Genomic DNA, 55,093 nt, shown 5'->3' on the forward strand with positions numbered 1-55,093 from the left:
TGAATTGAGAAAAGGTCTGGATTGGGTGCAAAATAGACTGATTTGAGGAGAGAAACGAAAGCGATTTTCATATCGGTGAGGCTTTTCGACGCTGAAGCAGCCTGTTTTGCATCCAACCCGATAGGCAGCATGTCAATTCGGCCCATTTCGCCTAAATCTGATTAAAATTGAACTGCTGTCCAGATCATTTCTCAATTCAGTCCAGACCCTAAGATGGACGTAAAAACGGAAACAAATTGTTCGTGGGCCTCATGGATTGGCCAAGGGCGGATAAGCTGGTCAAAACCGGGCAAATCAAAGCTCGCCATAGACGGCTCACCAAAAATCTTTCGCGCTTCACTAGACTCAAACCCGGCAAGGTTTACAGCCTCAAAATAGGCAGCTGCCTTGTCTGCCTTTTTGATCAGTTTGGTGGTGGCCACGGGTGCTTTGGCCGCGAGGGAAAACCGCACATGAATGGCGTTCAGCAACCGGTCTTCAAGGTCTTTATATTGCCCCCCCATCGCCGCTTTGAGCGGTGAGATGATGTCGCCCATCACATATTCAGGTGCGTCGTGCAAAAGCGCATAAAGTCTTCCGCTACCATCCAGATCAGGCTTTGCCGCCTGCGCCAAATGCATGACCAACACAGAATGTTGGGCGACAGAAAATGCATAATCGCCATTGGTTTGCCCGTTCCAGCGGGCAACCCGCGCCAGACCGTGTGCAATATCACCTAGTTCCACGTCAAGCGGTGAGGGGTCAAGAAGATCCAACCGACGACCAGACAACATCCGTTGCCAAGCTCGTTGAGGTGTACGTGCCATAATGTGTCCAGCGAAAGTTGCGTTCAAGAATCGCTAAAAAGCGTAGCTTGCCCATGAAGGTACGGCAAGCTTCACCGGCTGATCATTTATAGAACAGGCATCCGCATCCGTGACCTTATCTAGCCGTACCAAAGCGATACCAGTATTGCCAGCACTTGAGGTTACGCTGCCAACACTTTTCCCGGTGTGCAGGATGTTGTCGCCAGCCTTCAGGCCATCGCCTTGCACGGCAATGGGGCGTTTTCGCGCGGTGCCACGATGTTGCATGCGCGAGACAACCTCTTGCCCAATATAGCAGCCTTTTTTGAAGTCGACGCTGCCAAGCTCATCCATGCCGATATCATGGGGGAACAGGCTATTGGCATCAAAATCGCTATCCATTTCCATGATCGTGCTGCTGATCCGCGCTTGGTGGTAGTGAGCTTGGTTAGTTTCCCAACCAGATGCATCTGGCGCATAAAGGCGAAAACCCATGCCCGGACGCGCGTCTTCGACCGTCGCCGCATTTGCTGATTGTGACCATCCGACATTCAAATCTTGTCGCGGCGTAATCGTCACGTCTGCGCGCATTTTGTAAAGCCGCATACGTTTGCTGAAATTTTCAAGCTCGGCGGCCGGAATGTCGAGCAAAAAGCCGCCTTCGGTTTCTGATATCAGCCCTTCGACCAGCATCTTGCCTTGCGGCGCCAACAACGCAAACCAGTGTGCTTTGCCCTCTAAGGACCTTGACAGGTTACAGGTGAGCGTGTCGTGCAGCAGTTTTGGCGCGTCTGGCCCCGTAATCTGCACTGCGCTACGGTCCAACTTGATAATTTTCCCCATCAATCGCTCCGTTTGCCTTGCCCTTGATGCGGGCATCGCGTTAAACCCCATACAAGCAACCCATATCAGCTTCTTCAGGACGCACCAGCATGAATGCCATATTTGATACTATTTTTCTCAATGGAACTATTGCCAATCACAATGGCGTCACCAAAGCGGATGTGGGGGTCATAAGTGGCAAGATTGCTGAGATTGGCGATCTGAATGGCCGCGAGGCGATTGAAACGGTGGATTGCGCTGGGCTCCACATCCTACCAGGTGTTATCGATACGCAAGTGCATTTTCGTGAGCCCGGCAATGAGCACAAGGAAGACTTGGAATCAGGTTCCTTGGCCGCAATTATGGGTGGAGTGACGGGTGTTTTTGAAATGCCGAACACCAATCCGCTAACCATCGACAAAGCGACATTTGAGGACAAAATCGCACGCGCGACACATCGCATGCACTGCGATTTTGCTTTCTATATTGGCGGCACCCACGACAATGTGGAGCAATTGCCAATGCTGGAAAAGCTGCCCGGGTGCGCGGGCGTTAAAGTGTTTATGGGGTCGTCCACCGGTTCATTATTGGTTGAAGACGATGATGGTGTCGAAAAAATCCTTAGGGCTATTTCGCGCCGGGCGGCCTTTCACTCAGAAGATGAACCGCGTCTTGAAGCGCGCAAGCATTTGCAAGTTGCAGGCGACCCCAAAAGCCATCCGGTCTGGCGCGACGTGGAGGCTGCTGTAAAATGCACAAAACGCCTGTTGGCATTGTCAAAAAAGACCGGCAAACGCATCCACGTGCTGCACATCTCGACCGCTGACGAAATGGCACTTCTAGCGGAACACAAAGATTTGGCCAGCGTCGAAGTGACCCCGCATCACCTGACGTTGGATGAAACGTCGTACGACAAACTCGGCACCTATGTACAAATGAACCCACCAGTGCGTGATGCGCATCACCGTGCAGGCATTTGGGACGGTGTTGATGCCGGCATTGCCGACATTTTGGGCTCAGACCATGCGCCGCACACCAAAGAAGAAAAAGATCAACCTTATCCCAAGTCGCCTTCTGGCATGACTGGTGTTCAAACTCTGGTTCCGGTAATGCTTGACCATGTCAATAAGGGCAAAATGACACTCGAGCGTTTTGTCGATATGACCAGCCATGGCCCGAACCGTCTGTTCCAAATTGCGGGCAAGGGGCGAATTGCGGTTGGTTATGATGCTGACCTGACCATTGTTGACCTGAACCGCAAGCAGGTCATTGATAATGCCTGGATTGCGTCTAAACCGGGCTGGACGCCCTACGATGGCGTTGAAGTCACAGGCTGGCCGGTTGGCACCATATTGCGTGGTCACAAAGTAATGTGGGACGGGGAAATGCTTGCTGCGCATAAGGGCGAACCGATATTGTTCACCGAGTCGTTGGCGAATTAGGTGGCCCGGGTTAATCGCCTGCTACGAAATATCGCCACTCGCCATTTGCATCTATGCCAACGCGGAAGAAATACCAGCCACCAAAAAGTTGCATTTCTTCTAAGTCCTGATGGCTGATGATTTTGTAGACATCAATCAGTTCTGCGGGGCTGAGGTTTTCTAAATCGTTGGTTGCATAGGCGGGCCAAACATAGATTTCTGGCTCACCATTTTCTGCGGGCATGATTGAATAAGGTGCTTCCAACAATTCAATCATGATGGCCAATAGCTCGCGACCCTCACCATCATTGGATGATTGACGCAAGAATTCGATTGGGTCAGCTGGATCACCAAACGAAAGCACAGGCGGATTGGCTTGCCGTTTTATGATCGCGCGCAACAATTCGATGTCGCCAGTTTTGGCTGCCGCTATTAATTCATCGCGTGCGCTTAAAACTGCAGGCGGCAAATTGACGTCGTCACGATGAACCTCAAGGTTTTGGTAGCCTTGGCGTTCAGCGCGCTCTGGTGCTTCTGGCAAAATGATACGTTCATCATCGCCAAACTGCTCGCCGTCAACAGCATTGCCCGGTTCAGGATTTTCAACGGGTGATGTAGAATAGGCGAATGCCGACGAAGATAGCATTAAACTGAGCACAAAAGCGGCGAAACATTGCCGTAGGCGAAACATCTTTATCATCATGTGACCACCACCGTTTCCCCTTTCTGCATTCACCGATAGTTTGGCACAATGTTTGTCATTTGGGCAGTAATTATTGGATGGTCCGGTCAACCGTGTATTCGCCTTGAATGACTTTGTCCGGAATTCGCTTCATCAATTCTGAAATTGCGGTCTCGCCGTACAACTCGACAAGGGTAGCAAGCCCTGCAAACAGAGCTGCATGTGCCAACGCCTCAGTTTTCACTTCTTCGCCTTCAGCATTGCGCCACGCTTCTGCCAAATATTGCAGTGCGCGTTTACGTGCCTCGTCCTCGCGCTCAAAAAGCGCCTGACTGTTTTCGTGGTGAAACATAAATCGTTACTCCTGACAGCCGAGGTGTAACACGCAGTCTCGTGCAGGTAACTACAGAAATGATCAAAAGGTTAACATAGGCGGGAAAACTTTATTCAGCGAACCGTGAGTGAATGTTTTTGGCGATTGCAGCCCCCTCCACAACGAACCGTTCGATGGCCAATCGCGCATTTGGCGTGCAGCGAACATGCAGCCGATTGAAATCGGCATATCCGTCATTAAATGAAGCGGTTAGCCGCGCGCGTCGGTCATCATTTACTTCTTCAAGATCCATCAACTCGGCAAATTCGTCCCGCCAATTATTGCCCGACCCGACACATAGATCGTCAAGGTGATAAAGTGCACCCATAATTGTAGCAAACCGCTCCAAATCCTTCTGGTAGGGCGGGTCCACGGCATAAGCGTCAAACGCCGCGATCAAAACAATGATCGCAGCGAAAACCACACGTTTGAAGATTAAAAGTCCCACGATCCACCCTTACCAAATCCCACAAGCCTCTTGTGCCAGAGGAACAGGGCAATCTCAAGTCGTCAATTCTACTGGATAATTTCCAGCTCAGGCAAGAACGCACGCGCCGCAAATGCGAAAGTAATTTCGTGCACCACTGGGTTTCCATCCTTATCAACAACTTCAATATTGCCGACGTCGCGTCCATCTGAGATTTTCCCAGTATCAAGTGCCGAAGCTTGGCCCGCGCTCCAGCGGAATTCCAGACCGTCTTTTGTGAATACGCCGTCTTTGCTTAGTTTTGGCAAAGCAACAGCGAATGGATTGTCGCCTTGGACAAGAATTACGCGCACCATGCCATTAATATCTTCCGGCATTTCGCCACGGAACAAGAATGGTTGGAACGAACTATCATATCCAGCATATGGGTTACGGCCAAGCTGCGAGATGCGGCGTGGGTCGGGCAATAACATTTTTCCATTTGGGTATTCTTGCTTGAACAGATCAAGGCTCATCAAGCGTGAAGGATAGGCTTTTAGTTTTTTGCCCGCATGCACCCCCGCTAAGGCTTTTCCATCGAATTGCTGCCACCAGCTTTGGGTTGGCCTATCATACATAATCAGGTCAGAGTTCCGCAGTTTGCCCGATGTTCCAAATGTTACAGCCGTGTCGTCAATGCGTCGGTCAAACACGATTGATGTGTTGCATAATGGGCAAAATGTCACCGCAACGGGGACGCCGCCAACTTCGTCGTTGACGATTTCGTGCCACATCATGATGCGCAAGGGGTAGGCGCGTGCATCTCCATTAAGTTCAAAACCAATAACGGGCTCATTGCCCGGAATAATGATGTTGTTTGATGCGTTCTCAAACTGCGGTTCGTCAATCGAGGGAATATTGTCACGTCCAATAACGTCCGTCACATCCCAAAAAGGTATGGTTGCGCGAGAAAAATCTGTTGACCACCCTTCAGCAATCCAACGCCCAGGCGTTTCTTGCGCTTCATAAAGATTTGTATCTTGCGCCAAAGCTGAGTTGATACCAAAGCCACCAGCACTTATGGCCATGACCGCTAAAATACGTGCAAATCGTCCAATTAACATAGTTGCCTCCCGATTTCTGGCATGGTGCAATAATATGGCACCGGCCACAATTCAAGCATGGTAACTGTTGTGTGATGAATGAGTGCGAGGCGCTTACTTTGCCTGCAAAAGCGCCGCCCATGCAGCCTTCACAGAAACATCCAAATTGGGGGTTGTGTGACAACGATGGATGTCATCAATGCCGATCACAGCGGTAGCAGAAGCATCATCTAGCGCAACGGCGTGATCAATATCCGCGTAGCCAGCAAAAACATGCAGCTCATGGCGGGGAACATCAAAACTGAGTGTATGAACGAATTGCAATTGCTCAGCGACCAGATTTGTCTCTTCAAGCAATTCGCGCCGAATGGCGTCAATCAGCTCTTCACCGGGCTCAACGCGCCCGCCCGGCAAACTCCAAAGGCCCTTATATGGCGGGTTCGAGCGTTCAATCAGCAAAACTCGATCCCCATCAAATAGGGCAGCACTTACAACGAGTGTGGGGTCGCCGGATGTCGGGCTCATAGCGGGGGTAGTCGCCTCTTCACTGGTGATGCTTTGACAATCGAGGTGTTAGTTTGGGCGTGTTCGGAGATTCTATCAAGGATCAAATCCAACTGCTCAATCGATTTCAGATAGAGCTTGCACACAAAACAGTCGTCGCCGGTCACCTTATCACACTCCACAATTTCTGCAGTATCGACAATAAGTTTTTGTACCATTTGCAGTTTGCCCGGCATCGGGTTGATCCGCACAACGGCGCGCAAAGGATATCCAAGCTGGCTGTGGTCCACACGCAAAGTGTAGCCGCCAATCACCCCGCGTTCCTCTAGGCGTTTCAAACGTTCCGATGTGCTGGGCGACGACAATCCAACTGCTGCGGAAAGTGCTTTCAGCGGCGTCTTTGAGTCGGCATGTAAGATTTCAATGATTGTTCTGTCTATTTTATCCATTTAGGCGTTCCGGCTCATTTGCATGATATTGTGAGGTGAAGCGTTAGTTATTCCTAACGCGGCCCATTCTCAAGCTCAATGCGTCGAATTATTGTGGAGCCAACAAAAGGAAAATGCAAATGAAAAGCTCTACTCTTGGTGTCATCGAAATGATCGCCGCCATGTTGATTTCTGGCACCATCGGCTATTTTGTCGTTGTCTCAGAATTACCCATCCTAAACGTGGTTTGGTTTCGTAGTCTTTTGGGCGCGGGAACGTTGTTGGTTATCTGCTGGATGCTCGGTTTTCTCAAACGCGAAAACTTCACGAAACGCGTTCTCATTTTGGGCGGGATCAGCGGTGTCACCGTGGTGACCAACTGGGTGCTGCTGTTTTCAGCTTTTTCCAAAGCGTCAATCACAATTGCCACGGTCACATATCATACGCAGCCCTTCATGCTGGTTGCATTGGGCGCAATTTTTCTGTCGGAAAAGGTTACGCTTAGCAAGCTGATGTGGCTAGCGGTCGCATTTGTTGGCATGATCTTTGTTGTAACGGCGCGGATGGGCGGTGAAGCCGGAGGAACGGATTATCTGCTGGGCGTCGCTATGTCGCTTGGTGCAGCTTTTCTATATGCGGTAACGGTCATTTTGGTAAAACAACTCAAAGGCACACCACCGCATCTGGTCGCATTGATGCATGTAACTGTTGGTTCAATTGTGCTCGCACCGTTGGCCAACTGGGCCATTCAGCCTGAAACAGCAACCCAATGGACCAGCGTGCTCGCCCTAGGGATTTTGTGCACCACCATCATGTACATCATCATGTATGACGCGTTTCAAAAACTAACGACTTCGCTTACCGGCGCACTGTCGTTCGTTTATCCAGTGGCCGCCATCGCGGTGGATTATTTCGCCTTTGATCGGCAACTTACAGCGGGTCAATGGATTGGCTCAGCTGCGATTTTGTTTGCCGCATGTGCGATGACGTTGGGGTGGAAATTGCCGCGATTTAAGTCAGTTACCAATGCGAGTTGATCGCGAATCTGATTAATCTCCAGAATGAAACAATTTATCTCAGCAATTTGCTTGGTCGTGCCAGATTACGACCAAGCTATCGATTTTTATGTAAACTGTCTCGGTTTTACGCTCGTCGAAGACACCCAGATGTCTCCCACGAAGCGTTGGGTGACTGTTGCGCCGCCAGGAAGCAAAGAAACCAAATTGCTGCTCGCAAAAGCAGACGGTAGCGATCAAGCTGCGTCGATTGGAACTCAAGCAGGAGGCCGAGTGTTTTTGTTTCTAAACACCGACGACTTTCAGCGCGATTTTGTCAAAATGGAGCAAGCTGGTGTCATCTTTTTGGAAAGCCCGCGCCATGAGGCTTATGGTTCAGTTGTGGTTTTTCAAGACCCATTTGGCAACAAATGGGATTTGATTGAGCCCAAACCCCAATAGCACGCTTGAAATTGCGCTTTGTCTGGCGCAGCATAGTTGAAACCAGCCGAGTGAGAAACATGTGCGGACGACTGGATCTCAACGACACGCGCGTTGAAATCAATAGAGTGTTTAAGACCAAGGGCGGCATTCCTTTTCCGCCACGCTACAATATTGCGCCAACTCAGCCCGTGCTCACTATCGTAAACATGCCCGCAGGCCGTGATGGCGTTCTGATGCGATGGGGACTTGTGCCGCATTGGGTGAAAGACCCGCGTGAGTTTTCAGTTTTGATCAATGCACGGGTTGAAACGATCATGGAAAAACCTGCGTTTAAGTCTTCGATCAAAAACCAACGCTGCGTCATTCCCGCCAGTGGATATTACGAGTGGTTGCGCGAAGGCGGCGAGAAGCAGCCGTTCCATATCTCCAAGAGCGACGGTCAATTACTGTCGCTTGCAGGGATTTTCTCGACTTGGGAAGGGCCAAATGGCGAAGAAATTGACTCGATGGCAATTTTGACCCAAGAGGCGACGGGAGCGCTGGCCAAAATCCACCACCGGACGCCGGTGCATTTGGATGAAGAGCAAACTGACCTCTGGCTAGACACCAAATCTGTGACCGCAAAAGAAGCCCTAAAACTTGTGCGGCCGCTCGACAAAGTGGGGATGAAAACCTATCCGGTCTCAAAACAAGTCAACAATGCGCGCAACGAAGGCGAAGAGCTGATCAAACCGATCACGCTGGTCCCGAAAGGCGAAAAAGCGGATAGCGGCCCCGAAACGCCTAAGCCCAAACCCAAGCCATCAAATGGCCAAATGGATTTGTTCTAGGGTCTGAACTCAATTGAGAAATGATCTGGACAGCAGTTCAAATTTGATCAGATTTAGGCGAAATGGGCCGAATTGACTTGCTGTCAATGAGGATATTTCAACGACAAACTGGCAAAATTGAATGCTGCCTTTCGGGTTGGGTGCAAAACAGGCTGCTTCAGCGTCGAAAAGCCTCACCGATATGAAAATCGCTTTCGTTTCTCTCCTCAAATCAGTCTATTTTACATCCAATCCAGACCTTTTCTCAATTGAGTCCAGGCCCTAGCCGCGCCGCACCAACATTTTGCCGGGGTTGAGGATGCCTTTGGGATCAAGTGCTTGCTTGATCGAATACATCATTTCGAGCGCCACTGGGTCTTTCTTGCGTTGCAACATTGGCGCTTTCATTTGGCCAATGCCGTGTTCGGCAGAAATTGAACCTTTTAGATCATCAACAATTTCATACACCGCTTCATGTAGCGCTGCCGAATGGCCGCGTATTTCGCCCTTTGGCATGTCGATTGGTGCCAAGAAGTCGTAATGGATATTACCATCGCCCATATGACCAAAAGCGAACGAGCGGATGCCCGGAATGGTTTTTTCAGCGGCAATATCACACCGCTCGATGAGTTGAGGCACGTCTTTGACCGCGACCGAGACATCATGTTTGATGCCATCGGCTTCGCGCGTTTGACACTCAGCATAGTTTTCACGCATCAACCACATCATTTTGCGGTCGGCAATTGAGCTACACACTGACGCGTCGCTGATCAGTTCAGCTTCAAATAAGGCTTCAAGTGTTGCCATCAACGCACCGGGTTCTTCGCCGTCAAACAATGAGAATTCCATCAAAATATGCCAAGGCGCTGCGCTGGCGCGGGGGTCGCGTTCCGCAAGCCCATGTTTCAACTGCAAGTCAATGCCAAGCGTGGGCAGCAGTTCAAATGAGGTAACCTTGTTGCCGGACTTCCGCCGCACCATTTCCAAAACGTCGACCCCAGCTTGCGGGTTCTCAATGTTCAAAAGGGCAGTCTCATAGGTTGTGGGGCGCGGAAATAACTTGAGTGACGCCGCCGTGATGATGCCAAGTGTGCCCTCTGCGCCAACCAGCAAGTCTTTGAGGTCGTAGCCTGTATTGTCTTTGCGCAATTTCGATAAGCCATTGTAAAGCCGACCGTCCGCAAGCACCGCTTCAACGCCCAAGCAAAGGTCGCGCGAATTGCCATAGGCCAAAACCGCGGTGCCGCCCGCGTTTGTTGAAAGGATGCCGCCAATTTGGCACGAACCTTCAGAACCCAAAGATAAAGGGAACAATCGATTTTGTTTCTCCGCGATTTGTTGCGCCTCAAGAACTGTCGTGCCAGCTTCAACCACCATCACGTTCGTCGCCGCATCCACGTCACGTATAGCTTTGAGCTTTTTCAGTGAAAGGATGACCTCGCCACCTTCAATAGGCACTTGACCACCGACAAGTCCTGTGTTGCCGCCCTGCGGGATAATAGCGACGCCATTTTTGTTCGCCCAAACCATTACTTTTTGCACGTCTACGACACTCGTCGGTGTGACGACGAGCGAAGGAGCCACATGATAAAGCCGTCGCGGTTCATCGGTGAAAGGCGCCATTGATGCTGATTCGGCGATGACATTCTGCGCCCCGAGCAATTCGGTGAGGGCTTCAAGCATTGCATTTGGTGCGGTCATGGGAAATCTTCTGCATCTTTCGGGGGAACATTCGTTTGGAAAACTTGCCCGTTTCGCCTGCCTGTGTCAAAACCCAAATCAAGATTATTTATTTTCGGAGTGCAATTATGACTGACGGCAACCTGATGCAAGGCAAACGCGGTGTAATCATGGGCGTAGCGAACAATCGCTCAATCGCATGGGGCATCGCAAAAGCTGCAGCCAGCCAAGGCGCTGAGTTGGCCTTCACCTATCAAGGCGAAGCGCTTAAACGCCGTGTTGACCCGCTTGCGGCCGAAGTTGGTTCTGATTTGGTTGTCGAGTGCGACGTCACAAACCCGGAAGCGCTCGATAAAGCATTTGCAGATATCGAAGCAAAATGGGGCAAGATCGACTTTTTGGTGCATGCGATTGCATTCGCCGATAAATCCGCACTTGAAGGCCGCTACATCGATACCACAGTTGAGCAATTCAAACACTCCATGGAAATCTCAGCCTTCTCATTGGTTGCCGTCGCCAAACGCGCTTACGGCCTGATGAAAGATGGCGGCTCAATTCTGACACTGTCCTATTATGGCGCTGAAAAAGTTATTCCGAACTATAATCTAATGGGCGTAGCTAAAGCGGCTTTGGAAGCGTCAGTTCGCTACCTTGCCGCAGACCTTGGCCCTGAAGGCATTCGGGTAAACGGCATATCTGCTGGCGCGATCAAAACCCTTGCCGCATCTGGCATTGGCGATTTCCGCAAAATGCTCGCCTATGGCGAAGCCAATTCTCCCTTGCGTCGCAACGTGTCAACAGATGAAGTTGGCAATGCGGGCATGTATTTACTGTCTGACCTGTCGTCAGGTGTAACTGGTGAAATTCATTATGTGGATAGCGGTTACAACATCATGGGCATGTCAGTTTTGAAAAAAGAAGACTAATCTTGGGGGCTGCCCAACCGGGCAGCTACTCCCTTAGAATTATTGGTGTTTTATGCCCAGCGACCAGTGGCCTCTTCTCTATTTTATTCGGCACGGCCAGACGGATTGGAACAAAGAACAACGTTTCCAAGGGCAGCGCGATATTCCGTTGAACGATTTTGGCCGCGCTCAGGCGGTGCAAAATGGCAAAACACTGTGCGCCGCGCTTAAAGATCAGGGAACAGACCCGGTGTCGCTGGATTGGTATGCTTCTCCCCTTGGGCGCACCAAAGAAACCATGCAGCTCGTGCGATCTCAATTCGACAACGATTTGCCGTCAGTTACCTATGATGAACGGCTGAAAGAAATATCATTCGGCATTCTTGAAGGCGCGCTGCTTTCTGAAATGGCCAAGGATTTTCCAAATGAATTTGCAGCGCGCAACAAGTCTAAATGGGACCATTTGCCGCCAGAGGGTGAAAATTACGAAATGCTCATAGCGCGGCTCTCAGCGTTTGGCGCGCAATTGACGAAGCCATCCGTCGTTGTGTCGCATGGCGGTGTGGCGCGGGCGCTGCGGCATTATTTAGCCGGCACCGCGCGTGCCGAATTAGACAATTGGCCCGCACCGCAAGACAAAGTCATGCAATTCTGTGGCGGCAAGTTCGAACAGTTTGGCGGATAATTGCTTCAACTTAGGTTGAACGGCCCTGAGCGAAGTGCGCTTGACCAAATGTCAGACGCCACCTAGAACAAACGCTCCTAAGCAAACATCAAAATTCGGGCGCTCAATGTCACATAACTCATTCGGCCATCTGTTTCGGTTTACCACATGGGGCGAGAGTCACGGGCCTGCACTTGGTGTGGTGATTGACGGGTGTCCTGCTGGCTTGGCCATCGACGTTAAAACCATCCAGCGTGACCTTGATCGTCGTAAGCCGGGCCAATCGAAATATACGACCCAGCGCCGCGAAGCAGACGAAGTGAAAATCTTGTCTGGTGTGTTTGAAGATGACCGCACCAATGGTCAACGCACCACCGGAACGCCGATTTCCCTAATGATCGAAAACACCGATCAGCGCTCTAAAGACTATGGTGATATCCGCGATAAATATCGCCCGGGCCATGCGGACTTCACCTATCACCAAAAATACGGCATCCGCGATTATCGTGGTGGCGGGCGTTCATCAGCGCGCGAAACAGCAGCGCGGGTTGCCGCAGGGGCTGTTGCCAAGCTGGTTGTGCCGGACATCAAAATCCGCGCATCTTTGGTGCAAGTCGGACCACACAAAATCAACTATTCCCGCTTTGATTGGGACGAAGTGAACAACAATCCATTCTTTTGCGCCGATCCGGTGGCGGCAATTGAGTGGGCGGCATATCTTGATGGCATCCGCAAAGATGGCTCGTCTGTTGGGGCAGTGATTGAAGTGGTGGCTGAAAATGTGCCCGTTGGCCTCGGCGCGCCTGTTTACGGCAAGCTTGACCAAGACCTCGCATCTGCCATGATGTCGATAAATGCGGTCAAAGCAGTAGAAATTGGTGCTGGTTTTGAAGCCGCAGAACTGACAGGCGTTGAAAACGCCGATCAGATGCGGGCAGGGCAAGAACGGCCTTACTTCCTCTCCAATCATGCGGGCGGCATTCTTGGGGGCATCTCGAATGGAGACCCGGTTGTCGTGCGTTTTGCGGTGAAACCGACATCATCAATTCTGGTGTCGCGCCAAACCGTTGACGAAAAAAATCAAAACGCTGACATCATCACCAAAGGCCGCCATGACCCATGTGTGGGCATTCGCGCCGTGCCGGTTGGTGAAGCAATGATGGCGCTGGTGCTGGCAGATCATTTGCTGCGTCATCGCGCCCAAACAGGCAGAGAAGGTGGCATTGGCCATGAATGAGTTAGATCAACGAGTTGAAGCAGCCATAGCGGCAATCGCGGCGGGCGAAATGGTTGTGGTCACTGACGACGATGACCGCGAGAACGAAGGCGATTTGGTGATGGCGGCTGCGGCCGCAACGCCAGAGAAAATGGCCTTCATTATTCGCAATACTTGCGGCATTGTTTGTGCGCCAGTGACACCTGATATCGCACAAAAACTGCATCTTGACCCTATGGTTGCCAGCAATAATGCGCCGCTTGGCACCGCCTTCACCATTACAGTTGACGTGAAACACGGCACGACCACGGGCATTTCAGCAGAAGATCGCACCGCGACAGTTCGCGCCTTGGCAAATGATAATATGGGCGCCAACGACTTCGCGCGTCCCGGCCATGTGTTTCCGTTGGTTGCCAAAAAGGGCGGGGTGCTGTTGCGTTCGGGCCATACGGAAGCTGCGGTTGATCTTTGCCGTTTGGCCAACCAACCAGAAGTTGGCGTGATCTGTGAATTGGTCAATGACGATGGCACGGTAAAACGTGGCGATCAGGTAAAAGCCTTCGCAGACGAGCACAAATTGGTGCTTGTTTCTGTTGCCGATCTGATTGCATATCGCCAGCGCCGCGAGAAAATCGTCATCCGCATGGCGACGTTTCCAATGGACACAATTGCTGGACGTGCCACCGCCTATGCTTACCGCACGCCGTTTGACAGGGTCGAACATTTGGCCGTTGTATTTGGGGACATTGATACAGGCGAAGATATTCCAGTGCGCTTCCAGCGCGAGAATATTCTGACCGATGTTTTTGGTGACAGTGAAGCACTGAACGGTGCAATCAAAGAACTGGCCGAAGGCGACAACGGCATCCTTGTTTATCTGCGCGAGGGCTCAACCGGTGTCGCTGCGTCATCTGCCAAACATCAGCGCGAAGATGAAGATCATATTAGCGCGCTTGATCGGGAAGAAGAGTGGCGCGAAATCGGCCTTGGGGCTCAGATTCTGAAGGATTTGGGCGTGCGTTCAATCAAGCTTCAAGCCACCAAAAACCGGCACTATGTGGGCCTAGATGGTTTTGGTTTGAAGATTTCGGAAATCAATATAAGTGACTAGGGTCTGGACTGAATTGAGAAAAGGTCTGGATTGGGTGCAAAATAGACTGATTTGAGGAGAGAAACGAAAGCGATTTTCACATCGGTGAGGCTTTTCGACGCTGAAGCAGCCTGTTTTGCATCCAACCCGAAAGGCAGCATTCAATTTTGCCAGTTTGTCGTTGAAATATCCTCATTGACAGCAAGTCAATTCGGCCGATTTCGCCTAAATCTGATCAAAATTGAACTGCTGTCCAGATCATTGCTCAATTGAGTTCAGACCCTAGTTTGAATCACTAATTTCTAGTTGTTCAATCTGAATCTCAAGTTGAGCGTTAAAAGCTAGCGTTTTGAAAAGACTCGCAAAAATTCTTGGTTGCCGTCAGCGCCTGTAATGGGCGATGGGAGCATCAATTTGTCTTGCCAACCTTGTTCTTCCATGAAGGTTTTAAGAGTTTCTAGTGCGGCATCAATCGCGCTTTGATCAGTGACAATACCACCTTTTCCCACATGCTCGCGCCCAACTTCAAACTGAGGTTTGAACAATAAGATAGCGTCAGCACCAGAGCGACAAAGCGCTAATGGTGCTGCCAATACTTTCACCAACGACACAAAGCTGATGTCACAAACAACTAAGTCGATTGGGTCCGGGATCAATTCAGAAGTGAGCGCGGTCGCATTGGTTTTGTCGAGTTGGATCACCCGATGATCAGATGCGATTCGTTGATCAAGCTGACTGTGCCCAACATCCACCGCAAAGATCTTTGCAGCGCCATGTTCTAACAATACCTGCGTAAATCCGCCAGTCGATGCGCCAAGGTCCAAACAGATTTTGCCTGCAGCATTGATGCCAGAAGCGTCCAAACCAGCCTTAAGTTTTAGAGCAGATCGAGAAACATATTCACCAGCCGGGTCGTCGACGGAGATTTGCATTTGAGCGGTGACGCGAAAGCCCGGCTTGGTGACCACATTGCCGTCGACCGTGACCGTGCCGCGCACTATCGCATCACGTGCCCGGGCGCGCGAACGGCAAAGTCCGCGTTTCTCCAATGCAACATCAAGCCGATGCGGTGCACTAACCATTACTGTCCATCAATCGTTTGAGTTTGGCCACGGCGTTGTCTTTGGCTTCGCCAAACCCGATTGTGCCAAACAAATCGCCGCTCTTATCCAGCAGGAACAACGTGGCCGTGTGATTGACCAGATATTCCGAAGCGCCTTCGCTTTTTACGTTTTCAGAGTAAATACCAAACGCCTTTTTGATGTGGTCAACTTGTGCTTGCGTGCCAGTCAGTCCAATCAAATCATCACCAAAGGACGTGAGATATGATGCCAATAGTTCTGGCGTATCGCGCGCTGGATCAACAGAAACGAAAACGATCTGTATATCGTCCCCGGTCAAGCCAAGTTCTGTACGCCATGTGGTGCTTTCATATAGCGTTGTTGGGCAAACATCTGGGCAAAAAGTATAGCCAAAAAACAACATGGTCGGTTTGCCAACGAAGTCGGCTTCAGTGAATTCGCCACCCGTCGCGCGTTGCATGGTGAAGTCGCCACCAAAACGCACCGCCTGCGGTCTTTTTGGTTGGTTCTGCGGATAAATAGCAAACAGCGTGAAAGTAATACCGGCGATGACCACAAGTCCCCAAAGGACCAAACGAACGCGTGCGAGTGACATATTCTACCTCAGATAAAGAATTTTGGCACAATCTATGCCGATCAGATGAGCTTGCCGATGCGACCAAAGCGCCAAACACATCACAAATTATTCACCAGCCAAAACCATGGTTTTGATTTTGTTCGCTTTTTCAAAGTGATCAAGTTTGTGCGTCGATATCCACCATGTCGCGGCTTCCATTAAAAGCTCGGCATCATCGTTTTTATTCTTAAAGAACGCATAGAATGACAGGCCAACGCCTTCACCCTTCTGCGCAATCTTTGCGTCACAAACCTCGATAACTTTGGCTCTTAGACTGCTGCGCACCGCTATTCGTCCAGCGGCGCAGTGCCCGTCGGGTTGCCATCGCGATCAAGGGTGATTTTTTCGATCCGTGCTTCCGCTTTGCGCAACAGATTTTCGCAATGGGCTTTGAGTAAGCCACCCCGTTCATAAATGTCGATGGATTCTTGCAAAGGGGCTTGGCCGCCTTCAAGTTTGCCGACAATCTGTTCCAGCTCTGTCAGTGCCGCTTCAAAACTTAGTGCTTCTATGACTGCTTTTTGGTCTTCGCTCACCCAAAATGCTCCTCTTGGTCAAATCTTATATGATCAATGGCCGGGCCACTTACCCCATGTGCCAGCATCGACAAATGCGCCGCAACACCTTGGCCTAATCCGTCAAGATCATATCCGCCTTCTAAAAGTGATATGATTCGATCATCGCAACGCTTGCCTGCAATGTCCATCAATTTGCCCGTGATCCACGCAAAATCGTTGGGAACCCAATTTAGGCCAGCAAGCGGGTCGCGATAGTCAGCGTCAAATCCAGCGGAAACCAAAATAATGTCCGGGTTGAAATTGTTGATGGCGGGAAGAATGACCTCTTTATAGGCCTGTTTCATATCCGTGCCATCGGTGCCCTCACGCAGCGGCGCGTTGAAAATATTGCCCGCGCCGGTTTCGTTTTTTGCGCCAGTGCCGGGGAAAAGTGGCATCTGATGAGTAGAAGCGTAAAGCACGTTCTTGTCATGATAGAATATGTCCTGCGTGCCATTGCCGTGATGCACATCAAAATCAACGATGGCGATCCGTTCTAAGCCTTTTTGCTGGGCAATGCGGGCCACAATAGCGATTGTATTGACGAGACAAAAGCCCATTGGTGCTTCGCGCTCAGCATGGTGGCCGGGCGGTCGAATGGCACAAAATGCATTCTGATTACGCTCGGCCAAAACTTCGTCCAGCGCATCAAGTCCTGCGCCCATAGCGGTCATCACAGCGCCCAAAGATTCTTTGGAAATATAGGTGTCGCCATCGATTTGCGACATGCCTTCAACCGGGCGCAATGTTTTGAGCTGATCAATATAGGCCTTGGGGTGAACTTCCAACGCAAACTCAAGCCCAGCACACGCTGCTTCTTTTCGGTCTATGTCTGCAAATTGCGGGAGTGCAAATACCTTGTTCAAACGCCGTAATCTGTCCGCGCTTTCGGGGTGCCCGGGCGGCGTTACATGTTCCAAACCGTGCGGTTGCGTGATCAAAAGGCTCGACATTTATTTCCCTAACATTGCGCGCCAAACCATTATGATCCTTGACGCGGCGCACTTCAATTGTCAAACAGCGCAAATGAATGAACGCCATCTATACCCATTTCCGGTCTCAGTAAATGAAGCTGTTGAACATTTGAATAACGGCGCTGTTGTCGCCATGCCTACAGAAACAGTTTATGGGCTGGCTGGAGCTGCGTTTAATGATGATGCGGTCCTCAAGATATTTAAGACAAAAGGTCGTCCAAAGTTCAACCCGCTGATCGTGCATTGCGCCGACATGGGCATGGCACAATCAATCGCTGATTTTAGCCCGTTGGCGCACGAGTTGGCCGCCGCGTTTTGGCCGGGACCGATGACGTTGGTATTGCCCAAAAAACAAAGCGCGAAAATTTCTGATCTTGTGACAGCTGGGTTAGAAACGGTTGCGATCCGCTTGCCTAAGCACCCACTGGCACGTGAGCTGTTATTGAAGTTTGCACAACCTGTGGCCGCGCCTTCCGCAAATCCCTCCGGCAAACTGTCACCAACTTCTGCCCAGCATGTTATCGAGGGCTTCAAAAATACTGTGCCTGTTGTTGATGGCGGCGCGTGTGAAGCGGGTGTCGAATCAACAATTTTGGCTGTGCTCGATAATCGCATCGTCTTGTTGCGCCCCGGAAGCATCTCAGCTGAGATGGTAACAGCCGCAACGGGTTTGGTTGTTGAATTGCCTCAAAGCAACAAAGTTGTCGCGCCCGGCATGCTGAAATCCCACTATGCACCCAACGCGAGCGTGCGCCTTAACGTGACCAAGCCAAGTGGTGAAGAAGCATTTTTGGGATTTGGAACAATTGCAGGTGTGGGTGCGAGTTCCCGCAATCTTTCACCTTCGTCTGATTTGGCGGAAGCGGCAAAAAACCTATTCCAATATTTGCGCGAACTAGACGCAACTGGAGCGCCGACCATAGCTGTCGCCCCCATTCCCAATGAAGGGATTGGCATCGCCATCAATGATCGGTTGACTAGAGCTGCTGCCGATAGAGCACTTTAGGCACACTCACGGAATGTGGGGCCTAGTCGCGTGGATTATATGGCTTTTGGTCGCGCCAAAACCGCATCAAGCTTTCAAGATCTGGGTCGCTTTCTTCAGGCAATTTAATACGCAAGTTAACGTATAAATCACCTTCGCCGAATAGGCCTTTGCCTTTTAGGCGCATGGCTTTAGACGTATCAACCCCGGCGGGGATATTGAGCTCTACTGCGCCAGAAAGCGTCGGTACGCGAACCTTGCCGCCCAAAACGGCTTCATACAGTGCTAACGGCACGTCAACACGAAGGTTTTCGCCATCTTTGCGGAAATGCTGGTGCGGCATCAAACGCACACTCACCAAAACATCGCCCTTGCTGCCGCCATATGGTGGCGCGTCACCTTGCCCTTTTAAGCGAACTTGCTGGCCGCTCTCTAATGGCCATGGCAGGTTCACAGAAAGGGTTTTGCCGTTTGGCAAGCGCACGGGTATCGGCTGTCTGGCGTGAATCTGTTCAAGCGTGACTTTTAGGCCAACTTTGACATCTTGGCCCTTTGCCGAACGCCCGCTGCTGCCCATACCCATTGGACCAGCGCCGCCACGTTGGCCGCCACCAAGACCGCCCATAAATTCTTTCAAGATGTCCTCTGGATTAATTCCGGCGCTGCCGCCAAAACCACCGGCACTGCGTTGTCCCCCGCGTTGACCACCGCCAAATCCGGAAAAATCAAATCCGGCCATTTTAGGATTGCCATCAGCATCAAGTTCTCCGCGATCATATTGGCCGCGCTTTTGCTTGTCTGATAAAAAATCATAGGCGTTTGAAGCTTCAGTAAATTTTGCCTGAGCTTTTGGGTCGTCTTTGTTTTGATCGGGGTGATAAGTCTTGGCGAGTTTTCGGTATGCAGACTTTATGTCTTTATCGCTCGCGGACCTTGGTACACCCAATACACTGTAAGGATCACGCATTTTTAACAATTCTCTCCAACCAACACATGGCGCATTTGAAGTGTGGCCATGCGGATATTCTCATAAGTTGCGTCATATATGGCGATCCAAAGCCACATTGTCCAGTCTAGCAGCATTTGCTCTGATCTAAAGCGGCAGCGGGCGCTGCTCTTCAATTGCCTCCATAGCGAAGTATGACGTTACAGAATCCAATTCTACCTTGGAAATCAGCCTTTGATACACATCATCATAGCTGTCCATGTCGTTGGTTATCACTTTGAGAAAATAATCGTAATCGCCACCAATGCGGTAAAAATCGACAACCTCTGGAATGGTTGAAACATGCCGGCGAAACGTTTCCAGCCATTCGGCGGAATGATGTCGCGTTTTTAACATCACAAAAACCACCAAGCCTAGCCCGAGCAGTTTGCGGTTAAGCATCATGGTTTGGTTGAGAATCAACCCACCCTCACGCAATGAATTGATGCGCCGCCAGCAAGCGTTTTGTGAAAGGTTTACAAGCCCTGCAAGTTCGCGCTGCGATACTGAAGCATCGCGCTGCAAGATTCGCAAGATTGCAATGTCATATCGATCTAATTTTATCCCATTCATCCGATCATATGACAACAAAAATGACACTTAATGCAAGTAAAATGGTGAAAATACACGAAAACTCGATGATATCATGCGATATCGAAAATATGAGGGACCTATGTGTCGCTGGATCGCCTATTTGGGGCAACCCACTTACATTAATGAATTTCTATATGACGGGCCGCGCTCATTGTGCGCGCAGGCTCAACATTCGCATAAGGCCAAACTAGGCGTTCACGGCGATGGCGGCGGTCTTGGTTGGTATAGTGAACACAAATGCCCTGGCCTATATCGCAATGCAGGTCCGGCCTGGGCCGACCCAAACCTGCGCGAACTGACAACGCAAGTGAAAGCAAAACTGTTTTTTGCCCATGTTCGCGCATCAACCGGCGCGCCGAATACATATGTGAATTGCCATCCATTTCGCATGGAGAATTGGTTGTTCATGCACAATGGTCAAATTGGTGAATTTGGCAAAGTGCAGCGCCAGCTACAACAGGTCCTGAGTGAAACAGCTTACGCGTCAATGCAGGGCACCACAGACAGCGAATTGATGTACTGCCTCTTGGTGACCAACGGGCTGTTTGATGATCCAAAAAACGCCATCCGGACAACATTGCGCACGATTGTCGCCGTTTGCGCGGAGCAAGAAATCAAAGACCCGTTTCGCGCGACATTTTCAGTGACAAATGGAGATCAGGTTTGGGCTGTGCGCTGGTCGACGGATGCATATGCGCCCTCGCTCTACAAACGCGATATGGACGGCAATATTTTGCTGGCCTCAGAGCCACTGGATGGTGAGACGCAGAATTGGCAAGAAATTGAACCCAATTCCTTGATTTGCCTGTCACGCAATGCCGATCAGAACACGACTATTGAAACTGAAATTTTGTTTGATGAGGTACATCAATATGTTCGAGCAATTTAAAGCCACCTTGAACTCGGACAATCTGATCGAAGATTTGCGTGCTGGATTGATTGGTGACGGCATTGCCATTCCGGGGCCATTTGGTGTCAAAAAGCTCGTCTATGCAGACTATGTCGCGTCTGCCCGCGCACTGAAACCGATCGAAGATTTTGTGTCCAACAACATATTGCCCTATTACGCGAACTCGCACACGCGCTCGTCCTATTGCGGGGGATATATGACACAGATGCGCGAAGAAGCGCGCGCTATAATAGCGGCATCGATGGACGCTGGGGAAGATTATTCGGTCATTTTCGCAGGTTCCGGTGCAACCGCTGCTGTGAACCGCCTGGTGAAAATACTTGGTGTTGAAGACGCGGTAAGAGCGGGTATGAACCCTGTCGTTTTTATTGGCCCATATGAGCACCATTCTAACATTTTGCCATGGCGGGAGACCGGTGCGCAAATTGTGACAATTCCAGAGGCCAAAGATGGTGGTCCTGATTTGGCGGTTTTACAGCGCAAACTAGATATGCACAAAGAATGTGCGTTAAAAATTGGCTCTTTTTCTGCAGCGTCAAATGTTACTGGGATATTGACCAATGTGGGCGAGGTGACACGCCTATTGAAAAATAACGGCGCTCTGGCAATTTGGGATTACGCGGGCGGCGCACCGTATCTACCGGTTTCAGTGCGCCCTGATAATGACATCGAGATTGACGCATTGGTTCTGTCGGCGCACAAATATCCGGGCGGTCCGGCCGCCTCGGGAATTTTGGTGGTCAAAAATAAACTAAGCACAACAAATCGCCCCAGTTGGCCAGGCGGCGGAACGGTCGCCTATGTTTCGCCATGGGGTCATGATTACCTTAAATCGCTATCTGCACGAGAAGAAGCGGGCACACCCAACATTATCGGCGACATTCGCGCAGCGCTTGTGTTTTTGGTGAAGGATGCCGTTGGATCTGAGTTCCTTGCCAAACGACAAGCTGAGCTTAGGCAACGTGCGCTGGCAATTTGGGGCGCCTGTGATCGCATAAAAATTCTTGGCCACCCCACCGCAGAACGGCTTCCAATATTCTCGTTTCAGGTCCTTGATGCCAGCGGTAATTATATTCAGGAGCAAATGTTCACACGCATGTTGTCCGATCTTTATGGCATTCAGGCGCGTGGCGGATGTGCATGCGCTGGTCCATATGGGCACGAATTGCTTGGAATTGACGCCGATCAATCGGCTGCCATGCGGCATGAGATAAAACATGGTAATCTGCTCGCGCGTTCTGGCTGGGTGCGTTTGAATTTCAGTTATTTGCTGAGCGATGAAAAAGCGAATTTCATCATTGAATCAGTGACCGAATTGGCCAATAGTGCGAGCAATTATGTTGATGATTATGTCTTTGATGCGGCCACAGGAAGCTATTTACATCACCAAGAACTGAACCCAACAAATGCCATAGAGGGCGTTGTTTGTCGTTCCTGATGTAGGTGCAAATTTGTGGCCGCCGCTAAAAGACCAATTTAGGTGGAAATATGCAATCCGAATTACCAGCACTGAATGAGCAATTGTTTGATCACAATTTCAAGGGCGATATCGACCCTTATGAGTTGTTTGATAAATGGCTGGTCCTTGCTTCTGAGAAAGAGCCGATCGCCAATGCCATGTCGCTTGCTACAGCGGACAAAGATGGTTTGCCAGACACGCGCATCGTTTTGTTGAAAGAACGGGCAGACAATGGTTTTACTTTTTACACCAACACGCAAAGCGTAAAAGGCGATGAGCTGGCTGCCAACCCTAAGGCGGCGCTCGGGTTCTTTTGGAAATCGTTAAACTGGCAGGTGCGCATACGTGGCAACGTTGTGTCAGTAAGCGATGAGGTCGCTAATGCCTATTACAAAACCCGACCACTAGGCTCACGCATTGGTGCGCACGCGTCAGACCAATCGCGTCCTTTGGAAACTAAACAAGAGTTGATGGACCGCGTTGCGAAATACGAAACCCAATTCGGCGAGGACGTGCCTCGTCCAGCTCATTGGAGCGGATATACGATTGAGCCAATTGAAATCGAGTTTTGGTGCGACGGCGAATTTCGTTTGCATGATCGAATTCGTTTCACCCGGGAAAACACAAACCAGTCTTGGACAAGACAACGCCTCTTCCCTTAATGTCCAATAGGGCATTGGGTTAAAGGTTGTATGCGCGTATTTATTCGAACTTCTGGATGGGCAATATGGGCGGCGCGGGTTACGCGTCCGATTTTGCCCCTCATCTTATTGGCGATCGTTTTTCACTATATCGGCGTGATTTCAAGCCCGGTTTTTATAGCGTCAATCGTTGTTGCGATTTCACTCGCAATTGTTTCGGCAATATTTGGCCTTATCGCCTATGTGCGTATTTGGTACAGCGGTGACGCGGGCTGGCGAGAGGCGACGAGCGGGGTGCTTGTTGGTTTGATCGCAGTTCTGTTTGTTGCAACACTCACATACTTGGGCGGCCAATATCCGAGTGTGCATGACGTCTCAACGGCACCAAACGTCACGCCCACATGGTCGAATCAGTCAATTGCGGAACCTCAAACAGCAGATGCAATTGACCCGCTATTGTTTCAGTTTGCGGCCACTAGACAATATCAGTTAAGTGAGCAAGCTGGACTTGAGCTGGTTGCCCAGGTCGCGGCAAGTATGCGGTGGAAAAAACTGGGCCAATCACGCAATGGCGCGGCAGAACTTCATCAATATTTCGAAGCGAAAACCCTGTTGGGGTTTGTGGATGATGTAACGGTAAGTACACGAACTACAGCTCGCTCATTTATCGTCAATCTCAGGTCCTCATCGCGATTTGGTGATGCAGATTTTGGTGTCAACAGCAAGAGAATTGAGCAATTTCTATTGGCCATGGACGAGCTGGTGGCAACGCCGTTGGTGATACAGGAAGCCCATTAGTGCGGCAAAGTTTTTACAATGCCTTCATTAAGTGTTGAACGTACGATAAGTTGGTGGAACGGCAAAATAGCTGCAAGATACCCATGCCCAAATGCGTTGTGACGCTTGCAGACTGTACTCATGAACGCGCGGGGTGCTGGTTCACTGGTGCGGTACAAGGAGACACGGAAATCTTGGTGCCAATCATCTTCACCCAGAATAATTTCGTGCCTATGGATTTCATAAATCTTGAAGAAAGAAATGCGGTCGCCAACTTGTTTTTCAAGAGCAGGGGTTGCGGCTTGTTGTTCCGCTAATTCATCGGTTGTTTTGAGCTGGAGCGGCTTCATCAGCAGGTTTCGCAGTTTTAAGAGCTTGATTGCCCAGCTAATTTCGATGGTAGCAAAATGTGTGGCAAAAACCCTAATGTCACAGGTTTGAAGATCAGGTCGATGCGTCAACTCTTCTGAGTAACTGTCAACAAAATCGTTGGCCGATAAATATTGCTGCAAAGAACTGTCGTCCGGCAGTTGGTTCCGTTTAGCCACCATCATCACCTTGGTTTGCTCTGTGCCCGCATGCTAGCAAGTCTGGCGGGTACATGTCGGGGGTACATTGTCGCAGCGCCCAAAGGGTCACGCCTTCAGGCGATAATGCTTTGCCCACAGCAAACCATGAGATTCAATGTCTTGGTTTTTAATCAAATAATGTAAATGGGCATTGAGGGTCAGCAGCGCGGCGGGCTTTATGTTCACCGGAATGTCGGGATAAATCTCGCTAAGAAGCGACAAAGTCCATTTCGGTCCAGCAGCCAAGGCCACCAAAATTTGTTCGTTGCGTTTGTGCCTGTGATCGAAGAGCTGTTGTGCGAAATCCGGTCCGTTTCTGATTGGGCCACCATGGGCTGGAAAATAGCATGTTTGGCGCAAATGGATGATTTTCTCGATGGAAGTAAAGTAATCATCAAGGCTGCCGTCCGGGTCAGAAATAAGGCTCGACGACCATCCCATGATGTGATCGCCGGTAAAAAGTTGATCCCCACCTTCGATTGCAATCACAATATGGTTGGCGCAATGGCCGGGTGACATGTGAATGATTAGCCCAATTTCCCCAAGATCAATCTTGCTGCCGTCACGCACCACATAATCGGGCTTCAATCCGTAATGCCCAGATTTTCGCAACGGATCACGCTCAAACCAGTTTAACGGACGCGACGGGCGGTGCATCCCCTCAAACATGAGCGGCACATTTAGAGCCTTCGCCATTTTTGGCGCTAGGGCGGAATGGTCTAGGTGGGTATGGGTGAGCAATATGCCTTTGCACTTCTTACCCGATATTGCACTTAACAGCGCTGCAAAATGGTCGTCATCGTCTGGGCCTGGATCGATAATGACCACATCGTCAAAACCAACAATATAACTGTTGGTGCCGCGAAATGTGTAGGGTCCGGCATTTGGTGCAACAACCCGCATAATGCCCGGCGCAAGAATTTCTGGCTCGCCAACCAATGGGTCAAATTCGGTGTTGTATTGCGGCGATGATTGCGTTTGCATTATGTGCCAACTCTGCTCGAAACGGGTCGCGCGATCATATAACATCAACATATGCAAAAAACACTAATTGGGAACGGTATCGGCTTCGGCCCTGTCAAAGTTCTCTCAACGGCGCTGTTTCGTATAAGGTGGCCATCATAATAGATTTCAAGCCAGTTTGGCTGCTCGTATTTGTGCGGCGCGGATCGCATATCTAATTGAAAACATTGCATTCAGGCACTAAATTTTGCCGCGATTTCGAATAAAAACCTTTGATCGTGATTTTTTGTCAAAAAAAGTTGAAATCCGTTATTTGAGTGGTTGCACGTTCAGTTTAAAACGCGTATAGACCGCACCGATCAGTAGTAAAATTTACTGTTCGCAATTGATGGGGCGTGGCCAAGCGGTAAGGCAGCGGTTTTTGGTATCGCCATCCCAGGTTCGAATCCTGGCGCCCCAGCCATCCTTAAATTTCAAAATTGTGCGACCTCGGTCTGGCATGAGATGTGCTTGGCGCATCAAATTTGAAGTCAGCAATGTATAGGCCCATTTTGCCACAAAAAATGAGCGCCAACAATTGCTATGCAGCTTTGTCGACACTCATCAATTTGAACATTCTGAACGGGGTGTTTCGGTTTGCACCCGAAAAACGACTGTTATTTCTCTGGCTGTTTGCCCAAAATAATCATGCTTAGCAAATCATCGTCAGTAACGTCTGAGACATTGACCGTGCCAACAAGTTGCCCGTTTTTCATAACAGAAGCCCGGTCACACAATTCCATAACATCGTGAATGTCGTGGCTGATCAGGAAAATGCCGATCCCAGCCTTTTTAAGTTGCTTGATGAGGTCAGACACCATTTGGGTCTCATGCGGGCCGAGCGCTGCTGTGGGCTCATCCATGATGAGTATTTTGGCATCAAAGTAGACGGCCCGCGCAATTGCAACGGACTGCCTTTGTCCGCCGGACAGCGCCGATACAGGGGAAGAGAACTTCTCAAAGTTTGGATTGAGCGTGCCCATGATTTTGCGGGTTTCTGCTTCCATCGCATCATCATCGACAAAGCCAAAACTTGTCATAAGTTCGCGGCCGAGGAACAAGTTAGATGCTGCATCCAAATTGTCAGCCAATGCGAGCGTTTGATAGATGGTCTCGATGTTGTGCGCTCTGGCGTCGCGTGGATTGTTGATTTGGACCTGTTGCCCATTGATAAAAATCTCGCCGCCATCTTTGCGATAAGCACCAGACAGAACCTTGATCAGGGTGGACTTGCCCGCGCCGTTGTGGCCCAAAAGCCCAACGACTTCACCCGGGTAAACATCGATTGTGACGTGGTCGACCGCTTTAATGCCGCCAAACGAAACCTGGATGTCGCGCATTTCAACAAGTGGAGTTTTTGTTTGTTCCATGATGTCCCCCTATTTGCCCGCACGACGGCGGTAAGCGATGTCGAGATAAACCGCGAGCACCAGTACAAGTCCGACAACAATTGACTGCAACGGAGCATCGACGCCAACCATCGCCATGCCAGATTGTAGGCTTTGCATGATCAGTGCGCCCAAAAGTGCGCCATATATCGTGCCAAATCCACCGCTAAGCGCGGTGCCACCAATTACCGCAGCTGCGATTACCCGTAACTCGTCTAGCGTGCCTAGATCATTGCCTACCGAACCCAATCGAGCCGAGGCGATAACCGCCGCAATTGCTGTAAGCCCGCCCATAAGTGCAAATACTTTCACCGTGAGCATTTTGGTATCGACGCCGGATAGTTCTGCAGCCTCCGGATTGCCGCCGGTCGCGAAAATATATCGTCCAAAGCGGGTTTTTTTGGCCACCAGGGTCATCACAATGGCAACGATCACAACGATTAACACTGGAATGGCCACACCATGAACAACCGCAAACTGGGGAATTTCCTCGCTGCGCGCGTCAAAAATTCTTTTCACCGCGCCCTTGGAGAGCGGGTATGAATTCATGACGGTCACAAAACCCATAATCATTGCTACGGCAATTGCACCAAGTGTGTATTCGGCCCAAATCGGTTTGAGCGAAAAGCCATGGCTCTGTTTTTGACGTCGGCTCTGGATCATTAACACAACAGCGATGATCGAAGCAGCTGCTCCTGCGAGCCAACTGATATCTGCCCCGAGCGTGCCTTCAGCGCCACCGCCCAAAAGTTTGTATGTCACATCGAGTGGGGCAACGGTTTGACCCGTTGTGACCCACCAAGCAGCACCGCGATAAATCAGAAATCCGCCGAGCGTGACAATGAAAGAAGGAACAGCAAGGAACCCGATCACCCAGCCTTGCGCTGCGCCAATCAAAACGCCAATGCCAATGCCGAATATAACAGTGATAATCCAAATGGTAGGGTGACCAAATCCGAGATATTGCGGAAGAATGTGCACTTGCAGCGCGCCCATTAACATACCCAAAAAGCCAAGTAATGAGCCGACAGAAAGGTCGATGTGACGTGTTACGATCACGAACACCATCCCGGTTGCCATGACGGCGACTGAAGCGGTTTGTACGGAAAGATTGAACAGGTTTCGCGGCGTTAAGAACCGTCCATCGGTAAAGAAATTAAACGAAATCCACAAAAGCAACAGCGCGCCGATCATGCCCAACATTCGGCTATCGAGCTCTAGTCCTTTGAAGAATTTTTTGAGTAAATCAGCCATTGCCTCAACGTACCCCTAAACGCAAAAAGGTCCACTACATCCAAACGTTTTGATTTCTGAACGTAGTAGACCACTATTTGAAGGCAAATGCCCCCTTTTTCAGGGGGCATTCATTGGTTACTAGTTGCAGACGGCAACTTTGGCGCCATCAACACCCACGCAAAGTGCGTCTTTTGAAATCCACCCAGCATCCAGCACCACGTTCAGGTCAGCAGCTGTGATCGGAACAGGAGCCAAAAACTTGGCTTGAATTTCTGTTCCAGATGGTGAAGTCCAAATCGCTGAGCCTGCAACGCCGTCAAGCATTGCACCGCCTGCCAAAGCCACCGCGATTTCACCAGCCGCTTTACCAAGCTCCCGAGCGTCTTTCCAAACAGATACTGTTTGTGTGCCAAGCGCCACACGGTTTAGCGCAGCGTGATCGCCGTCTTGACCCGAAACTGGAATGCCTTCCATGCCCTGTGCCGTAAGCGCAGCAACAACACCGCCAGCGGTGCCGTCATTTGAAGCAACAACAGCATCAACTTTGTTGTCATTTGCTGTCAAAATTTGCTCCATGTTGCGTTGTGCGTTTGCAGGCACCCAACCGTCTGTATAGGCTTCATCAACAATAGTAATGTCACCAGCGTCAATTGCAGCTTGCAACACTTCTTGTTGTCCGCCGCGCAAGAAGTCAGCGTTTGGATCAGTAGGCGAGCCTTTGATCATTACATAATTGCCATTTGGCTGCGCTGCTAAAACAGCACGTGCTTGCATGCGACCAACTTCGACATTGTCGAATGTTAAATAAAATGCACGGCCATCTTCGATCAAACGGTCATAAGCAACAACTGGTATACCTTCGTCCGTTGCCGCATCAACCGCCGGGCCAACTGCTGAGGCGTCTTGCGCCAAAATGATCAGCGCGTTCGCGCCACGTGCAATCAAGCTTTCAATGTCTGAAAGTTGCTTGGATGATGATGCCTGCGCGTCAGCAGAAATGTATTCTGCACCAGCAGCTTCCAGCGCTGCTTTGATTGCGGCTTCATCGGTTTTCCAGCGCTCTTCCTGGAAATTTGACCAGCTAACGCCCACGATCAATTCAGCTGCAAGCGTGCTTGAAGCAGCGCCCATGCTCAAAACAGCAGCAGTCGCCAATAAAATCTTTTTCATTTTTATCCTCCCAAGGGTTTTCGGATCACCATCACCCCAATGCTGCGCATCATTGACAGCGTCCGCTATTAGCGATAGCAAGTTTAAATTCAAAAATCAAATTAAATAAGTGAATTTTTGTAACCATCTGAAATAACAAAGCTATTTAATATAGCGATGGCAGAGATTAAGATTTGATCTTGGTCATTTCTTTGGGTAGGGTCAGCGCAGTTAATGAAGGGGGATCATTTTGTTAAGTGAACAACGAACAATCGGCCGACGCGCAATTTTGACCCAAATTCGAAGAATTGGCCCGATCCCGCGAATTGAGCTGTCCGAGCAAACAGGCATTAGCCGCGCAACGGTGACAACGGTCACAGCTGAGCTGATTGATCGTGGTCTTGTGGAGGAAATCCCGGTTGAGCCAGAGGGCAAGGATTTCAAACGAGGGCGTCCCAAGGTCGATCTAAAAATTCGCGGCGACGCATTTCTGGTTGCCGGTGTAAAACTGGCGAACAAGTCGATAGCAATTGTTTTCACTAACTTTTCCGGTGATGTCGTGGGCGAGTTTGAAGCGCCGTTGGACCGCACAAACTATAGCCCCCAAGACCTGGTTAAGACATTTCGAAAAAAGATCGAGCAAGCGTGCAATGTAGCCGACATCAAGTTGGACAATATCAGCGCAGTTGGTCTCGGGCTTGCGGGAATTGTTGACACCACGTTAGGCGTCGTGCGCTGGTCGCCATCATTGTCGTCGCGCAATGTCGAGCTGGGGAAAATGCTCGAGGAAAATTTGGGCAAACCAATCTTTATCGACAATGATGCCAACTTGGTCGCCAAAGCAGAACAACATTTTGGCATGGGTAAAAATGTCTCCGACTTTTTGGTTGTCACCATTGAAAACGGCGTTGGCATGGGTATCGTTTTAGGCAACGAACTCTACCGTGGCACCAGAGGGTGTGGCGCAGAATTTGGTCATACAAAGGTTCATCTGGATGGCGCACTTTGTCGTTGCGGACAGCGTGGATGCCTAGAAGCATATGTGGCAGACTATGCATTGTTGCGCGAAGGATCTTTGGGGCAAATCAAAGGCTCGTCCGACGCGGATCAAGACGAAGTAGCGGCGCTTATTGAAAGCGCAAAACAAGGCGATAAGACCGCGCAAACAATTCTTCAGCGCGCGAGCAGAATGTTCGCCATGGGGCTTTCAAATCTGATCAACATTTTTGACCCCCAACTCATCATCTTATCAGGCGAGCGCATGCAGCTCGACTTTCTGTTCGCCGACGATGTTTTGGAAAGCATCAAAGATACGGTTGTGCAAGTTGATGCGCCACCACCGGAAATTGTGGTGCACAAGTGGGGCGATATGATGTGGGCCACTGGCGCTGCGGCATATGCAATCGAAGGGTTGACCGACATGGAACTCAAGGGGATGGCTGAAAATGCGGCTTAATCTGGCTTACATTCTGAGCGCTATTTTGGTTTCCGGTCCCGTATTCTCGGCCCCGCTTTTCGAAAGCCGCACTGCAGGAATTGAACACCAATATGTCGGTGGTTGGGAACATTTTGTTGGGGGCGGCGTCGCAACGTTTGACTGTAATAACGATAAGTTTCCAGACCTCTATGTGGCAGGTGGCGCAGAACCTGCAAAGCTTTTGACCAATCAAACGCAGGCGGTTTCAAGCGAAGTTTTGTTCAAAGATAGCACACCAAGCGAACTCGCCATCAAAGGGGTCACTGGCGCGTACCCGATTGATATCGACAGTGATTATATTATTGATTTAGTTGTGCTGCGGGTTGGGGAAAACAAGATTTTCAAAGGACTTGGCAATTGCCAGTTTAAAGCATTTAACGAACTTGGGATTGAAAGTGGCGACCGCTGGACAACCGCATTTAGTGCAACGTGGGAGCAGGATCAAAAGTTACCCACATTAGCCTTTGGAAACTATGTGGATCGTGCAAACCCTGACGGACCGTTTGGCGCTTGCGATACCAATCAATTGTTCCGTCCAACCGACACTGGCTACGCAAAGCCGATAGTTCTTGAACCCGGATATTGCGCCCTTTCAATGTTGTTCAGCGATTGGGGACGCAAAGGTCAGCCCGACCTGCGGGTGAGCAACGACCGCCATTACTATCTGAATGATGGGCAAGAACAATTATGGGCGCTCGACGAGTTGCCGCGGCTCTATACTTCTGAGGAAGGCTGGACCACATACAAACTCTGGGGCATGGGTATCGCCAGCCGTGATATATCTGGCGATGGTTTTCCAGAAATATATTTGACCTCCATGGGCGATCAAAAACTTCATTCATTGTCCGGTGGGGCAAAAACACCGACATATAAAGATGCAGCATTTGAAAAAGGCATAACCACCCACCAACCATATATTGGCGACGACGGGCGTCCATCGACCGGGTGGCAAGTTGCATTTGGTGATGTGCAGAATGATGGACTGGACGACATTTTTGTCGCTAAGGGCAATGTCGACCAGATGATTTCAAGCGCCATGTCCGACCCCAATAGCCTGCTCATTCAACAAGCTGACGGTACCTTTGTTGAATTTGGGGATACGGCACAAGTCGCAGATACAGAACGGAGCAGGGGCGCTGCGCTGGTTGATTTCAATCTGGATGGAAAGCTTGATCTGGTTGTTATCAATCGACGTGCGAACATGCAGATTTACGAGAACGTTACCAAGGAAACGGGCGATTGGGTTAGCATTTCACTTGCTCAAAATGACCTCAACGTGAACGCAGTCGGCGCTTGGATTGAAATCAAACATGGTGCCAAAATAATAGCGCGAGAAATCACAATCGGCGGCGGTCATGCGAGTGGCTCTTTGGGACCAGAACATTTTGGTCTTGGCGCTGCAAAATCAGTTGAAATGCGGATTATTTGGCCGGATGGCGAAACGAGCAATTGGCAATCGATCAACGTGAATCAGTATTTGGAAGCACGACGCAGCGGCGCAGAGTTGGTCGTAACGCCCTATTGATCCACGGGTAATCCGCTTGGCACTGACAAGGGGACACCCAATCGACCGTCCACGCTCTTTTGGTCAGTCAGCGTTTGCAAAAACGCCAATAATTGTTCTATTTCTTCGTCATTGAGCGAAATGGGTTGCAACTCATTTGCCGCGCCAATTCGCGCCACGGCTGTCGGGTCGCGCAAAATCCGCTGATCATCAGCGGAGGCCAGTTCCGGCAACTTCACATTCAGTTCGTAGGCGGCCAGACTAGCAACAGGGTCCAAGTGGTGGACTACAACGTCGCGCAAAGTTCTGAACGCCCCCGCATGCCCATAAGGTCCGGTAAACACCACATTGCGCAACGATGGTGTGCGGAACTTGAAGGCATCTTCTTGTTTTCCAGTTACATGCATTCGTCCGGTGTCGTCAGCGTGGTCTTCAAATCTAGCGGCTTTGCCAGGACCAATTTGCGGCATAGCAATAGCATGAAACTGTTGGTCGGTTTGAAATAATCCAGCATGGCAACTCACACAGTTTGCTTTGCCGTAAAAAAGGTCTAGGCCCCGAAGTTCTGGCGCCGTAAGTGGTTCACCCTCAAATACATAGCGATCAAACGGGCTGTCGTCTGCGCGCCACTCAAAGGCAACAAATGCAGCAATCGCGTTGGCAATGTCAGTGAAATCAATTTCGCTGTTTGGTTCAAGTACCTCATCGAACATCGCCTGATATTGCGCGTAACCCCGAACCCGTTTTGCAATGATGTCCCATGCGCCATTCTCGCCCGTCAGCAAACCCATTCGCACAGCTTTTGCCACGTCATTTTCCAAATAATGTCCGGCCATTTCATCCGGCGACAACACGGGAAACATAGCCTGCGCGGACAGAACGCTGTCAAATCCTGCCACCATCTCATCATCCAACGGTGTACGAATATTCGATGGTCGGTTGGCATCGAACTCTAATCGTCCATCATGGAACAACGAGATAAATTGCGCCGCACCAAGATTAAACAGCGCAGGTGAATTGCGGGGAACCCGTTTCTCGGGCAGGTTTTCAGGGTCAGTGCGCCGCTCCGGACCCAGCCCAATTCCACCGTCGCCTAAGCCCAGCGGCAGCCCGTCCGAAGTCGCAAATCGGGGATGGTGACAAGTTGCGCACGCGACTTTTTTGTTGCCGCTCAGGATTGGATCATAAAACAGCAATTGCCCCAATTTAACCTCAGCCATGTTGGCGGCAGGAAATTGCGCGCGATCAAATTGTGGCCGCAGCTCTTGCGCATGGCCTGATGCTGCCGAAAGTGAAAACGCAATAATTGAGATGCAAACTTTGCCCGCGCTGTTCATGAGCTAAAGAATTGTTTGGCCGGTGGACTTCCAGTCATTTACGAAAGCTTCCAACCCTTTGTCTGTGAGCGGATGATGCACCAATTTGCCGAGAATGCTCGCCGGAATTGTCGCCACATCAGCACCCGCAAGCGCCGCATCACTTACATGATTTACTGTGCGAATAGAGGCGGCCAAGATTTGCGTTTTGAACTGAAAGCTAGAGTAGATGTTCCGAATGTCACGAATAAGGTTCATGCCATCCAAATTAATGTCGTCCATACGTCCAATAAAAGGACTGATATAGGTGGCTCCCGCCTTTGCCGCCAACAAAGCTTGGTTTGCTGAAAAGCAAAGGGTGAGGTTGGTCCTAACACCAATATTCGCCAGGTGGCGGCAGGTTTTTAAACCATCCAAGGTCGTCGGCAATTTTACGACAACATTTGGCGCGATGTCCTTCAGCACCATAGCTTCTTTCAGCATCGTTGGATGATCTAGCGCCGCAACTTCTGCCGAAACCGGCGTGTCGATAACCGCGCAAATCTCAGCGATGACTTCAAGCATATCCCGGCCCGACGATTTAATAAGGGAAGGGTTGGTGGTCACCCCATCCAGAAAACCACTATCGGCCCAGGTTTTGATTTCAGCCACTTCAGCGGTGTCGATAAAGAATTTCATTTTATGTCTCTCTCAAGCGCGCTCAAACAAAGCGATTTACGTAGTTTTCAAGGATTTCTTGACGACCGGACTTTGGTGCTGGGTTGATATCTTTGCTAACAACCATCGCAGCAACATCTTCCAGTGATCCAGTCAGCATTGATTTTGCTTCAGGCGTTTCCCATCCAGAATACCGTTCAGTCAAAGCGTTCTCTAGTCCACCATCCTCGATCATTGCAGCTGCGGCTTTTAGACCCCGTGCGCAAATGTCCATGCCTCCAATGTGGGCGGCAACTAGATCTTGTGGATCAAGCGATTGGCGGCGAATTCTGGCGTCAAAGTTGGTTCCGCCAGATGTGAAACCGCCATCCTTAAGGATGTGATAGTAGGCCAAAGCAACTTCTGGGACATTGTTTGGGAATTGGTCTGTGTCCCAGCCAGATTGATAATCGTTGCGGTTCATATCGATTGAACCCAAAACACCCAATGCAGCGGCGGTGGCAATCTCGTGTTCAAACGAATGGCCCGCGAGAATGGCGTGGCCCTGTTCGAGGTTAAGTTTAACTTCCTTTTCAAGGCCGTATTTTTGCAAAAAGCCAAAGCAAGTTGCCGCATCATAATCATATTGATGTTTGGTTGGTTCTTGCGGCTTTGGTTCCACCAAAATTTGGCCCTTAAACCCGATCTTGTGCTTGTACTCCACAACCATGTTCAAAAACCGACCCATATGGTCAAGCTCTTGTTCTAAGTCGGTGTTCAACAGGGTTTCATAACCCTCGCGTCCGCCCCAAAGGACGTAATTTTCACCACCGAGCCGCATCGTCGCATCCATGCACGTTTTGACTGTCGCCGCGCCAAAAGCAAAAACATCGGGGTCAGGATTTGTTGCTGCACCAGACATATAGCGACGGTGCGAGAATAAGTTTGCGGTGCCCCACAAAAGCTTGGTGCCAGAACGTTCCATTTTCAGCGCAAAATAGTCCGTCATGGATTCCAAATTGTAGGTGTTCTCAGCAAAATCGGCGCCTTCAGGTCGCACATCTGCATCGTGAAAACAGAAATAGGGAACACCAAGAATTTCAAACATTTCGAAAGCCACATCAGCCTTCAATTTTGCTAGGTCCAGCGTATCGCCAAACCATGGCCGTTCAAATGTTTGTCCGCCAAATGGATCACCGCCGGGCCACGCAAAAGAATGCCAATAAGCAGCTGCAAACCGCAAATGGTCTTCCATCCGTTTGCCCATAACTATCTCGTTCGGGTCATAGTAATGGAAAGCCATTGGGTTGGCGCTTTGAGCGCCTTCAAATTGCGCTTTGTCGATATCTTTGAAAAAGCCTGAACTCATTGCACTGCCTTGATTGCTGGATACATGGTTTGAAATTTTTGATATTTGTCGGCGTAGGCCGCAAGGTGGTTGGCATTCGGCATAATCGTGCGCGCTATTTTTGGCGGCTGCATGACGTCATTTGGATTGGCACCAGTGACGCTGCAAATGGCCAATCGCGCAGCCCCGAGGGCTGCACCGAAATCGCCTTTTTCCGGCAGATGAATGGGTATGTTGAATGCGGTTGCGAGCATCTCCACCCAAAAACTTGAATTTGTGCCGCCACCGATTGCCAAAAGGGAAGGGAGGTCTGCGCCAGTCGATTTGAGCGCATCCAAACTTTGACGCATGGCAAACGCCACGCCTTGCATGATTGCGTGGGTTAGGTCTGTGCTTGTGTGCGCGATATCTAATCCCAAAAATGCGCCACGTATATGCGCGTCATTGTGCGGTGTTCTTTCGCCTGACAAGTAAGGGAGGAACCCAATATCACTTGGTAACGTGAGTTGCTCGCCGAGCGCTTTTGCTAACTTGGGTTGAGACTGATTTGTTATGTGTGACAGCCAGTTCAGGCTATCGGTTGCCGCAAGCGTCACACCCATCTGATACCAGCGGTCAGGAACCGCATGACAGAATGTGTGAACCGCGGTCGCAGGTTGCGGAAAGAAACCGCTTCGCCCGGCTAAAATCACGCCCGACGTGCCAAGCGACACAAAACCCTGGCCTTCACCCAACACACCGACGCCGCAAGCCGCTGCCGCATTGTCTGCGCCTCCACCGGCTAGCGTAACGCTGCCTGCTATTCCCCAAGCTGATTGCAATTCTGTTCGCAGCGAGCCCGCAGTTGACGATCCCTCAATTGTATTTGGCAACATTGAAGCCTCAATGCCACTCGCGTTGATGAGTTTTTCAGACCATTGCCGTTTGCCAACATCCAACCAGCTCGTGCCAGCCGCGTCAGAAATCTCAGAGTTCAATTCACCCGTGAGCCAAAACCGCAGATAATCTTTTGGCAGCAAAATGGTTTTGGTTTGTGCAAATATTTCGGGTTCTTGGTTTTTAACCCACATCAGTTTGGGCGCACAAAAACCAGGGAATACGATGTTGCCGGACAGTTCGCGCACGGACGGTGTTTTGTCCAACGTCGTTGCGAACGCGTGGCTCCTTGTGTCGTTCCACAAAATACAGGGTCGCAGTACGTCGTGTGCTTTGTTGAGCAACACGACACCGTGCATATGGCCCGAAATCCCAATGCCCTTAAGGGCGGATAATTGCTTTGGATATGACGCTCGTAGTTGTTCGAAAACATCTTTGCATGCATCGATCCAGAGTTTGGGGTCTTGTTCGCTCCACCCCTTGTGCGCATGGTTGGTTGAATAGGTGCTTTGCACAGTTCCAACTGCGTTACCCTGATCGTCAACGATCAATGCACGCAATCCAGAAGTACCCAAATCAAGCCCAACAAACATAGAAAAAATCTCCTTGGCGTTATCTAATGCAACTTTAATTCATAAGTCAAATTAAAATGATTGATACATCAAAATGCATCGTTTATCGGCACGAAGTTGCGGCCACAATAATTCCATTCATCTTCCATGCTTGATCTGATCTTGATGCATGCTTAAACATGCCGCATGCTCACCATAGAAAATGTCTTAACCGATCGTGGATCAAAATACGCAGTCTCCGGCGGCAACTGCCAAACGGCTGAACAAGCGAAGGCGTTCATCAAAGAACTGAAACGCCAAAAGAAATTCGCCAAAGCGACCCACAACAGTTGGGGGCTGATTTGCGCCGATGGTGCCATCAAAAATGATGATGGCGAAAGTGGCGCGGGTATGATCATTCTCAGGATGTTGGAGCGCGAAAATGTTGAAAATCAGATCGTTGTCGTAACCCGTTGGTACGGTGGCAAACATCTGGGCGGCGACCGCTTCCGACATGTACAAACGGCCGTGCGTGCCTATTTGGATGCGGTGTAAACTGTTAAATCCACCGCGGCAATTCCATGCTGACTTCCAAGCCGCCCTGTCGCTGCACAAATTTTAACGCTCCACCGTGGTTTTTGACCACCGAGTTTGTAATTGTCAGGCCAAGGCCAGCCCCTTTTGTCCATTTGGCATTTTCGCCCCTGACAAACGGTTCCAGAAGCTTTTCAGGTTGTTCAAAAAAAGTGTGTGATCCCTGATCGACTACCGCAATCGTGAAGTGATCTGCCGTCGCATGCAGTGATACATGGGCCTCTTCGCCATATTTTAGCGCGTTCTCAATCAAATTGGTCAGCGCTCGTCGGATGGCGTTGGGGCGGCATTTGCACAATACTCTTTGATGGTCTCGTATCAGAACGTGCGTATTCTCGCTGGTTTGGCTAAACACATTTCCAAGCCGTTCCAAGTTGACCTGTTCAGGGGCCGCAAGCGACACAGGTTTGTCGACATCCTGGTAGTCGTCAACGATGGATTGCACCAGTGATCGCATCGAGATTTTCCGCGGGGCTTCGGTGTCCATTTCGTGTCTGGTGTAGCTAAGAACGCCATCAATCATGTCGGTCATTTGGTCGATGTCTCGGTCAAGCTTATCGCGCAGAATTGTATCTTCGATCAGCGCCGTGCGCAGTTTCAGGCGTGTTGCAGGCGTACCCAGATCATGCGAAATTCCTGACAGCAACAAGGCGCGTTGCTCTAGCCGTTCGCGCTCATTTGCAAAGAATGTATTCACCGACGCAGTTAAGTTCTTTACTTCGCTGACCCCTCGTTCGGGGATTTCTTCAATTGAACCGCTGGTCGCAGCCGTTCTGATATCATTTGCAAGCTGTTCGAGCATTTGTGAGAAACCGTTCGCAACGCTAAACAATATGCCCAATGTGAGCGCTGCCAACAATAAAGCTGGCAACCGCAGGTCGGCGGGCCGTGCTGCGCAAGACCAAATGCTGGGCGCGCTCACTTTGAGCCAATTCTGATCATCGAGTTCGATATACATCGTTGCATCAGAACAAAGTTTGGCAATGCCGCGTGATAATTCGCCAAATTGAAATGCCAGCCCGTTATTCGTCGCAGGTATGGCGGAAACAGAATATTGAAATTGTGGCGAGAATATCCGCACGGCCACCCGTTCGCCCGATGCGGTAATTGCAGCACTTGGTGGGCGTAGCGTCAGGCTGGTTTCATAGATTGCTGAATTTGGCACGTCAAAACGCAGTTTTACAACATCTGTGTCATCGAGTTTACCGGGTTGAACTACTGTAAACTCAAAGATATCGGATTGAGCGGTGCGACTAGGCTGGGACCGTAATTCTGAAACGGTGCCAAACAGGGCAATGCCGGCATTGAACGCATTGTCCAGATGAGTTTGCCACGAACTGTTCGACCGCTCCCACATGAGCGCAGCCGCTAAGCCACACACAAACGCAAACCCGAGCATGATAATTGAAATGGTGGTTGCAGAGAAAAACCAGCTCAGCCAGCCAGATTTTGCAGATCGCTCATTAATCATCGGCATTTACGGTGCAACAAAGTTGATAGCCCGTACCGCGCATGGTTTTGATCAGTTTCGGCGCCTTTGCACTTATTTCAATTTTATGCCGCAATCGGCCGACCAGCACATCAATCGCTCGACTTTCTTGAGCATCCAACGTTTCCTCAGGTTCTTCTTCATTCAAGGCACTTGCGATTTCTTCTCGTGTCAGCGGGATTTGCGGGTTGGCCAGCATGACCTTCAAAAGTGCTGTCTCACGTTTTGACAAAACGGTCTCAACGCCGTCTGCACCAACTAATTCTTCTCGGTCACCCCGAAAAGTCCATTTATCAAACTGATATGTCCTTGCATCACGACGATAGGCTAAGGAAGACGCGCGGTGGGTGCGTCTAAAGACGGCTCTAACGCGCGCCAGCAGTAAGCCTGGATTAAACGGCTTGGCGATATAGTCGTCACCGCCCATCTGGTAGCCGGTTAGACGATGGTGATCGGCCGACAGTGCCGACAAGAAGATGATTGGCACCGTATTGTCAGCGCGAAGTTTTTTGCAAACATCAAAACCTGATTCGTCACCAAGCATGACATCCAGAAAAATCAGATCAACTCTTCGCTGGGCGACAATACCCATTGCAGCTTGCGTCGTCTGGGCGCTCTCCACAGCGTAGCCTTCGCGGGTCAAATATTGCTTGAGCATCGCGCAGACATCAGGATCGTCATCAATAACCAGAATCCGGCGAATGGCCATGTTTACTCCTTTGTTCACTCACATGTGGCGGATATTGAGTAACAAATTGTAACAAGCCAAGCCCGAATGTAACAGGGCGTAACATTTGTGACATAAAACCCGCCGACAGCGACCAAATACGTACGATTCCATATTGATCTAATGAGCGTTGCAATCTCTTTTCAATTCAACTTCGCTGACATGGGTTAGCGCGGTATGATGTAAATTCTCTCGGGAGGGGAATGTAATGAAAAAATCAGTTCTTTTGACCAGTGTTTTGGCACTTAGCTTGTCAGCAACTGCTGCCATGGCTCAGCCAAAAGCCGAAGTGCTTCACTGGTGGACATCTGGCGGCGAAGCCGCTGCTGTTAAAGTATTGAAGGACGAGTTTTCCGCAAATGGCGGTACTTGGACAGACATGCCAGTTGCTGGCGGTGGCGGTGATGCTGCAATGACTGCGTTGCGCGCTCGCGTTTTGTCTGGCAACGCCCCATCGGCTGTTCAGCTCAAAGGCCCTTCAATCCAAGAATGGTATGAAGAAGGCGCAATCGGCAATATCGACGCCGTTGCAAAAGCTGAAGGTTGGGATGAGTTGCTGCCAGAAGCCATTGCGGACCAAATGAAATGTGATGGAGCCTACTGTGCTGCACCTGTTAACGTGCACCGCGTGGACTGGATCTGGGGCAACTCAAAAATTCTTGCTGACGCAGGCATAGACGCCCCAACCAACTGGGCGGAATTCAATGCCGCTGCTGAAAAACTCCAAGGCATGGGCATTACGCCATTGGCACATGGTGGCCAAGCTTGGCAAGATGCGACAATGTTTGAAGCGGTTGCTGTTGGTCTTGGTGGGCCAGAATTCTTCCGCAAAGCGTTCATTGAACTCGACATGGACACGCTGAAATCAGATCAAATGAAAGCGGTTTTCGACCAAATGCGTGTTATGCGTGGCTACGTTGACGACAACTTCTCTGGTCGCGATTGGAACCTTGCAACTGCAATGGTAATCAATGGTGAAGCTGCATTCCAAATCATGGGTGACTGGGCTAAAGGCGAATTTATGGCCGCTGGCAAAGTGCCGGGCAAAGACTTCACTTGTACCTCACCATCAGGTGGCGCTTACCTTTACAACGTCGATAGCTTTGCGTTCTTCAACGTAGACGGTGAAGATGCTATCGCTGGTCAACAGCTCCTTGCCAAATTGGTCATGGGCAGCAACTTCCAAAAAGTGTTCAACCTGAACAAAGGGTCAGTACCTGCTCGTTTGGACGTTCCAATGGACGAATTTGAGTTCTGTGGTCGTCAATCAAATGCAGACTTGAACACTGCAATCGATCAAGGCTTCTTGTTGCCAAGCTATGCACACGGCATGGCACTTCGCAGTGCACAAGCTGGCGCGATCACCGATGTGGTCACAGCACACTTCAACTCAGACATGAGTTCAGAAGACGCTGTTGCAGCATTGGCCCAAGCAGTGGCAAACTCTTTATAATCGTACACTGAAACAACTCGTCCACGCGGCCACAATGTGCCGCGTGGGCGAACTCTTGGAGCAAACTAATGACCGACTGGCTTGAAAAACACGCACCCAAGATGGTGCTGGCCCCAAGCTTCATAGCAATATTGGTCTTTGTTTATGGGTTTATCATATGGACCGCTTATGTGTCCTTCACCCGATCAAAGCTTTTGCCGAAATATGATCTTAAAGGCACCATCCAATATGAACGCTTGGCGGATTCGCCACGCTTTGAAGTCGCCCTAACGAATTTGGCCATATTTGGCATCTTGTTCATTCTTTTTGCTACCGTCATTGGCTTGACACTAGCAATTTTGCTGGATCAAAAAATCCGCACCGAAGGCCCACTACGCACAATCTATCTCTACCCAATGGCCCTGAGCTTCATTGTTACAGGTACCGCTTGGAAATGGATTTTGAACCCCGGTCTTGGCATTCAAGCCGTCGTGCGCGACCTAGGCTGGACCGACTTCACCTTCAATTGGCTGGTTGACCCTAACATGGCAATTTACACGGTGGTTATTGCTGGGGTCTGGCAATCATCCGGCTTTGTGATGGCTCTGTTTTTGGCTGGCTTACGTTCGGTCGATGGTGAGGTGATACGTGCCGCAATGGTCGATGGTGTTTCAACACCGCGTATTTATATGAGCATCATTATCCCGTCGATGGCGCCGATCTTCTTGTCTGCTTTCATCGTGCTCTCGCACTTAGCGATTAAGAGTTTCGATTTGGTGATTGCGTTGACAGGCGGTGGACCGGGCTATGCCACGGACATGCCAGCAACCTTCATGTATGCAATGGCGTTTTCGCGCGGCGATATCGGGCAAGCTGCGTCGTCGGCAACGGTCATGATGGTCATCGTCACCGCGATCATCGTTCCATACCTTTATTCAGAACTGAGATCACGCCATGACTGATATTTCAATGAATAGCGTTCAGTCTGAAAAAAGCGCCGCTCGTGTGCGGTTGATGCAACGCATTGCATTACGCTTTGGCCTTTACGCCATGCTTATCGTGTTCGCGCTTTACTATCTGATGCCGCTTTTTGTGATGTTGACCACATCCTTGAAAAGCCTAGACGAAATTCGCTCCGGCTCACTATTATCCCTGCCGCGCGAGATAGATTTCTCGTCTTGGGCAACAGCGTGGTCTGGCGCTTGTACGGGCATCCAATGCGACGGTTTGCAGCCATTCTTCTGGAACTCCGTTTTGCTGTCCGTACCTGCCGTGTTTCTTTCGACTTTGCTCGGCGCGGTAAACGGGTATGTGCTTGCACAGTGGCGCTTCAAAGGCTCGAACGTCTTGTTTGCTTTAATGCTGTTCGGTTGTTTCATCCCGTTTCAGGTCGTTATTTTGCCGATGGCAATTGTCTTGGGCAAACTGAAACTCGCAGGTTCAATTGGCGGTTTGGTCTTAGTGCACGTGGTGTACGGGATCGGCTTTACAACGCTGTTTTTCCGCAACTTCTACGTCACCGTGCCACAAGAACTGGTGAAAGCTGCAAAAGTTGATGGGGCAGGGTTCTTTAGAATTTTCTACTCAATCTTCTTGCCCATCTCGCCTCCAATTATCGTGGTGACCGTAATTTGGCAGTTCACGCAAATTTGGAACGACTTCTTGTTTGGTGTGTCGTTCAGCCAAGCGGGTACGCAACCCATCACCGTTGCGCTCAATAACATCGTGAACTCAACAACTGGCGTCAAAGAATACAATGTTGATATGGCCGCCGCGATTATCGCCGCTCTGCCAACCCTCATTGTTTATGTCGTAGCCGGAAAATATTTTATCCGCGGTCTAACCGCTGGTTCTGTGAAGGGATAATCTGATGACAGAAACCAAACAACAGATTTTGTCGATCGAAAATCTCGATAAGAGCTACGGCTCGGTCAAAATTCTTAAAGACATCAATGTGTCCATCGAGCCTGGCGAGTTTTTGGTACTGGTTGGTCCATCTGGTTGCGGCAAGTCTACCTTGCTCAACTGTATCGCGGGGCTCGAAGAATCCTCAGGCGGTGAGATCAATATTGGCGGTCGCTCAATGATTGGCGTTTCGCCAAAAGACCGCGATATTGCGATGGTGTTCCAATCCTACGCGCTGTACCCAACAATGACCGTGGGTAAAAACATCACGTTCGGCATGAAAGTGCGGGGTATTTCTGAGGCAGAACAACAGAAAAAACTCGCTGAAGTTGCCGGGCTGTTGCAAATCGATCATCTGCTCGACCGCAAACCTTCGCAATTGTCTGGCGGTCAACGCCAACGGGTGGCTATGGGCCGTGCGTTGGTCCGTGATCCGCAACTGTTCTTGTTCGATGAACCATTGTCTAATCTGGATGCCAAACTTCGAGTGGAAATGCGCACAGAAATCAAACGCTTGCACCAAACCCTTGGCGCATCGATTGTTTATGTGACGCATGACCAAATCGAAGCGATGACGTTGGCGACAAAAATTGTGGTGATGAAAGACGGGGTGATCCAGCAAGTGGGCACGCCAAATGAGATCTATAATCACCCAGCCAATATGTTTGTTGCTGATTTTATGGGGTCGCCATCGATGAACCTCATTCCAGCGCATGCAACGGCGTCTAAAAATGGCACGCAAATTGCCATTTCACGCGATGGTGCAGAAAACTTGGTCCTCAACTTTGACCGTGAAATTGCAGGCATGAATGGAAGTGGCGCTAAAGAAGTGATTTTGGGGCTGCGGCCTGAGAACATCACAGACCCACTTAGCATCGTAACCGATGGCGGCCAACTTGCAGATTGTCAGATTGATGTGGTTGAACCAGCTGGGTCCGACACGTTTGTTGTGACCAATTTGGGTGGAAAACAAGTTACGGCGCGTTTGCGTGCTGATGCTGAAGTTGTGGCAGGACAGAACGCTTCCCTCGCGTTTGATCTCACCAAAGCTTCAGTATTTGAACCAGGCAGTGGTGCGCGCATCGCCTAAATTCCAACGTCAACTCCCAAAGACGTTATGCCGGGCAGGTTTCCTCCAATCTGCCCGGCATTTTTATCTGATTTTCCACAAATCAGTGTCCCGTAATGGACCTGCCATTTGATTTCAGTCATATGCGGGGCCATACTTCTACCCTAACGTATGCCTAAGCTAATTCGGTAGGGTCTCATATGCACCAAATGAACGGCCAAACGGCTTTTCGCACCCAAGGTCTCACCAAGACCTATGGGGAGGGGGCCGCAGCTGTGCACGCGCTGCGTGGTGTGGATATTTCCATTCCAACAGGCGAAATGGTGGTGCTGCTTGGTCCTTCGGGCAGCGGCAAATCTACTTTGCTGAATATTTTGGGCGGTCTTGACGATGCAACAAGCGGCACCGCGCACTTCTTTGACCGTGAATTGACCACGATGAACGAGCGGGCGCTCACGCTTTATCGTCGCCATCATGTGGGGTTTGTTTTCCAGTTTTATAACCTCATGCCCAGCCTGACCGCCAAAGAAAATGTGGAATTGGTCACTGAGATTTCAGATGACCCGATGTCTGCCGAAGAAGCACTGTTTCTGGTGGGTTTAAAAGAGCGGATCAATCATTTCCCAGCTCAGCTGTCTGGTGGAGAACAACAGCGCGTCGCCATAGCCCGCGCCGTTGCCAAACAACCCACAGTGATGTTTTGCGATGAACCGACGGGCGCGCTGGACAGCACGACGGGCCGATCCGTGCTCAATGTGTTGCAAAGCGTCAATCAGGATTTGGGCACCACAGTGATGATTGTGACCCATGCCGCAGCAACCGCTGCAATGGCAGATCGTGTGATCCATTTCGCTGACGGCGATGTACGCGAAGTTATTGAAAACACCACCAAACTCACCGCAGATGAGATAGAGTGGTAACCCATGTTTTCAGTCCTCGATAAAAAACTGGTAAGAGACCTCGGGCGCATGAAAATGCAGGCGACCGCCATTGGTCTTGTGATTGCCGTTGGCGTTGTGGTGCTGGTGATGATGGATGGTTTGTTCAATTCACTGAACCAAACCAAAACAGCTTATTATGATCGTTATCGGCTCGCAGAGGTTTATGCACCGGCTGTGCGTGCGCCCAAACATTTGTTGACCCGTCTTGCGGCCATTCCGGGCGTCGATAGTGTTTTAGGCCGAATAAGGGGCGGTGGGCTAATCAATTTGCCCCAAGAAGATGTGCCCATCACGGCGGCCATCGTTTCGTTGCCGGATCATGGTGCTGCGCGCTTGAACGATGTTTATTTGGCGGAAGGCAAGCCGATAGAGCAGAATAAAGAAGATCAAGTTCTCTTGCTGCGATCTTTCGCAAAAGCACACAATCTCAAGCCCGGTGATACCATTTCTGCAACCATTAACGGCGCACGTCGCAAGCTCGAGATTGCAGGTCTTGCGCAGTCGCCAGAGTTTTTGATTTCAATGGCACCGGGCGAACTCGCGCCGGACGACAAGCGTTTTGCGGTATTGTGGATGAGTGAAACCAGCCTTGGTGCAGCCTTCGACCTTAAAGGCGCATTCAATGAGGCTCTGTTTTCGCTAACGCGCGATGCGAAATTACCGCAAATATTGGATAGGGTGGATCAAGTTTTAGCAAATTTTGGTGGCACTGGTGCATATGGGTTGGAGGATCAACCCTCAAACCGTTTCCTGTCTGAGGAAATCAAAGGGATCGCCGCGCAACAAAAAATTCTGCCCCCAATCTTTTTGGCGATCGCTGCGTTTTTGCTCAATATTGTGATTTCGCGGATGATCCAATCAGAGCGCGAACAAATCGGGCTTCTAAAAGCCTTTGGTTACTCGTCGTTGGAGGTGAGTACACACTATTTCAAATTTGTGTTGGCAATTGCAATTGGTGGCGCGCTGGTTGGCTGTCTTATAGGCGTGATGGTTGGGCGCAGCTACGCCGACCTGTTCCAGCAATTTTATAAATTCCCGTTCCTTGTGTTTCGCGTTGACCCGCAGGCATTCGTGATTGGTATTCTTGTGAGCGTTTTTACCGCATCCGCAGGCGCTTTGTTCGTGTTGCGCAACGTCTTCGCCCTGACCCCAGCAGTTGCCATGCGTCCACCAGCGCCCTCAGATTATTCTCGAGCCGGCGGATTTATGGGCAGCATAAAACGCATATTTGACCAACCAACACGTATGGTTCTGCGGCGGGTCGCGCGTCACCCCGGGCGGACATTCGGCGCGGCGTTGGGCATTGGGGCTGGCATGGGGCTATCTGCCGCTTCAATTGGGTTGATGATGACATTTACTTCCATTGTTGATCAAACATTTGACTATGTTGATCGCTCCGACATGACGGTGGTTTTTGCTGCGTTGCGATCGAGCGACACCTTGAACGAATTGCGTAGCCTGGAAGGGGTCGCACATGTCGAGCCTTTTCGCATCGTGCCGGTAATCATGCGCAATGGATTATATTCACACAAAGGCGCGGTTACCGGGCTCATCGCCAATCCGCTGCAATATCGTGCCGTTGATAAAGACTTGAACCCCATCACGTTGCGCGAAGATGGGATTATCATCGCAAAATCACTTGCCAAGAAACTCGCCATTTCGCCAGGACAAATGATGACCATTGAAGTGCAAGACGGGGAACGGCCAATTCTTCAACTGCCCATTGTTGGCATTGCAGAGACATTGTCCGGCGCGCCCGCCTATTTGCAGATTGATGCGCTCAATCGGGCGCTCAAACAGCCAAAACAAATCAGCGGTGCCTATTTGCAAATCGATAAGAAATACCAAACCCCGCTCTATGAAGCGCTCAAGGCCATGCCGGTGATTGCTGGCGCGAGTTTGAAATCAACATCCCGGGCAGCGTTTGAAATATTGATGGATCAAAGCGCAGGGTCCATGCGCTATGTAATGAGTTTCATCGCAGCCATCATCACTTTTGGCATTGTTTACAACAGCGCCCGCATTGCTTTTGCCGAGCGCGCCCGTGATCTTGCCAGTTTGCGCGTGATCGGCTTCACGAAGGGCGAAACCGCTTTCGTTTTGCTTGGCGAACTTGCGATCATGGTTTTAATAGCCGTACCCATCGGCATTGTGTTTGGCCTAGGGTTGAACATTGCAATTGTCGAAGGGTTCTCGACCGACCTTTATCAAATTCCAAATCAACTCCAACCGGAGGCATTTGGCACGGCGGGCGTTGCCGTGCTCATATCTTCGATTTTTTCCGGCTGGATGGTAAAAAGAAACATGGACGAGCTTGATCTCGTCTCAGCCCTTAAGACTAGGGAGTAGAACATGGCCAAAAGAAAATCACGCAATTGGATTATCCTTCTGGTAATCGTTGGCGTCGCTGGTGCGCTGACATATGCATTCTGGCCAAAACCCATTTCGGTCGATTTTGGCCTTGTTGAGCGCGCTCATATGATTGTCACCATTGATGAGGACGCAAAAACGCGGGTGAAAGATGTTTATACTGTTTCCACCCCGGTAGCTGGTCGCTTGCAACGCGTTGAAGTGGAGCCAGGGGCAATGGTTATTGGCGGTACATCTATTATCGCCAGCATGCTGCCAACAAATCCCGCTGCGCTGGATGTGCGCACCCGTGAACAAGCGTTGGCGGCGGTAAAAGCGGCGGAAGCAGCGCTGCAATTGGCAGTTGCCGAACACAATAGGGCAATTGCCGACAAAGATTTGTCGGATTTGGATTTGCAACGATCAAAGCAGTTATTTGAAAAAGAAGTCGTTTCTCGTGCCGCCTATGACCGGGCGAAAAGTGTTGCCCGCTCCGCGGATGCAGCACTTGATACAGCGGTGGCTGCGATCTCAATGCGCGAGGCTGATTTGGCCAATGCGCGCGCGCAGTTGATTGGTTTCAACGATCAGGGAAATCCGTCTGTTAGTCGGGGTGCTGCTTCAATTCCCCTGCGCGCACCGGTCTCAGGTCGTGTGCTGCGGGTGATGCAAGAAAGCGAAACCACATTGCCTGCAGGCGCGCCGGTGCTTGAAATTGGCGACACATCTAATGGCATGGAAATCCTTGTGGAGCTTTTGTCGAGCGATGCGGTGAAAGTACAAATTGATGATCGCGTGATCGTTGACAATTGGGGCGGCCAAAACCAGTTGGGTGGCATTGTAACGCGCATCGACCCTTGGGGGTTCACCAAATATTCAGCGCTGGGCGTCGAAGAGCAGCGCGTGGGTGCGGTAATTGAATTCACTGACCCATGGCAGAAACGCCAAAGCCTGGGTCATGGATATCGCGTTGAGGTCAAGATTGTCGTGTGGGAAGATCAAAACGCATTGGTGGTGCCATCAAGCGCTTTGTTCCGCGAAGCAAATGAATGGGCGGTGTTTACGGTGCAAGATGGCAAAGCCAGCAAACGCAATGTAGAGATTGGTCAAAATAACGGGTTGCAGGCACAGGTGCTTGACGGTTTAAGCGAGGCTGAAACCATCATTCTTTATCCCGGTGCAAATCTTGTGGAGGGCGCGGCTGTTGAACAACGTTTTGTGCAATAGGGTGCTGGCCAACAACTGAACCAATAGATAAAAGATCGTCATGATAAAGATTTATGTTGATGGCGACGCATGCCCGGTAAAAGACGAAATTATCCGCGTGGCTGAGCGTTACAATGTGGCAGTCGTGATCGTGTCGAATGGCGGGTTACGTCCGTCACGTGACCCGATGATCCAACACGTCATCGTGCCGCACGGGGCTGATGTGGCAGATGATTGGATTGCGGAGAATATTAGCGCGGGCGATGTTGCCGTCACCTCCGATATTCCTTTGGCCCAACGCTGTTTGGACAAAAAGGCGAGGGTACTCGGCCCCACAGGCAAACCGTTTACTGACGAGAATATCGGCATGGCCATTGCGATGCGGGGGCTTAAACAGGATTTGCGCGAGAGTGGTGAAATCAAGGGATACAATCCCGGCTTCACAAAAGCGGATCGGTCCAACTTTTTGCAAGCGCTGGACCGATTTTTAGCAGCTGCTGTTTAACGAATACGCTGTTCTGTTGTGGTGTCAAAAAGCATGACGTTTTCAGCATCAAACCGCACCGAAACATTGGCGCCAAGTTTAGGCGCATCAACTTCTGCGCTTGCTTCAACAATAATGCGTTCGCCGTTTGCAGCGTTGAGATAGATGTAAGTGACGCCGCCTAGGTGCTCGACCAGATCAACTGTCAAACCCGTGCCTTGTGCATCAAGGGTTATATGTTGCGGACGAACACCCAATGTCACACTTGAACCTGCTTCTGGAAGTTTAGCCGCTGTTTTGATGTCGCCACTGCCAAGGGCCGACGCAGAAACTGAACCGTCACCCGCCACGGCATCAAGAAAATTCATGCCCGGTGATCCGATAAAGCCCGCCACAAATTTGTTGTCTGGGTTTTTGTAGAGCTGCATCGGGGAGCCAACTTGCTCCACATTGCCCGCGCGCAACACCACAATTTTGTCGGCCAATGTCATCGCTTCCACTTGGTCGTGGGTCACATAGATCATGGTTGCACCAATTTCTTTGTGCAACCGGGCCAATTCGACCCGCATCTCGACGCGCAATTCAGCGTCTAGGTTAGACAGTGGTTCATCGAACAAAAACACTTCGGGTCCGCGCACAATCGCGCGACCAATGGCAACGCGCTGGCGCTGCCCGCCCGATAATGCTTTTGGTTTTCGGTCCAAATAGTCGTCAAGCTTGAGGATTTGTGACGCTTCGTTCACTTTCCTTTTAATTTCAGCCTTGGGAACGCCATTCATTTTTAGGCCAAAGCCCATATTTTGTTCCACACTCATATGTGGATAAAGCGCGTAGGTTTGAAAAACCATCGCGACACCACGATCTGCAGGGTCAGCGGTCGTTACATCACGGTCGCCAATCTGAATGGTGCCTGAAGTGGTTTCTTCAAGTCCTGCGATCATGCGCAAAAGTGTGGATTTGCCGCAGCCCGATGGGCCAACGAAAACGCAAAATTCGCCGTCCTCAACTTGCAAATCAACGCCGTGAATAACCTGAACGGCTTCGTATTTTTTAATAGCATTTGCTATTTTTACACCAGACATGAATCCTCCCGATGGATCTTGATTGGTTAGTGATTAGGGAACTGCCAATTTTCAGAAGCAGTCGCGATTTCTTTCGCCGCGCGTTTCATTTGCGGCGCGAATTCTTTTAGCTCGTCCAAATTGGTGCGGTTGGTTGAGCTGGTGACGGACAAGCCACCGAGCACGCGACCAGATAGCGCCAAAATCGGCACTGCAACGCAAATAATGCTCGGTTCGTGCTCTTCGCGGTCAAATGAAACACCGGTTTTGCGGATAACGCTCAGTTCAGCATTCAGTGTTTCGCAGTCAGTTATCGTGTTGTCGGTAAACGCGTAAAATGCTTGCTGCGCCAGCGCCTTTGCGCGCAGATCATCGTCCAAGAAAGCTAACATAGCTTTGCCGACGCCCGTGCAATAACCCGGTCCAATTTTCCCAGCTTGGCTGAACATTTCAATCGGGCGATTGGCGTCACGCTTGTCGACATAGAGCACTTGGCCATTGTCGAGCTGCGCTAGGTGAATGGTTTGCCCCAGTCCGGTTGACAGTTTGTCGATGGCGATTTTTGCGATCGGGGCCAGCGAAGATTGCTGCCATGCAGAATGGGCCAGCCGCACCAGCCGCACACCCGGCGAATAGGTTTGATGGTCTGGATTATAGTCGAGCATGCCCTGATTGGTGAGCGTTTGCATCAATCGATAAAGCGTGGCCTTGGGGTGCTTGGAATCTGCAAGCAGATCATTGAACCGCACAGGGCGACCAAACGCGGCGACATCATCCAATATTTCCAATGCCTTACCGACCGTGCCGTCTTTGTTTGCTTGGCTGCTCATTTTATACCCCTCGTCGTTTTTTCATCTTTTACGCAACGACCCTGTTGACAACAATAGGATTAACGAACAATAATTTCAATAGTTAAAACTAAGTTTCATATGTTGGAACCAATCGGGAGGTAAAACCAATGAAACATCTACTAGGACGCGGTATATCCGTGATGCTTGCGGCGGCGCTAATGTCGACCACAGCATTTGCAGGTGAGCTGGTCATCAACACGGATACTTCAGATCCGGCACCAAAAGCAGCATTTCAAGCGGTCATTGACGGCTTTAAAGCTGAAAACCCAGATGTAACGGTAACGTGGAACCTGTTTGACCACGAAGGTTACAAAACCTCAATTCGCAACTTTTTGACGGCTGATGCGCCTGATTTGGCGAACTGGTATGCTGGTAACCGCATGTTGCCTTACGTTAATGCAGGTCTTTTTGAAGCTGTTGACGACGTTTGGGCAGACAATGGTCTAAATGAATCTTTGGCATCTGCTGCGGGTTCAATGACCATTGATGGTAAAAAATGGGGTGTTCCATACACCTATTACCAATGGGGCGTTTACTACCGCAAAGACATCTTTGAAGCGAACAACATCGCTGTCCCAACAAACTGGGAAGAGTTCAAAGCTGCAGGCGCAACACTTAACGCTGCAGGGATAACGCCAATCACAATCGGCACCAAATATCTATGGACCGCTGGCGGCGTGTTCGATTACCTGAACTTGCGGACCAACGGCTATGATTTCCACATGGCACTCACAAAAGGCGAAGTGGCTTGGACGGACGAGCGTGTTCGCGCAACCATGGCCAACTGGAAAGAATTGCTTGATGGCAACTTCTTCCTAGAAAACCACGCAGCCTACTCATGGCAAGAAGCACTTGCACCAATGGTGCAGGGTGATGCGGCCATGTATGTGATGGGTAACTTTGCGGTTGCGCCTTTGCGTGAAGCAGGTCTGACAGACGATCAAATCGGGTTCTTCCAGTTCCCTATGATCAACCCAGATGTGCCAATGGCTGAAGAAGCACCAACAGACACCATTCACATTCCAGCAAACGCCAAAAACAAAGAAGATGCGAAGAAATTCCTCGCATATTTGGCGCGTGCGGACGTTCAAACTGAGATCAACAATACGCTTGGTCAACTTCCAGTGAACAACCAATCAATTGTTGGCGACGACAAATTCTTGCAAGCGGGCAGCAAAATGTTGTCAGGAACAACCGGTGGTATCGCACAATTCTTTGACCGTGACGCACCAGCTGAAATGGCCAAAGCGGGCATGGAAGGTTTCCAAGAGTTCATGGTAAAACCAGACCGCTTGGATGCAATCCTTGAGCGTCTCGAAAAAGTTCGCGCTCGCGTATATAAATAACGCTAAGCTGAACTGAATTATTCCCGCGCGCCAAGGTGCGCGGGAACTCTGCTCACCCCATAATTGGATGTGTCGCTATGCAAGCTTTCTGGAAAAAGAACCAACAAACTATCGCGCCTTGGCTTTTCCTTTTGCCCGGCATTGCGATGTTTTCGATCTATGTTGTCTATCCGATTTTTGGCTCGATCCAGATCAGTTTTTTTGATTGGGACGGGTTGGGTGAAAAGACATGGGTTGGCATGGGCAACTATGTTGAACTGCTCGACGACGAATCTTTTTACACGTCGCTCAAGAACAATATTATCTGGCTCGTTCTCTATCTTTTGGCCATTCCAGCTGGCTTGTTTGTGGCTTTGTTCCTTAACCAAACAGTGCGCGGCATTCGCATCTATAAATCCATGTTTTTCTTTCCATTCGTGATTTCACAAGTGGTGGTCGGCCTCGTATTCTCTTGGTTTTATGACCCCAGCTTCGGTCTTTTAAACGTTGCGCTTGGCGCGATTGGAATTGAACCAATCGCTGTACTTGCTGACGAACGTTTTGTCACCTACGGCATCATCGCAGCTGGCCTTTGGCCACAAACTGCCTATTGCATGATCCTTTATTTAACCGGCCTCAATGCTGTTGATCCTGAACAGATTGAAGCCGCGCGGCTCGACAACGCAAAAAGCTGGAAAATGCTGTGGTACATCATATTGCCCCAACTTCGTCCGGCAACGTTTATTGCGCTTGTTGTGACCATCATCGGCGCGCTGCGCTCGTTCGATCTGATCTCCATCATGACCGCAGGCGGACCATGGGGCTCGTCTCGCGTGCTCGCCTTCTACATGTATGAACAGGCCTTCTCAGAATATGGTTTCCGCATGGGCTATGGCGCAGCGATTGCTGTGGTGCTGTTCCTGATCATGATGGTCTATATTTCCGGGTTCTTGTACAAAATGTACCGCGACGAGAGAGGGCACTAAGATGTTTCCAACGCCAGTTGAAAAAACCTCTGCAAAAGTGCGTATCGGCTATCAAGTCGCGCTGCCGATTACTCTGATCGTTTGGCTGCTGCCCTTGATCGCCGTCGCGCTGACCTCAATCCGCTCTGCCGGAGATATCAATGCGGGCAATTATTGGGGTTGGCCAACCTCGTTCAATCTGATCGAAAACTACACGGCGATTTTCACCAACACGCCGATTGGCCAATATCTGCTCAACAGTTTTAAGGTAACAATCCCAACGGTGATTGGTGCCGTCGCACTCTCGTGCATGACGGGCTTTGCGCTGGCAGTTTATAAATTCAAAAGCAACTTGCCGATTTTCTTTCTGTTTGTTGCGGGCAATTTCGTACCGTTTCAAATCCTGATGGTGCCCGTTCGTGACCTGACGTTGCAGATGGGCGTCTATAATACGTGGCAGGGGTTGGCATTGTTCCACATCGCCTTCCAAACCGGGTTTTGCACCCTGTTTATGCGTAACTTTATCAAAGCGCTGCCGTTTGAATTGATCGAAGCGGCGCGGGTTGAAGGCGTCACCGAAATTCAAATCTTCTGGCATGTTGTATTGCCGCTGATGAAACCCGCCATTGCCGCTCTGGCGGTGCTGATTTTTACCTTCATTTGGAACGACTATTTCTGGGCAACAGTGTTGACGCAAGGTGCTGACAATCAGCCCATTACCGCCGGGCTATACTCCCTCAACGGGCAGTGGGTTTCCGCCTGGCACCTTGTGTCTGCTGGTTCCATCGTTGCCGCGCTGCCGCCAGTTGCCATGTTCTTTTTGATGCAAAAACACTTCATCGCGGGCCTGACGCTCGGCGCTGTTAAATAGGTATCACTATGACCAAGAAAATCGCTTTTATCGGGGCGGGCTCCACTATATTCATGAAGAATATTATTGGTGACGCCTTGCACTACGCTTTGCTGTCTGATGCGCATATTGCGCTAATGGACATCGACCAAACCCGTTTGGATGAATCTGCGCTTGTGGCGCGCAAAATGATATCTTCAATGGATGTTGCGGCGCAGATATCAACGCATACGAACCAGCGCGACGCGCTGCGGGACGCAGATTTTGTCGTGGTTGCGTTCCAAATCGGCGGCTACGATCCGTGCACGATTACAGATTTTGACATCCCAAAAAAACACGGCCTGCGCCAAACCATTGCCGACACACTTGGCATTGGCGGCATTATGCGTGGTTTGCGCACCGTGCCGCATCTTTGGTCAATTTGCGACGACATGCGCGCGGTGTGTCCAGATGCTTTGATGCTCAACTATGTGAACCCAATGGCGATCAATATCTGGGCCATCGCAGCCAAATATCCTGACATCAAACATGTCGGGCTATGCCATTCTGTTCAGGGCACCGCAAAAGAACTTGCTGAGGATTTGAATGTGAAAGTTGAAAACCTGCGTTACAAAAGTGCGGGCATCAACCACATGGCCTATTATCTCAATTTTGAGGAACGCCAGCCAGACGGTTCATATAAAGACCTCTATCCGGCGCTGCGTTCCGGTTATGCCAACGGCACATTGAAACCCAAAACCAATCCCCATCAGCCCCGCTGTCCCAATCTTGTGCGCTACGAAATGCTCAATCGAGTTGGTTATTTTGTGACCGAAAGTAGTGAGCATTTTGCCGAGTACACTCCGTACTTCATCAAAAATGGTCGTGACGATCTGATACAAAAGTT

The 55,093-nt window shown here is 50.3% G+C and carries 56 protein-coding genes, 1 tRNA gene and 1 pseudogene; 29 read left to right on the forward strand and 29 right to left on the reverse strand.

Annotated elements, in window-relative coordinates; all coding sequences use genetic code 11:
• Nucleotides 1–191: 191 nt before the first annotated feature.
• Together ACJAZW_RS05495 and ACJAZW_RS05500 are read right to left on the reverse strand one after the other, a co-directional pair.
• Complete coding sequence (locus ACJAZW_RS05495) at nucleotides 192–806, reverse strand: hydrolase (protein WP_415155875.1); 615 nt, start codon at nucleotides 804–806, stop codon at nucleotides 192–194.
• Nucleotides 807–839: 33 nt separating this feature from the next.
• On the reverse strand, nucleotides 840–1,628 hold the full coding sequence (locus ACJAZW_RS05500) for a YgfZ/GcvT domain-containing protein (protein ID WP_415155876.1): 789 nt from the start codon (nucleotides 1,626–1,628) through the stop codon (nucleotides 840–842).
• 89 nt (nucleotides 1,629–1,717) lie between these two features.
• Here ACJAZW_RS05500 and ACJAZW_RS05505 point away from each other — a divergent pair, with 89 nt between their 5' ends.
• Nucleotides 1,718–3,049: a dihydroorotase gene (locus tag ACJAZW_RS05505; protein ID WP_415155877.1), complete on the forward strand. Its 1,332-nt coding sequence runs from the start codon at nucleotides 1,718–1,720 to the stop codon at nucleotides 3,047–3,049.
• A gap of 10 nt (nucleotides 3,050–3,059) precedes the next feature.
• On the opposite strand, the gene ACJAZW_RS05510 is transcribed toward ACJAZW_RS05505, so the two are convergent.
• The 6 genes from ACJAZW_RS05510 to ACJAZW_RS05535 all read right to left on the reverse strand — a co-directional run bounded on the left by ACJAZW_RS05510 (nucleotide 3,060) and on the right by ACJAZW_RS05535 (nucleotide 6,545).
• Nucleotides 3,060–3,731 carry a hypothetical protein gene (locus tag ACJAZW_RS05510; RefSeq protein ID WP_415155878.1) on the reverse strand — a complete coding sequence of 224 codons (672 nt, stop codon included), beginning with the start codon at nucleotides 3,729–3,731 and terminating at the stop codon, nucleotides 3,060–3,062.
• A 70-nt stretch (nucleotides 3,732–3,801) separates the two neighbouring features.
• Nucleotides 3,802–4,062 (reverse strand): hypothetical protein, encoded by a 261-nt coding sequence (locus ACJAZW_RS05515; protein WP_415155879.1) that lies wholly within the window; start codon nucleotides 4,060–4,062, stop codon nucleotides 3,802–3,804.
• Nucleotides 4,063–4,153: 91 nt separating this feature from the next.
• Nucleotides 4,154–4,531: a TIGR02301 family protein gene (locus tag ACJAZW_RS05520; RefSeq protein WP_415155880.1), complete on the reverse strand. Its 378-nt coding sequence runs from the start codon at nucleotides 4,529–4,531 to the stop codon at nucleotides 4,154–4,156.
• Nucleotides 4,532–4,599: 68 nt separating this feature from the next.
• Nucleotides 4,600–5,613 carry a DUF3179 domain-containing protein gene (locus tag ACJAZW_RS05525; protein WP_415155881.1) on the reverse strand — a complete coding sequence of 338 codons (1,014 nt, stop codon included), beginning with the start codon at nucleotides 5,611–5,613 and terminating at the stop codon, nucleotides 4,600–4,602.
• A 93-nt stretch (nucleotides 5,614–5,706) separates the two neighbouring features.
• Nucleotides 5,707–6,117 carry an NUDIX domain-containing protein gene (locus ACJAZW_RS05530; RefSeq protein ID WP_415155882.1) on the reverse strand — a complete coding sequence of 137 codons (411 nt, stop codon included), beginning with the start codon at nucleotides 6,115–6,117 and terminating at the stop codon, nucleotides 5,707–5,709.
• Complete coding sequence (locus ACJAZW_RS05535) at nucleotides 6,114–6,545, reverse strand: Lrp/AsnC family transcriptional regulator (RefSeq protein WP_415155883.1); 432 nt, start codon at nucleotides 6,543–6,545, stop codon at nucleotides 6,114–6,116. The genes ACJAZW_RS05530 and ACJAZW_RS05535 overlap by 4 nt, the downstream gene beginning before the upstream one ends.
• A gap of 119 nt (nucleotides 6,546–6,664) precedes the next feature.
• Between ACJAZW_RS05535 and ACJAZW_RS05540 the strand changes: the two genes are divergently transcribed.
• From ACJAZW_RS05540 to ACJAZW_RS05550, 3 genes are read left to right on the forward strand one after another with little or no spacing between them, the layout of a single operon-like run.
• Entirely contained in the window at nucleotides 6,665–7,561 is an 897-nt protein-coding gene (locus tag ACJAZW_RS05540) for a DMT family transporter (protein WP_415155884.1), read from the forward strand.
• A 24-nt stretch (nucleotides 7,562–7,585) separates the two neighbouring features.
• Nucleotides 7,586–7,981, forward strand: a complete 396-nt coding sequence (locus ACJAZW_RS05545) for a VOC family protein (RefSeq protein WP_415155885.1) — start codon at nucleotides 7,586–7,588, stop codon at nucleotides 7,979–7,981.
• Nucleotides 7,982–8,040: 59 nt separating this feature from the next.
• On the forward strand, nucleotides 8,041–8,793 hold the full coding sequence (locus tag ACJAZW_RS05550; protein ID WP_415155886.1) for an SOS response-associated peptidase: 753 nt from the start codon (nucleotides 8,041–8,043) through the stop codon (nucleotides 8,791–8,793).
• Nucleotides 8,794–9,054: 261 nt separating this feature from the next.
• Here ACJAZW_RS05550 and ACJAZW_RS05555 read toward each other — a convergent pair whose 3' ends face one another.
• Nucleotides 9,055–10,473: an FAD-binding oxidoreductase gene (locus ACJAZW_RS05555; RefSeq protein WP_415155887.1), complete on the reverse strand. Its 1,419-nt coding sequence runs from the start codon at nucleotides 10,471–10,473 to the stop codon at nucleotides 9,055–9,057.
• 107 nt (nucleotides 10,474–10,580) lie between these two features.
• On the opposite strand from ACJAZW_RS05555, the gene ACJAZW_RS05560 reads away from it, so the two are divergent.
• The 4 genes from ACJAZW_RS05560 to ribB all read left to right on the forward strand — a co-directional run bounded on the left by ACJAZW_RS05560 (nucleotide 10,581) and on the right by ribB (nucleotide 14,348).
• Entirely contained in the window at nucleotides 10,581–11,378 is a 798-nt protein-coding gene (locus ACJAZW_RS05560) for an enoyl-ACP reductase (protein WP_415155888.1), read from the forward strand.
• Nucleotides 11,379–11,430: 52 nt separating this feature from the next.
• Nucleotides 11,431–12,042, forward strand: a complete 612-nt coding sequence (locus ACJAZW_RS05565; protein WP_415155889.1) for a histidine phosphatase family protein — start codon at nucleotides 11,431–11,433, stop codon at nucleotides 12,040–12,042.
• A gap of 106 nt (nucleotides 12,043–12,148) precedes the next feature.
• Entirely contained in the window at nucleotides 12,149–13,258 is a 1,110-nt protein-coding gene (gene aroC / locus ACJAZW_RS05570; protein WP_415155891.1) for a chorismate synthase, read from the forward strand.
• Complete coding sequence (gene ribB, locus ACJAZW_RS05575) at nucleotides 13,251–14,348, forward strand: 3,4-dihydroxy-2-butanone-4-phosphate synthase (RefSeq protein WP_415155893.1); 1,098 nt, start codon at nucleotides 13,251–13,253, stop codon at nucleotides 14,346–14,348. The genes aroC and ribB overlap by 8 nt, the downstream gene beginning before the upstream one ends.
• A gap of 320 nt (nucleotides 14,349–14,668) precedes the next feature.
• Here the strand turns inward: ribB and ACJAZW_RS05580 are convergent, their stop codons facing one another.
• From ACJAZW_RS05580 to ACJAZW_RS05600, 5 genes are all read right to left on the reverse strand, one after another.
• A complete protein-coding gene (locus ACJAZW_RS05580; RefSeq protein ID WP_415155895.1) occupies nucleotides 14,669–15,409 on the reverse strand; it encodes a TlyA family RNA methyltransferase in 741 nt (246 codons plus the stop codon).
• Nucleotides 15,402–16,004: an SCO family protein gene (locus ACJAZW_RS05585; RefSeq protein ID WP_415155897.1), complete on the reverse strand. Its 603-nt coding sequence runs from the start codon at nucleotides 16,002–16,004 to the stop codon at nucleotides 15,402–15,404. The genes ACJAZW_RS05580 and ACJAZW_RS05585 overlap by 8 nt, the downstream gene beginning before the upstream one ends.
• A gap of 87 nt (nucleotides 16,005–16,091) precedes the next feature.
• Nucleotides 16,092–16,310 carry a DUF6500 family protein gene (locus tag ACJAZW_RS05590; RefSeq protein ID WP_415155899.1) on the reverse strand — a complete coding sequence of 73 codons (219 nt, stop codon included), beginning with the start codon at nucleotides 16,308–16,310 and terminating at the stop codon, nucleotides 16,092–16,094.
• A 2-nt stretch (nucleotides 16,311–16,312) separates the two neighbouring features.
• Nucleotides 16,313–16,561 (reverse strand): exodeoxyribonuclease VII small subunit, encoded by a 249-nt coding sequence (locus tag ACJAZW_RS05595; protein WP_415155901.1) that lies wholly within the window; start codon nucleotides 16,559–16,561, stop codon nucleotides 16,313–16,315.
• Nucleotides 16,558–17,535: a histone deacetylase family protein gene (locus ACJAZW_RS05600; RefSeq protein WP_415155903.1), complete on the reverse strand. Its 978-nt coding sequence runs from the start codon at nucleotides 17,533–17,535 to the stop codon at nucleotides 16,558–16,560. The genes ACJAZW_RS05595 and ACJAZW_RS05600 overlap by 4 nt, the downstream gene beginning before the upstream one ends.
• A gap of 73 nt (nucleotides 17,536–17,608) precedes the next feature.
• Between ACJAZW_RS05600 and ACJAZW_RS05605 the strand changes: the two genes are divergently transcribed.
• Nucleotides 17,609–18,562, forward strand: a complete 954-nt coding sequence (locus ACJAZW_RS05605) for an L-threonylcarbamoyladenylate synthase (protein WP_415155905.1) — start codon at nucleotides 17,609–17,611, stop codon at nucleotides 18,560–18,562.
• A gap of 22 nt (nucleotides 18,563–18,584) precedes the next feature.
• On the opposite strand, the gene ACJAZW_RS05610 is transcribed toward ACJAZW_RS05605, so the two are convergent.
• Together ACJAZW_RS05610 and ACJAZW_RS05615 are read right to left on the reverse strand one after the other, a co-directional pair.
• Nucleotides 18,585–19,508: a DnaJ C-terminal domain-containing protein gene (locus ACJAZW_RS05610; RefSeq protein WP_415155907.1), complete on the reverse strand. Its 924-nt coding sequence runs from the start codon at nucleotides 19,506–19,508 to the stop codon at nucleotides 18,585–18,587.
• A 126-nt stretch (nucleotides 19,509–19,634) separates the two neighbouring features.
• Nucleotides 19,635–20,099, reverse strand: coding sequence for an Lrp/AsnC family transcriptional regulator (locus ACJAZW_RS05615; RefSeq protein ID WP_415155909.1), 465 nt, complete (start codon nucleotides 20,097–20,099; stop codon nucleotides 19,635–19,637).
• A gap of 73 nt (nucleotides 20,100–20,172) precedes the next feature.
• On the opposite strand from ACJAZW_RS05615, the gene ACJAZW_RS05620 reads away from it, so the two are divergent.
• The 4 genes from ACJAZW_RS05620 to ACJAZW_RS05635 are packed head-to-tail and all read left to right on the forward strand — an operon-like array spanning nucleotide 20,173 to nucleotide 23,928.
• On the forward strand, nucleotides 20,173–21,009 hold the full coding sequence (locus tag ACJAZW_RS05620; RefSeq protein WP_415155911.1) for a class II glutamine amidotransferase: 837 nt from the start codon (nucleotides 20,173–20,175) through the stop codon (nucleotides 21,007–21,009).
• Nucleotides 20,993–22,468 carry an aminotransferase class V-fold PLP-dependent enzyme gene (locus ACJAZW_RS05625; RefSeq protein ID WP_415155913.1) on the forward strand — a complete coding sequence of 492 codons (1,476 nt, stop codon included), beginning with the start codon at nucleotides 20,993–20,995 and terminating at the stop codon, nucleotides 22,466–22,468. The genes ACJAZW_RS05620 and ACJAZW_RS05625 overlap by 17 nt, the downstream gene beginning before the upstream one ends.
• A gap of 50 nt (nucleotides 22,469–22,518) precedes the next feature.
• Entirely contained in the window at nucleotides 22,519–23,151 is a 633-nt protein-coding gene (gene pdxH, locus ACJAZW_RS05630) for a pyridoxamine 5'-phosphate oxidase (protein ID WP_415155915.1), read from the forward strand.
• Nucleotides 23,152–23,181: 30 nt separating this feature from the next.
• Nucleotides 23,182–23,928, forward strand: a complete 747-nt coding sequence (locus ACJAZW_RS05635; RefSeq protein ID WP_415155917.1) for a DUF1499 domain-containing protein — start codon at nucleotides 23,182–23,184, stop codon at nucleotides 23,926–23,928.
• Here ACJAZW_RS05635 and ACJAZW_RS05640 read toward each other — a convergent pair.
• Nucleotides 23,925–24,461, reverse strand: coding sequence for a DUF2867 domain-containing protein (locus ACJAZW_RS05640; protein ID WP_415155969.1), 537 nt, complete (start codon nucleotides 24,459–24,461; stop codon nucleotides 23,925–23,927). The genes ACJAZW_RS05635 and ACJAZW_RS05640 overlap by 4 nt on opposite strands.
• An 81-nt stretch (nucleotides 24,462–24,542) precedes the next feature.
• Complete coding sequence (locus ACJAZW_RS05645) at nucleotides 24,543–25,460, reverse strand: MBL fold metallo-hydrolase (protein WP_415155919.1); 918 nt, start codon at nucleotides 25,458–25,460, stop codon at nucleotides 24,543–24,545.
• Nucleotides 25,461–25,828: 368 nt separating this feature from the next.
• Between ACJAZW_RS05645 and ACJAZW_RS05650 the strand changes: the two genes are divergently transcribed.
• Nucleotides 25,829–25,902, forward strand: a tRNA-Gln gene (locus ACJAZW_RS05650).
• Nucleotides 25,903–26,095: 193 nt separating this feature from the next.
• Here ACJAZW_RS05650 and ACJAZW_RS05655 read toward each other — a convergent pair.
• The 3 genes from ACJAZW_RS05655 to xylF form a co-directional block, all read right to left on the reverse strand.
• Nucleotides 26,096–26,848: an ATP-binding cassette domain-containing protein gene (locus ACJAZW_RS05655; RefSeq protein ID WP_415155921.1), complete on the reverse strand. Its 753-nt coding sequence runs from the start codon at nucleotides 26,846–26,848 to the stop codon at nucleotides 26,096–26,098.
• Nucleotides 26,849–26,857: 9 nt separating this feature from the next.
• On the reverse strand, nucleotides 26,858–28,120 hold the full coding sequence (locus ACJAZW_RS05660; RefSeq protein ID WP_415155923.1) for a sugar ABC transporter permease: 1,263 nt from the start codon (nucleotides 28,118–28,120) through the stop codon (nucleotides 26,858–26,860).
• A gap of 120 nt (nucleotides 28,121–28,240) precedes the next feature.
• Nucleotides 28,241–29,272 carry a D-xylose ABC transporter substrate-binding protein gene (xylF, locus tag ACJAZW_RS05665; RefSeq protein ID WP_415155925.1) on the reverse strand — a complete coding sequence of 344 codons (1,032 nt, stop codon included), beginning with the start codon at nucleotides 29,270–29,272 and terminating at the stop codon, nucleotides 28,241–28,243.
• Nucleotides 29,273–29,501: 229 nt separating this feature from the next.
• Here xylF and ACJAZW_RS05670 point away from each other — a divergent pair, with 229 nt between their 5' ends.
• Nucleotides 29,502–30,707, forward strand: a complete 1,206-nt coding sequence (locus ACJAZW_RS05670) for an ROK family protein (RefSeq protein WP_415155927.1) — start codon at nucleotides 29,502–29,504, stop codon at nucleotides 30,705–30,707.
• Nucleotides 30,697–32,253, forward strand: a complete 1,557-nt coding sequence (locus ACJAZW_RS05675; protein ID WP_415155929.1) for a CRTAC1 family protein — start codon at nucleotides 30,697–30,699, stop codon at nucleotides 32,251–32,253. Before ACJAZW_RS05670 ends, ACJAZW_RS05675 begins: the two co-directional genes overlap by 11 nt.
• On the opposite strand, the gene ACJAZW_RS05680 is transcribed toward ACJAZW_RS05675, so the two are convergent.
• Genes ACJAZW_RS05680 through xylB form a run of 4 tightly spaced genes read right to left on the reverse strand, consistent with a single transcriptional unit; the run spans nucleotide 32,247 to nucleotide 37,001 of the window.
• The gene (locus ACJAZW_RS05680) at nucleotides 32,247–33,569 is read right to left on the reverse strand and encodes a cytochrome-c peroxidase (protein ID WP_415155931.1); all 1,323 of its coding nucleotides are present in this window, start codon (nucleotides 33,567–33,569) and stop codon (nucleotides 32,247–32,249) included. The two genes, ACJAZW_RS05675 and ACJAZW_RS05680, sit on opposite strands and share 7 nt — an antisense overlap.
• Before the next feature lie 3 nt (nucleotides 33,570–33,572).
• Nucleotides 33,573–34,226, reverse strand: coding sequence for a fructose-6-phosphate aldolase (gene fsa / locus ACJAZW_RS05685; protein ID WP_415155933.1), 654 nt, complete (start codon nucleotides 34,224–34,226; stop codon nucleotides 33,573–33,575).
• Nucleotides 34,227–34,248: 22 nt separating this feature from the next.
• The gene (gene xylA / locus ACJAZW_RS05690) at nucleotides 34,249–35,553 is read right to left on the reverse strand and encodes a xylose isomerase (RefSeq protein WP_415155935.1); all 1,305 of its coding nucleotides are present in this window, start codon (nucleotides 35,551–35,553) and stop codon (nucleotides 34,249–34,251) included.
• Nucleotides 35,550–37,001 (reverse strand): xylulokinase, encoded by a 1,452-nt coding sequence (gene xylB, locus ACJAZW_RS05695; protein ID WP_415155937.1) that lies wholly within the window; start codon nucleotides 36,999–37,001, stop codon nucleotides 35,550–35,552. The genes xylA and xylB overlap by 4 nt, the downstream gene beginning before the upstream one ends.
• Before the next feature lie 165 nt (nucleotides 37,002–37,166).
• On the opposite strand from xylB, the gene ACJAZW_RS05700 reads away from it, so the two are divergent.
• Nucleotides 37,167–37,514 carry a YigZ family protein gene (locus tag ACJAZW_RS05700; RefSeq protein WP_415155939.1) on the forward strand — a complete coding sequence of 116 codons (348 nt, stop codon included), beginning with the start codon at nucleotides 37,167–37,169 and terminating at the stop codon, nucleotides 37,512–37,514.
• A gap of 4 nt (nucleotides 37,515–37,518) precedes the next feature.
• Here the strand turns inward: ACJAZW_RS05700 and ACJAZW_RS05705 are convergent, their stop codons facing one another.
• Together ACJAZW_RS05705 and ACJAZW_RS05710 are read right to left on the reverse strand one after the other, a co-directional pair.
• Nucleotides 37,519–39,030: an ATP-binding protein gene (locus ACJAZW_RS05705; RefSeq protein ID WP_415155941.1), complete on the reverse strand. Its 1,512-nt coding sequence runs from the start codon at nucleotides 39,028–39,030 to the stop codon at nucleotides 37,519–37,521.
• Entirely contained in the window at nucleotides 39,017–39,751 is a 735-nt protein-coding gene (locus ACJAZW_RS05710) for a response regulator transcription factor (RefSeq protein WP_415155943.1), read from the reverse strand. The genes ACJAZW_RS05705 and ACJAZW_RS05710 overlap by 14 nt, the downstream gene beginning before the upstream one ends.
• Nucleotides 39,752–39,977: 226 nt before the next feature.
• On the opposite strand from ACJAZW_RS05710, the gene ACJAZW_RS05715 reads away from it, so the two are divergent.
• From ACJAZW_RS05715 to ACJAZW_RS05750, 8 genes are all read left to right on the forward strand, one after another.
• Complete coding sequence (locus ACJAZW_RS05715; RefSeq protein ID WP_415155945.1) at nucleotides 39,978–41,222, forward strand: ABC transporter substrate-binding protein; 1,245 nt, start codon at nucleotides 39,978–39,980, stop codon at nucleotides 41,220–41,222.
• A gap of 68 nt (nucleotides 41,223–41,290) precedes the next feature.
• Nucleotides 41,291–42,163, forward strand: coding sequence for a carbohydrate ABC transporter permease (locus ACJAZW_RS05720; protein WP_415155947.1), 873 nt, complete (start codon nucleotides 41,291–41,293; stop codon nucleotides 42,161–42,163).
• 52 nt (nucleotides 42,164–42,215) lie between these two features.
• The gene (locus ACJAZW_RS05725) at nucleotides 42,216–43,067 is read left to right on the forward strand and encodes a carbohydrate ABC transporter permease (RefSeq protein ID WP_415155971.1); all 852 of its coding nucleotides are present in this window, start codon (nucleotides 42,216–42,218) and stop codon (nucleotides 43,065–43,067) included.
• A gap of 4 nt (nucleotides 43,068–43,071) precedes the next feature.
• Nucleotides 43,072–44,196, forward strand: coding sequence for an ABC transporter ATP-binding protein (locus ACJAZW_RS05730; protein ID WP_415155949.1), 1,125 nt, complete (start codon nucleotides 43,072–43,074; stop codon nucleotides 44,194–44,196).
• A 179-nt stretch (nucleotides 44,197–44,375) separates the two neighbouring features.
• Entirely contained in the window at nucleotides 44,376–45,095 is a 720-nt protein-coding gene (locus ACJAZW_RS05735) for an ABC transporter ATP-binding protein (protein ID WP_415155951.1), read from the forward strand.
• 48 nt (nucleotides 45,096–45,143) lie between these two features.
• Nucleotides 45,144–47,465 carry an ABC transporter permease gene (locus tag ACJAZW_RS05740; protein ID WP_415155953.1) on the forward strand — a complete coding sequence of 774 codons (2,322 nt, stop codon included), beginning with the start codon at nucleotides 45,144–45,146 and terminating at the stop codon, nucleotides 47,463–47,465.
• Between the two features lie 3 nt (nucleotides 47,466–47,468).
• Nucleotides 47,469–48,692 carry an efflux RND transporter periplasmic adaptor subunit gene (locus ACJAZW_RS05745; protein ID WP_415155955.1) on the forward strand — a complete coding sequence of 408 codons (1,224 nt, stop codon included), beginning with the start codon at nucleotides 47,469–47,471 and terminating at the stop codon, nucleotides 48,690–48,692.
• 40 nt (nucleotides 48,693–48,732) lie between these two features.
• Nucleotides 48,733–49,176 carry a YaiI/YqxD family protein gene (locus tag ACJAZW_RS05750; protein WP_415155957.1) on the forward strand — a complete coding sequence of 148 codons (444 nt, stop codon included), beginning with the start codon at nucleotides 48,733–48,735 and terminating at the stop codon, nucleotides 49,174–49,176.
• Here the strand turns inward: ACJAZW_RS05750 and ACJAZW_RS05755 are convergent.
• Both ACJAZW_RS05755 and ACJAZW_RS05760 read right to left on the reverse strand, forming a co-directional pair.
• Complete coding sequence (locus ACJAZW_RS05755; protein WP_415155959.1) at nucleotides 49,173–50,237, reverse strand: ABC transporter ATP-binding protein; 1,065 nt, start codon at nucleotides 50,235–50,237, stop codon at nucleotides 49,173–49,175. The two genes, ACJAZW_RS05750 and ACJAZW_RS05755, sit on opposite strands and share 4 nt — an antisense overlap.
• A gap of 26 nt (nucleotides 50,238–50,263) precedes the next feature.
• A complete protein-coding gene (locus ACJAZW_RS05760; RefSeq protein WP_415155961.1) occupies nucleotides 50,264–51,046 on the reverse strand; it encodes an IclR family transcriptional regulator in 783 nt (260 codons plus the stop codon).
• Between the two features lie 128 nt (nucleotides 51,047–51,174).
• On the opposite strand from ACJAZW_RS05760, the gene ACJAZW_RS05765 reads away from it, so the two are divergent.
• The 4 genes and pseudogenes from ACJAZW_RS05765 to ACJAZW_RS05780 all read left to right on the forward strand — a co-directional run.
• The gene (locus tag ACJAZW_RS05765; protein WP_415155963.1) at nucleotides 51,175–52,413 is read left to right on the forward strand and encodes an ABC transporter substrate-binding protein; all 1,239 of its coding nucleotides are present in this window, start codon (nucleotides 51,175–51,177) and stop codon (nucleotides 52,411–52,413) included.
• A gap of 77 nt (nucleotides 52,414–52,490) precedes the next feature.
• Nucleotides 52,491–53,378 carry a carbohydrate ABC transporter permease gene (locus ACJAZW_RS05770; protein ID WP_415155965.1) on the forward strand — a complete coding sequence of 296 codons (888 nt, stop codon included), beginning with the start codon at nucleotides 52,491–52,493 and terminating at the stop codon, nucleotides 53,376–53,378.
• Between the two features lies 1 nt (nucleotide 53,379).
• Complete coding sequence (locus ACJAZW_RS05775) at nucleotides 53,380–54,228, forward strand: carbohydrate ABC transporter permease (RefSeq protein ID WP_415155967.1); 849 nt, start codon at nucleotides 53,380–53,382, stop codon at nucleotides 54,226–54,228.
• Nucleotides 54,229–54,230: 2 nt separating this feature from the next.
• Nucleotides 54,231–55,093, forward strand: a pseudogene (locus ACJAZW_RS05780) (alpha-glucosidase/alpha-galactosidase); the annotation flags it as partial.

Origin of the sequence: Maritalea sp., from assembly GCF_047634455.1 — a bacterium.
Taxonomy (GTDB): domain Bacteria; phylum Pseudomonadota; class Alphaproteobacteria; order Rhizobiales; family Devosiaceae; genus Maritalea.

What these genes read in the sequence shown, in the direction of transcription:
- ACJAZW_RS05495 (WP_415155875.1), bottom strand. Translation starts at nt 806, where the DNA reads ATGGCACGTACACCTCAACGAGCTTGGCAACGGATGTTGTCTGGTCGT.
- ACJAZW_RS05735 (WP_415155951.1), top strand. Translation starts at nt 44,376, where the DNA reads ATGCACCAAATGAACGGCCAAACGGCTTTTCGCACCCAAGGTCTCACC.
- ACJAZW_RS05610 (WP_415155907.1), bottom strand. Translation starts at nt 19,508, where the DNA reads ATGCGTGATCCTTACAGTGTATTGGGTGTACCAAGGTCCGCGAGCGAT.
- ACJAZW_RS05500 (WP_415155876.1), bottom strand. Translation starts at nt 1,628, where the DNA reads ATGGGGAAAATTATCAAGTTGGACCGTAGCGCAGTGCAGATTACGGGG.
- ACJAZW_RS05580 (WP_415155895.1), bottom strand. Translation starts at nt 15,409, where the DNA reads ATGGTTAGTGCACCGCATCGGCTTGATGTTGCATTGGAGAAACGCGGA.
- ACJAZW_RS05715 (WP_415155945.1), top strand. Translation starts at nt 39,978, where the DNA reads ATGAAAAAATCAGTTCTTTTGACCAGTGTTTTGGCACTTAGCTTGTCA.
- ACJAZW_RS05740 (WP_415155953.1), top strand. Translation starts at nt 45,144, where the DNA reads ATGAAAATGCAGGCGACCGCCATTGGTCTTGTGATTGCCGTTGGCGTT.
- ACJAZW_RS05535 (WP_415155883.1), bottom strand. Translation starts at nt 6,545, where the DNA reads ATGGATAAAATAGACAGAACAATCATTGAAATCTTACATGCCGACTCA.
- ACJAZW_RS05645 (WP_415155919.1), bottom strand. Translation starts at nt 25,460, where the DNA reads ATGCAAACGCAATCATCGCCGCAATACAACACCGAATTTGACCCATTG.
- ACJAZW_RS05635 (WP_415155917.1), top strand. Translation starts at nt 23,182, where the DNA reads ATGCGCGTATTTATTCGAACTTCTGGATGGGCAATATGGGCGGCGCGG.
- ACJAZW_RS05755 (WP_415155959.1), bottom strand. Translation starts at nt 50,237, where the DNA reads ATGTCTGGTGTAAAAATAGCAAATGCTATTAAAAAATACGAAGCCGTT.
- ACJAZW_RS05675 (WP_415155929.1), top strand. Translation starts at nt 30,697, where the DNA reads ATGCGGCTTAATCTGGCTTACATTCTGAGCGCTATTTTGGTTTCCGGT.
- ACJAZW_RS05705 (WP_415155941.1), bottom strand. Translation starts at nt 39,030, where the DNA reads ATGCCGATGATTAATGAGCGATCTGCAAAATCTGGCTGGCTGAGCTGG.
- ACJAZW_RS05560 (WP_415155888.1), top strand. Translation starts at nt 10,581, where the DNA reads ATGACTGACGGCAACCTGATGCAAGGCAAACGCGGTGTAATCATGGGC.
- ACJAZW_RS05760 (WP_415155961.1), bottom strand. Translation starts at nt 51,046, where the DNA reads ATGAGCAGCCAAGCAAACAAAGACGGCACGGTCGGTAAGGCATTGGAA.
- ACJAZW_RS05620 (WP_415155911.1), top strand. Translation starts at nt 20,173, where the DNA reads ATGCGATATCGAAAATATGAGGGACCTATGTGTCGCTGGATCGCCTAT.
- pdxH (WP_415155915.1), top strand. Translation starts at nt 22,519, where the DNA reads ATGCAATCCGAATTACCAGCACTGAATGAGCAATTGTTTGATCACAAT.
- ACJAZW_RS05745 (WP_415155955.1), top strand. Translation starts at nt 47,469, where the DNA reads ATGGCCAAAAGAAAATCACGCAATTGGATTATCCTTCTGGTAATCGTT.
- ACJAZW_RS05655 (WP_415155921.1), bottom strand. Translation starts at nt 26,848, where the DNA reads ATGGAACAAACAAAAACTCCACTTGTTGAAATGCGCGACATCCAGGTT.
- ACJAZW_RS05530 (WP_415155882.1), bottom strand. Translation starts at nt 6,117, where the DNA reads ATGAGCCCGACATCCGGCGACCCCACACTCGTTGTAAGTGCTGCCCTA.
- ACJAZW_RS05775 (WP_415155967.1), top strand. Translation starts at nt 53,380, where the DNA reads ATGTTTCCAACGCCAGTTGAAAAAACCTCTGCAAAAGTGCGTATCGGC.
- ACJAZW_RS05515 (WP_415155879.1), bottom strand. Translation starts at nt 4,062, where the DNA reads ATGTTTCACCACGAAAACAGTCAGGCGCTTTTTGAGCGCGAGGACGAG.
- ACJAZW_RS05625 (WP_415155913.1), top strand. Translation starts at nt 20,993, where the DNA reads ATGTTCGAGCAATTTAAAGCCACCTTGAACTCGGACAATCTGATCGAA.
- ACJAZW_RS05600 (WP_415155903.1), bottom strand. Translation starts at nt 17,535, where the DNA reads ATGTCGAGCCTTTTGATCACGCAACCGCACGGTTTGGAACATGTAACG.
- ACJAZW_RS05565 (WP_415155889.1), top strand. Translation starts at nt 11,431, where the DNA reads ATGCCCAGCGACCAGTGGCCTCTTCTCTATTTTATTCGGCACGGCCAG.
- ACJAZW_RS05730 (WP_415155949.1), top strand. Translation starts at nt 43,072, where the DNA reads ATGACAGAAACCAAACAACAGATTTTGTCGATCGAAAATCTCGATAAG.
- ACJAZW_RS05710 (WP_415155943.1), bottom strand. Translation starts at nt 39,751, where the DNA reads ATGGCCATTCGCCGGATTCTGGTTATTGATGACGATCCTGATGTCTGC.
- ACJAZW_RS05555 (WP_415155887.1), bottom strand. Translation starts at nt 10,473, where the DNA reads ATGACCGCACCAAATGCAATGCTTGAAGCCCTCACCGAATTGCTCGGG.
- ribB (WP_415155893.1), top strand. Translation starts at nt 13,251, where the DNA reads ATGAATGAGTTAGATCAACGAGTTGAAGCAGCCATAGCGGCAATCGCG.
- xylA (WP_415155935.1), bottom strand. Translation starts at nt 35,553, where the DNA reads ATGAGTTCAGGCTTTTTCAAAGATATCGACAAAGCGCAATTTGAAGGC.
- ACJAZW_RS05510 (WP_415155878.1), bottom strand. Translation starts at nt 3,731, where the DNA reads ATGATGATAAAGATGTTTCGCCTACGGCAATGTTTCGCCGCTTTTGTG.
- ACJAZW_RS05765 (WP_415155963.1), top strand. Translation starts at nt 51,175, where the DNA reads ATGAAACATCTACTAGGACGCGGTATATCCGTGATGCTTGCGGCGGCG.
- aroC (WP_415155891.1), top strand. Translation starts at nt 12,149, where the DNA reads ATGTCACATAACTCATTCGGCCATCTGTTTCGGTTTACCACATGGGGC.
- ACJAZW_RS05545 (WP_415155885.1), top strand. Translation starts at nt 7,586, where the DNA reads ATGAAACAATTTATCTCAGCAATTTGCTTGGTCGTGCCAGATTACGAC.
- ACJAZW_RS05750 (WP_415155957.1), top strand. Translation starts at nt 48,733, where the DNA reads ATGATAAAGATTTATGTTGATGGCGACGCATGCCCGGTAAAAGACGAA.
- ACJAZW_RS05605 (WP_415155905.1), top strand. Translation starts at nt 17,609, where the DNA reads ATGAATGAACGCCATCTATACCCATTTCCGGTCTCAGTAAATGAAGCT.
- ACJAZW_RS05680 (WP_415155931.1), bottom strand. Translation starts at nt 33,569, where the DNA reads ATGAACAGCGCGGGCAAAGTTTGCATCTCAATTATTGCGTTTTCACTT.
- ACJAZW_RS05550 (WP_415155886.1), top strand. Translation starts at nt 8,041, where the DNA reads ATGTGCGGACGACTGGATCTCAACGACACGCGCGTTGAAATCAATAGA.
- ACJAZW_RS05660 (WP_415155923.1), bottom strand. Translation starts at nt 28,120, where the DNA reads ATGGCTGATTTACTCAAAAAATTCTTCAAAGGACTAGAGCTCGATAGC.
- ACJAZW_RS05720 (WP_415155947.1), top strand. Translation starts at nt 41,291, where the DNA reads ATGACCGACTGGCTTGAAAAACACGCACCCAAGATGGTGCTGGCCCCA.
- ACJAZW_RS05525 (WP_415155881.1), bottom strand. Translation starts at nt 5,613, where the DNA reads ATGTTAATTGGACGATTTGCACGTATTTTAGCGGTCATGGCCATAAGT.
- ACJAZW_RS05540 (WP_415155884.1), top strand. Translation starts at nt 6,665, where the DNA reads ATGAAAAGCTCTACTCTTGGTGTCATCGAAATGATCGCCGCCATGTTG.
- ACJAZW_RS05700 (WP_415155939.1), top strand. Translation starts at nt 37,167, where the DNA reads ATGCTCACCATAGAAAATGTCTTAACCGATCGTGGATCAAAATACGCA.
- ACJAZW_RS05505 (WP_415155877.1), top strand. Translation starts at nt 1,718, where the DNA reads ATGAATGCCATATTTGATACTATTTTTCTCAATGGAACTATTGCCAAT.
- xylF (WP_415155925.1), bottom strand. Translation starts at nt 29,272, where the DNA reads ATGAAAAAGATTTTATTGGCGACTGCTGCTGTTTTGAGCATGGGCGCT.
- ACJAZW_RS05615 (WP_415155909.1), bottom strand. Translation starts at nt 20,099, where the DNA reads ATGAATGGGATAAAATTAGATCGATATGACATTGCAATCTTGCGAATC.
- ACJAZW_RS05585 (WP_415155897.1), bottom strand. Translation starts at nt 16,004, where the DNA reads ATGTCACTCGCACGCGTTCGTTTGGTCCTTTGGGGACTTGTGGTCATC.
- fsa (WP_415155933.1), bottom strand. Translation starts at nt 34,226, where the DNA reads ATGAAATTCTTTATCGACACCGCTGAAGTGGCTGAAATCAAAACCTGG.
- ACJAZW_RS05640 (WP_415155969.1), bottom strand. Translation starts at nt 24,461, where the DNA reads ATGATGGTGGCTAAACGGAACCAACTGCCGGACGACAGTTCTTTGCAG.
- xylB (WP_415155937.1), bottom strand. Translation starts at nt 37,001, where the DNA reads ATGTTTGTTGGGCTTGATTTGGGTACTTCTGGATTGCGTGCATTGATC.
- ACJAZW_RS05770 (WP_415155965.1), top strand. Translation starts at nt 52,491, where the DNA reads ATGCAAGCTTTCTGGAAAAAGAACCAACAAACTATCGCGCCTTGGCTT.
- ACJAZW_RS05725 (WP_415155971.1), top strand. Translation starts at nt 42,216, where the DNA reads ATGCAACGCATTGCATTACGCTTTGGCCTTTACGCCATGCTTATCGTG.